The organism is Actinoplanes aureus (assembly GCF_015704865.1).
Classification (GTDB): Bacteria; Actinomycetota; Actinomycetes; order Mycobacteriales; family Micromonosporaceae; genus Actinoplanes; species Actinoplanes aureus.
Window position 1 is genome coordinate 1 of the sequence record NZ_JADQTO010000019.1, and the last position, 57671, is coordinate 57671.

The following is a 57671-nucleotide window of genomic DNA, read 5'->3' on the forward strand; positions in this document are numbered from 1 at the left end:
GGCCTCCCGCGGGAGGCCGCCCCTTTCGTACTACTCGCTCAGGAGACCGTCATGGTCTTGATCGTCAGTTCCTTCTTGGGGTGACCGCCGCCGGCCGACTCCTTGAAGGCGCCGTCATCGCCGGCCTTGACCACGTCCTTGACGACGTCCAGACCCTTGGTGATCGTGCCGAGCAGCGTGTAGTTCGGCTGGAGCTGGGTGTCCTCGGAGACGATGAAGAACTGGCTGCCGGTGCTGCCGGGCTGGCCGGTGTTCGCCATCGCGATGGAGCCCGCCGGGTACGGCTTGGCGGTGTCGGTCGGCAGGTTCTCCTCGACCATGGTGTAGCTCGGGCCGCCGGTGCCGTCGCTGTCGCGGTAGCCCTTGCCGGTGGCGAACGGGTCACCGCACTGGAGGACCTTGAACGAGGCCTCGTTGACCAGCCGGTGGCACTTGGTGTTGTCGAGGAACTTCTTCTCCGCCAGGTGCTTGTAGCTGGCGCCGGTGCACGGGGCCTTCGACAGGTCGATGGTCGCCTCGATCGGGCCGAGGTTGGTGTCGAGGGTGAGCGTGCTGGTGCCGACGTTCGGCACGCTGGTCGGTGGCAGGCCGACGTCCTTCACCTTGCCGCCGGTCGACTCGTCGGACGGGGTCCAGGTGCAGGACACGGTGCCGGCCTTGGCCGCCGCGCTGGTCTTCTTGTCGTCCTTGTTCATGACGCTGACGACCCAGACGGCCGCACCGGCGATGACGACCACCGCGAGTGCGGAGCCGAGGATCGCCCGCTGGCGGCGGCGCTTGCGTGCGGCTGTCGCACGCTCGGCCATCTCCTTCTCGAGCCGGGCCCGCGCCGCCGCGCGTTGCCGGTCCTTGATCGACGACACGGTGTTCTCCCTGCTGCTGTCTTCGTCCATCACGAAACTCACGACTGGGTGCTTGCCGAGGGGGCCGCGGAGGCGGCGGCCGCGCCGACGGTCAGGGTTTTGATGGTGATCTTCTCCTTGGGCTTGACCTTGTCACCCGTGGCGTTCTCGACCGTAGCGATCTTGGAGATGGCGGTCAGGGTGTCCTGACCACCGGTCACCTGGCCGATGATCGAGTACTGCGGCTCGGCCGGGCTGAAGTCCTTCAGGAAGATCAGGAACTGGCTGCTGTTCGCGCCGGGTGGGTTGCCGATCATCGCCACCGTGCCCTTGGGGTAGAGGACGGTGCCGGCCGGGGCGGCGCTCGCGCTCGGCGACGGCGCCGGAGCCGACGGCACGTTCTCGTCGTAGAAGCTGTACGTCGGGCCGCCGTTGCCGGTAGCGCTCGGGTCACCGCAGCGCAGCGCGCCGTCAGCGGTGATCTCGTGGCACTCGGTGTTGTCGTAGAACGTCTTGCCGGCCAGGTAGGAGATGCTCGCCGCGGCACACGGCGCACTGGCCAGGTCCAGGCTCGCGACGATCGGCGCACCCTTGTCGGTGCTGATCGTCATGGTCTCCGTACCGGTCTGCGGCAGGTCCTTGGTGGGCGGTGTGCCGACCTCTTTGAGGTCGGGATTGGCCGACGCGCTCTGCGGGGTCCAGAGGCAGACGTCACCGGCCTCGGTCTCGGTGGATTCATCGCCGTCGAAGGCGCCACCGATCCAGGCACCGCCGGCGATGACCAGGACGAGTGCCGTCACGGTGCCGACACCGGCCCAGATTCGACGGCGGCGGCGCTCCCGCTCGGCCCGGCGGGCCATCTGCCGGTCGTATTTCGCGCGCGCGAGCTTGCGCTGCCGGTCCCTGCTGGAAGCCACCGAACGCTGTCCTTCCCTGTGCATGTCAAGGGGTGCGGCACGCCACACGCCCGCAAGAGTGTACGGGTACCTCCTGAGAAAGTGGTGTGCGGAGGTCCGGCTAGGCTCGTTACGATTCGGACCCATCCCAGAGAGGTCGTCACCGTGCTCGTCACCGGCTTTCCGGCTGAGGCCTTCGGCACCAACTGCTATGTGGTGGCCGCCGGTCCGGGCGAGCAGTGCCTGATCGTGGACCCGGGCATCGGCGTGCTCGACCAGCTGGACGAGGTGCTGGCGAAACACCGGCTGTCGCCGGCCGCGGTGCTGCTCACGCACGGGCACCTGGATCACACCTTCTCGGTGGCGCCGGTCTGCGGCGCGCGCGGCATCACGGCGTATGTGCACCCCGCCGACCTGGAGATGCTGGCCGATCCGGCGAAGGGTCTCAGTGCCGACCTCAATCAGCTCTTCGGCGGCCGCCTGCAGTACTCGGAACCCGACGATGTGGCCGAGCTGACCGACGGCGCGGTGCTGAGCCTCGCCGGCCTCGAGGTGACCGTCGACCACGCTCCGGGCCATACCGGCGGGTCGGTGCTGTTCCGCCTGCCGGGCGACACCTCCGAGGAACTCTGCTTCTCCGGGGACGTGCTCTTCGCGGGATCCATCGGACGCACCGACCTGCCGGGTGGCAGCACCCCGACGATGATGGCCAGCCTGCGGGACAAGATCCTGCCGCTGGCCGATGACACCGTCGTGCTGCCCGGCCACGGTCCGGCCACCACCATCGGCCGTGAGCGCGCGTCGAACCCGTACCTGCGGGAGCTGACCGGCGCGCCCGGCCGCGGCTTCTGATCTCTGGAGAAATTGTGCCTATTTCCGGTTTTCCCGAATGGCTGCCGCCGCAGCGCATGATCGAGCAGTTCGTGCTCGACAAGATCCGGTCCACCTTCGAGCTGTACGGGTTCGCCCCGCTGGAGACGCGTGCCGTCGAGCCGGTCGAGACGCTGCTCAGCAAGGGCGAGACGTCCAAAGAGATCTACCTGCTGCGCCGTCTCCAGGAGGAGTCGGCGACCTCGGATGATCAGCTCGGCCTGCACTTCGATCTGACCGTCCCGTTCGCACGGTTCGTCGTGGAGAACAACGGGAAGCTGCAGTTCCCGTTCCGCCGCTACCAGATTCAGAAGGTGTGGCGTGGTGAGCGGCCGCAGGAGGGCCGCTACCGGGAGTTCCTCCAGGCCGACATCGACGTGGTGAACCGGGACACCCTGCCGTTCCACTTCGACACCGAGATGCCGCTGGTGATCGGCGACGTGTTCCGGTCGTTGCCCATCCCGCAGGCGATCATCCAGGTCAACAACCGGAAGGTGTGCGAGGGCTTCTATCGCGGTCTCGGGCTGCCCGACACCGCGCAGGTGCTGCGTACCGTCGACAAGCTCGACAAGATCGGCCCGGACAAGGTCGCGGCGGCGCTGGTCGAGACGGCCGGCGCCACCGACGCACAGGCGGCCGCCTGCCTGAAACTGGCCGAGATCTCGGCATCCGACGGCTCGTTCGTCGACCGTGTCCGCGCCCTCGGCGTGACCGACCCGCTCCTCGACGAGGGCCTCAGCGAGCTGCTCCAGGTCGTCGAGACCGCCGCCGAGCACGCGCCCGGCCTGGTCGTCGCCGAGCTGAAGATCGCGCGCGGGCTGGACTACTACACCGGCACGGTCTACGAGACCCAGCTGCGTGGCTACGAGCGGTTCGGCTCGGTCTGCTCCGGCGGCCGCTACGAGACCCTCGCCTCGGTCGGCAACACCCGCTTCCCGGGCGTCGGCATCTCCATCGGCGTCTCCCGGCTGCTCGGCATCCTCTTCGGGCAGAACGCGCTGACTGTCTCCCGGTCGGTGCCGACCTGTGTGGTGGTCGCGGTGCCCAGTGAGGACAAGCGCTCCGGCTGCGACCGGATCGCCACGGCGCTGCGCCGGCGGGGCATCCCGACCGAGGTGGCCCCGACCGCCGCCAAGTTCGGCAAGCAGATCCAGTTCGCCGACCGGCGCGGTATTCCGTACGTGTGGTTCCCCGGCTCGCCGGACACCGTGAAGGACATCCGCTCCGGCGAGCAGGTGGAGGCTTCCGCCGCGGATTGGACTCCGCCGGCCGCCGATCTGCAACCGGTTGTCTCAGCAGGCTGACGTCGCCCTGGTCCGGCGGTTACCTTGACGGGGTGCCGCTGGACCAGACCGCACTTCTGATCGAGCTCGAGCCCGTGGTGGCCACCAACCTCGACCGGCATCTGTCGCTGGCCAAGGAGTGGTTCCCACACGAGTACGTGCCGTGGAGTTCCGGGCGCACCTTCGACGGTGTGCTCGACGGGGAACCCTGGCGCCCGGACGATTCGGATTTACCCGATGTGGCGCGTACCGCGCTGATCGTCAATCTGCTCACTGAGGACAATCTGCCCTCTTATCACCACGAGATCGCCACGCTCTTCGGCCGTGACGGCGCGTGGGGCACGTGGGTGCACCGGTGGACCGCGGAGGAGGGGCGGCACGGGATCGCCATCCGCGACTATCTGACCGTGACCCGCGCCGTCGACCCGATCGCTCTGGAACGCGCCCGGATGACCCATATGGAGTCCGGCTACACGAACGATCATCCCGACGAGCTGTTGCACTCGGTGGCCTACGTGGCCTTCCAGGAGCTGGCCACCCGCATCTCGCACCGCAACACCGGCCGGGCCACCGGTGATCCGATCGCCGAGCAGCTGCTCGCCCGGGTCGCCGCCGACGAGAACCTGCACATGGTCTTCTACCGCAACCTGCTTGCGGCGGCCTTCGACCACGCACCCGACCAGGCGATGCGTGCGGTCACCGACGTCGTCGCCGGCTTCCAGATGCCCGGCGCCAACATCGAGGGCTTCGGCCGCAAGGCGCTGTCGATCGCGCTGGCCGGCATCTACGACCTGCGCCAGCATCGCGACGAGGTGCTGGCGCCGGTGCTGCGCCAGTGGGACGTCTGGGACCGCACCGACGTGGGCGCGGAAGGCGAGAAGGCGCGCGAGGAGCTCGCCGCGCACATGCGCGAGCTGGAAACCCAGGCCGCGCGCTTCGAGGAGAAGCGCGAGGCTCGCAAGAACCGCCTGAAACCCTCTTGAGGTACGGGTCAACCCAGTCGCGCCGAGCCGAGGCCGTCCCCGGAAGCTCCGCGCGAGCCGGGCGCCGGTCTCGGCCCCAGCGCGACCGCCGGGCCCAGGCTGGTGGCTTTCCCGCTAGCGGGCGGGAAGCTCGAAGAGCAGGCAGCTCGAGGTCGCGTGAGCGACCAGGCGGCCGGCGGCGTCGGTGAGGCGGGCCTCGGCCAGTGCGGTGCGGCGCCCGCGCTGCAGGACCGTGCCGGTGCAGGTGAGACGGCCGGAGTCGACGGTGACGGCGCGGAGGAACTTCACGTTGAGGTCCATGCTGGTGTAGCCGACGCCGGCCGGCAGCGTGCTGTGCACCGAGCAGGCGGCGGCGGTGTCCAGCAGGGTGGAGATCACGCCGCCGTGCACGGTGCCCAGCGGGTTGTAGTGGAACTCCTGCGGGTCCAGCTCGAGGGTGACGCTGCCCTCCTCGGCCCGCATGCCGGCCGCGTCGATCAGGTGCATGATCGGCGGCGGGGGCAGCTCGCCGGCGGACATCGCGCGGAGCAGCTCGAGGCCGCTGCGCCGGCCGAGCAGCGCGGCGTGCTCGGTCGGGTCGCTCCAGCTGTAGGTGCGGGTGCGGGCCGAAGCGGGAGCATCCTGAGTCTGCGTCATGGACGCAGGCTGCCACGGGCTTGCTGCGTCTGTCAACGAGACCTAGCCTCGACGGCATGGTCGGAAACGTCACACCCGCGGACGCCCTGAACTGGTCCGCCGACAACTGCACGATCAGCCGGGCGATGGCGATCCTCGGCGAGAAGTGGACCATCGTGGTGCTGCGTGACGTCTTCAACGGGATCCGGCGTTTCGACGACATGCGGGTGCACACCGGCATCCCGCGTCAGGTGCTGACGAACCGGCTGGCCGCCCTGGTCGAGCACGGGGTGCTGCGCCGGGTGCCCTACCAGGAGCCGGGCGCCCGGGTCCGCCACGAGTACCGGCTGACCGAGAAGGGCTTCGACCTCTACCCGGTGCTGATCGCGGTCGCCGAGTGGGGCAACCGGTACCTGGCCGATCCCGAGGGGCCGCCGATCGAGTACGCCCACCGGGAGTGCGGCGCCGAGGTGAGCGTCGAGATGCGCTGCACCGAGGGGCACACGATCGGCGACAAGCGTGCCGTGCTGCCCCGGCCCGGTCCGGGTACCCGGCGACGGTGACCGTTACCGACCCGTGGGCTCCTCTGCGTCAACCGGTGTTCCGGATGCTCTGGCTGGCGGCGCTCGCCAGCAACGTCGGCACGTGGATGCAGACCGTCGGCGCGCAATGGCTGGTGGTGCACGAGCCGGACGCGGCGACCTGGGTGAGCCTGGTGCAGGCCGTCACCATGCTGCCGGTGCTGCTCTTCGCCCTGCCGTCCGGAGCGCTGGCGGACACCCTGGATCGGCGGCGACTGCTGCTCGGCGTACAGATCGGGCTCTTCGGGGTGGGTGCGGCGCTGGCCGCGCTCACCTGGCTGGACCACATGCCGCCCGCGTGGTTGCTCTTCTTCACCTTCCTGCTCGGCGCCGGGCAGGCGCTGACGCTGCCGTCCTGGCAGGCGCTGATCCCGGAGATCGTGCCGCACGACGAGCTGCCGGCCGCCTCCGCGCTGGGCGCCGTCAACACCAACCTCGCGCGTTCGGCCGGGCCGGCGGTCGGCGGCCTGCTGGTGGCGCATCTCGGCTCGGCCGCCGTGTTCGCGCTGAACGCCCTCTCGTTCGCGGTGTTCGCGCTGGTCCTGCTCGCCTGGCGGCGGCCACCGCGGACGCCGGCCGAGCACCCGGAGCACTTCGGGTCGGCGCTGCGCGCCGGCGGGCGGTACGTGCGGTACTCGCCGGTGATCCGGCGGATCCTGGGCCGGGTGCTGCTCTTCGTGCTGCCCGGCAGCGCGATCTGGGGTCTGCTGCCGCTGATCGCCCGCGAGGAACTCGGGATGGGGGCGAGCGGTTACGGCGTGCTGCTCGCGGCGCTCGGGATGGGCGCGATCATCGGCGCGCTGCTGATGCCGCGGGCCCGGATGCTGTTCAGCCCGGATCAGATGATCGTCGCGACCGGGCTGGTCTACGCCGCGGCGCTGGCGGTCGTCGCGACCGTGCCGCACGCGGTCCCGGTCACCGTCGTGCTGGTGGGAGCGGGTCTGGCCTGGATGATGCTGGTCTCGCGGATGAACGCCGCGTTGCAGCTGCTCCTGCCGAACTGGGTGCGTGCCCGGGCGCTCGCCATCTATCAGCTGTTCTTCGCCGGCGGCCAGGCGGTGGGCGCGCTGCTGTGGGGCCAGGTCGCCGAGGCCTCCGGCCTCACCGAGACCTTCGGCGCGGCCGCGGTGGTGATGCTGGTGGGTGCCTTGAGCGTACGGGTGCTGCCCGTGCGAACCCACGAGGAGCAGGACCAGACCCCGGCCGTCTTCTGGGCGGAACCGCACCTGATGCTCCAGCCGCACCTGGACGAGGGTCCGATCCTGGTCTCCGCGACGTTCCGGGTGCCCGCGGCCAACGCCGAGGCCTTCGCTGCCGGGATGCGGCAGCTCCGCTGGTCGCGGCAGCGTACCGGGGCGACGCAGTGGGGGCTGTTCCGCGACGGCGCCGACCCGGCTGTCTTCGTCGAGGTCTATCTGGTGCCGACCTGGGCGGAGCATCTGCGCCAGCACGAGGGACGGCTGACCGGGGCGGACGAGCAGGCCGAGGAGCGGGTGATCGCGCTGGCCGAGGGACCGCCGGAGGTCAAGCACCTGTTGCCAGACAACTCCAATTAGCCGGATGTTTCGTATTTGTTCCGAATACCCTCAGGAGTAGCCCGATCGGGTTCTGCCGCCGGGCTTCGGCCTGCGGGCTTCTGCTTTCAGGCCTTTCTGCTTCGGCCGCACTGAGGAGGCGCGGTGGAGGGCCGGCTTCTGATCATGGGTGGGGCCGCCGGACCGGCTCTGCTGCTGCGATTCGTCGAACTGGCCGGTGCGGCGGCCGCACAGATCGTGGTGATCGCGACCGCCAGCGAGTCGCCGGAGACCGCCGAGGCGGCGTACGTCGAGAAGTTCTCCGCGCTCGGCGCCGGCTCGGTGCGCCCGCTCCGCCTCACCTCCCGGATCGAGGCGAACGCGCCCGGCGTCGAGCCGGTGCTGCGCGCGGCCACCGGCGTCTTCTTCACCGGCGGTGACCAGGAGCGGATCACCCGGGTGATCGGTGGCACGGCGGCCGACTCGCTGCTGCAGGTGCTGGTCGGGTCCGGTGCGGTGGTGCTCGCCGGAACCAGTGCGGGCGCCGCGGTGATGTCCGCCACGATGATCACCGGCGGCGACGAACCGGGCGTGACCGCGGGCTGTGTCAGCACCGGCCCGGGCCTGGAGTTCCTGCCCGGAGTCCTGATCGACCAGCACTTCTCCGAGCGAGGCCGGCTCAACCGGCTGCTCGCCGCGGTCGCCTGCTATCCGCACGAGCTCGGTGTCGGCATCGACGAGGACACCGCGATCCTGACCGACGGCGACCGGTTCGAGGTGCTCGGCAGCGGCACCGTGACGGTCGTCGACGCCGGGTGCGCCACCGACATCCAGGTTCCGCCGGCCGGGCCGATCGCGCTGGCCGGGGCACGCATCCACGTGCTGCCGGCGGGTCACACCTTCCACCTCACGGGCCGTCAACCGGCCGTAGAACGGGGACGAGCCGCATGAAGATCGACAGTCTGCGCCGCCTGCGCGGCCCCAACGTCTACCTGTCCCGGCCGGCGGTGGTCGCCCGGCTGCGCCTCGAGGAGCTGACCGGGCAGGAGACCAGCGACGTCACCGGTTTCACCGAGCGCCTGCTGCGGGCCCTGCCCGGGCTCGCCGAGCACCACTGCGCCGCCGGAGCACCGGGCGGGTTCGTCAGCCGGCTGCGCAACGGCACGTACTTCGGCCACGTCACCGAGCACGTCTGCATCGAGCTCTCCCAGCTGATCGGCCGGGACGTCAACTTCGGCCGGACCGTCGCGGCCGGTGAGCCCGGCCTCTACGACGTGATCCTCGAGTGCCCGGTGGACGAGTCGCCGGAGTCACGCGTACCGGGGGAGTTGCTGGAGACCGCGATCGACCTGGTGCTCGAGGTGCACGCGGGCACGACGATCCCGTCCGTGGAGACCCTGTCCCGCCGCCTGGCCGGCCTGGCGGCTCTGGCCGAGCGGGAGGCGACCGGACCGAGTACCCGGTCGATCATCGCGGCGGCGCGCCGCCGCGGCATCCCGGTGGAGCGCTTCGACGACCTCAGCCTGGTCCGGCTCGGCTGGGGCTTCCGCCGTCGGCTGGCCTGGGCCGCGATGACCGACCGGACCAGCGGCGTCGGTGTGGACATCGCCGGCGACAAGCACGTCACCCGGCGCCTGCTCGGGGAGGCGGGCATCCCGGTGGCGCCCGGCGGCGCGGCGGCCGGCGCGGCGGAGGCGGTACGCCTGCTCGCCGAACTCGGTTCGCCGGTAGTGGTCAAACCCCGGCACGGCCACCACGGCCGGAACGTGGCGCTGAACCTGGTCACCCCGGCCGATGTGGAGCGGGCCTGTGCCGAGGCGGGCGGCGACGTGGTCGTCGAGCGGCAGCTCGGTGGACGGGACTACCGGGTCCTGGTGGTCGCCGGCGAGGTGGTGGCGGCCGCCGAGCGGATCGCCGCGCACGTCGTCGGCGACGGCCGGCTCAGCGTCCGGGAACTGGTCGAGCGCGCCAACGCCGATCCGCGCCGGGGTGCCGGCCACTCCCGCGTACTCACCCGGATCGAACTGGACGAGACCGCGGAACGACTGCTGCACGCTCAGAAGCAGACCCTGGAGAGCGTGCCGGCCGCCGGTACGGCGGTGTGGCTGCGCCAGAACGCCAACCTGTCCACCGGCGGGACCAGCCGGGACGTCACCGACCAGGTCCATCCGGATGTGACCCGGCTCTGCCAGCGGGTCGCCGCGCTGGTCGGCCTGGACATCGCCGGCATCGACCTGCGGCTGCCGGACATCGCGGCGCCGGTGCCGCCGCTCGGCGAACCGGACGAGGTCACGTCCGGGGTGATCGAGGTCAACGCGGTACCCGGTTTGCGGATGCACCTCGCGCCGGTACACGGACGGGCCCGGGACGTGGGCGACGCGATCGTGCGGGCGATGTTCCCCGGTGGTTCGGACGGGCGGATCCCCACCGTGGTGATCACCGGCACCAACGGCAAGACCACCGTCACCCGGCTCACCGCCCATCTGCTCAGCGGCAACGGCACCCGGGTGGGCATGACCAGCAGCGACGGGGTCAGCATCGACGGCCGTACGGTCCACGTCTCGGACGCGACCGGGCCGAGGTCGGCGCAGATGGTGCTCGGCGACCCGCAGGTCGAGGTGGCCGTCCTGGAGACCGCGCGGGGCGGGCTGCTCAAGCGCGGGCTCGGCTACGACTGGTCCGACGTGGGGGTGATCACCAACATCACGGCCGACCACCTGGGGCAGGACGGGCTGGCCTCGATCGAGGATGTGGCGCACGTCAAGGCGCTGGTCGCCGAGCGGGTCCGGGACGGCGGCACGCTGGTGTTGAACGCCGACGACCCGTGGGTGCGCACCCTGCCCGACCGGCCCCGGGTACGCGCGGACCGCAAACGCCTCGTCTGGTTCGGCCTGGACGCGGAGAACCCGGTGGTGACCGAGCATCTGGCCCGCGGGGCCACGGCGTACGTGCTGCACGACGGCTGGCTGGTGCAGGCGACCGGTGCGCGCCGGACGCCGCTGGTCCGGCTGGCCGACGTGCCCGGCGCGTACGGGGGAGCGGCGCTGCACGTGGCGGCGAACACCCTGGCCGCCATCGCGGCCGCCCGCGCGCTCGGCGCACGCCCCGAGTCGCTGGTGGACCGGCTCGGCGAATTCGACCCGAGCATCGACAATCCGGGCCGCGGCACGCTGTTCCGTCACGGTGAGGTCTCGATTTTTCTCGATTACGCCCACAACCCGGCAGCGCTCGCCGCTACGCTGCGTACTCTTCACCGGCTCTGGGGCTCGGAACGCTGCGTAGCGGCCGTCACCCTCCCCGGCGACCGCCGGGACGATCTGCTGGCCGCCTCGGCGCAGGTGCTGGCCGACGGGGTGACCCGGGCGGTGCTCTACGACGACTGTGATCCGCGCGGCCGTGCCTCCGGCGAGGTCTCCGCTCTGGTCGAGCGGGAGATGCGTGCGCGCCGCCCGCAGTTGCGAGCGGTACGCGCGGACAGCTACCGGGAGGCGGTGACCCGGGCGCTGCGACTCGCCGGTCCGGGCGACGTCGTGCTGGTGATCTACGAGAAGTGGGGGCCGATGCGGGCCTTCCTGACCGAGCTGGGCGCCGTTCCGGCCGGCGGGGCGCCGGTGGTGGCCGGGCTCGCGTTGCCGCATTCGCCGGCTTCGGGGGTGGTTGCGGCGGTGCGGCGGAGCCTTACGGTCACCCGTACGCGTGGCTGACAGATCTTGGACAGATTCGATCTCTCTGCGTAGCAACTTGTTGACCGATCGTGAACTGGCCGATCAACGACACATGGACAAGGTTGAAGACGCAAGTTCCGACGAATCGGACGTCCGTCATGCCGTGTCGTGGCGCTACGTGTGCGCGCAGTACCGGAAAACCCTTTCCGGGGCGGTGCCGTGCCCCACAGGAGGGGGTTACAGCCACCAACGGACCGTAACTAGCCCCTGGTAGATCCCGGTATCCCGGGTCGAACTGGTGACCGATAGGGACTAACATCCTCGCCGTCGATGGGGGATGCTCGGGGTCCGACGGTGGGCCCGACTCGCCCGGCGGCGGGCGGCATGGCGGTGCGGCCCGGCGTTTTCCTCGAAGCGCGCATGTGGGGGCACATGAGCACGACGGACCTGCCCGGTTCGGGACTGCTCGCTGGTCGTTACCGACTGGTCGAGCGGCTCGGTGCCGGCGGGATGTCAGTGGTTTGGCGAGGGTTCGACGAAGTGCTGGGACGCCAGGTCGCCGTCAAGGTCCTGCCGCCCTCGACGAGTGCCGATCCCTCGTTCCGACGCAGATTGCGTGCGGAGGCGCAGGCCGCGGCGCGGCTCACGCATCCGAACATCACCAACGTCTACGACTACGGCGAGGCCACCACGGTCGACGGTGAGCCGGTGCCGTATGTCGTCATGGAGCTGGTCGACGGCGAGTCGCTGGCCGCGGTGCTGGCCCGGGTCCGGGTGCTGCCGTGGCCGTCCGCCGTGCGGATCAGCGCCGAGGTCGCGGCCGCCCTGGCCGCCGCGCACGCGCGCGGCATCGTGCACCGCGACGTCACCCCGGCCAACGTCATGCTCACCCCGAGCGGCGCCAAGGTCGTCGACTTCGGCATCTCCGCGCTGATCGGGGAGAACGACACCGACGACGACGGCGCCCTGCTGGGCACCCCGGCCTACCTGGCGCCCGAGCGGCTCGAGGGCGGCCAGGTCAGCCCGGCCACCGACGTCTACGCGGTCGGCCTGTTGATCTACCGGATGCTGATCGGGCAGCTGCCGTGGGACGTGGGTACGACCACCGCGCTACTGCGCGCCCACCAGTACACCGAGCCCGAGCCCATGCCGCCCGTCGACGGGCTCCCGCCCGCGGTGGACGCGCTGATCGGCCGCTGCCTGGAGAAGCGGCCGGCGGACCGGCCGTCCAGCGCCGAGATGGCGCACGTGCTGGCCGGCCTCTCGGCCTCCGCCCCGCTGATCACCTCCGGCTTCGAGGCCGACTGGGAGGACAGCGAGGACACCTTCATCCTCCCCTCCGGGTACCCGTACACCGGGCTCGGTCCGGCAGCCGCCGAGCTGGGCACGGTCAGCACGGAGGGCGCGACCGACCCGGACGCGGTGCATCCGGTGGTCTCAGCGGCCGTCACAGAGTCCGGGAAGGCTCCGGGGGAGCCCCGGCCCGCCGAGCGGTCGCCGGTGCCCGCAGCGGCCGCACAGCCCCCGCTGCGGCCCGGTGCCGGCGGGCCCCCGGCGGGATCCCCGCCCGGCCGCCCGCAGGGCACCAGCCGGACCCAGGTGCGGATCCGGCGGGTCGTCGTGGTCGCCGGTACGGTCGCGCTGCTCAGCGCCCTCACCTGGGGCTGGACCGCGATCGGGCAGCCGCGCGACAACAAGGCCGCCGGAGCGGTGACGGCGCCGCAGCCCAGCGTCGTCCCGCCGGCCGGCCAGTGCGTGGTCAGCTACGCGGTCTGGTCGGACACCCAGGGCCGGTTCAAGGCCCAGCTGACCCTGGCGAACCGGGCCGCCACCGCGCTGCCGGACTGGGACCTGTGGTTCCTGCTCCCCGGTGACCAGGTCGTCTCCGGCAACGGCAAAATCGCCCTGGACCAGCAGGACCGGGCCGTCAAGGTCACCTCGGCGGCGCCGCTGGAGTCCCAGCGCACCACCACCATGCAGCTCACCGGCCGCTATTCGGAGAGCAACAGGGCGCCCATGGTCTTCAAGCTCAACGGCGAGACCTGCGAGACCTACGTGTCCGGCGAGCCCGGTGAGCCGTCCCGGCCGGTCGAGCACCTCTCCGACGGCAACGTCCGTCTCGGCGACGCGAACAGCACGCCGTCCTCGGGTGTCTCGATAGGGCCCAGCGGTGACGTGGTGATCCGGCCGACCGGCTCGCCGACCAGGAGCTCGAACCCCAAGCCGCCCAACAAGCCGATTCCCGTCCCCAGCAACAGCTCCAAGCCGGGCGGTGGTGGTGGCACGTCGTCCTCGCCCGCACCCGACGCGTCGGACACGATCGAGCCGCCCCCGCCGCCGGAGTCGGACGATCCGGACCCGAAACCCAGCCACAGCATCCCTCCACCGCCGGACCCGGGTCAGTCCCTGGAGGCCTGTGACCCGGCGGACTGCGGGACAAAGGAGTGACGAAACGCGGCGATCGAGTCGGAGACCGGCGGAAACCAGAGGCCGGAGGACCGATCGCCGCGTTACGGTGAACCCGATACTGACTGGCGCTTTCGCTCCGACGCGTACGAGGGCGACGAACCGGAACCGCCCTGATCGCGGTCCTTCCGCACGGCGTGGCTGCCGGCTGGTGTGTGCCATCCACGAGGATGATGGGCGATGACCACACGGGATGGCCCTCATCGAGCGCCGACGTTCGTCGGCCAGGATCGCACCAACAACTAGCAGGTCGTCGACATCGGGGAGTTCGACATGATCAGCACAGTCCGGGACCTGGCCGCCGAGGCGCTGTTCGTCTCGTACCTGCAGCCGTCCGAGTGTCCCACCCGGGCGATCGTCGAGCAGGCGATCACCACGATGATCCTTCGCTACGGCAGCGACGGGTGCGCGGCCGGCGTCGCCACCGAGTTCGGGGACCACCCGGACGTCGCTGTGCGGCGGATGGCGTGGGTGCACGCGGAGCTGGCCGAGGTTTTGGCACCTCGGATGCCGGTTCTGCACTGACCCACCCGGTAAGGCCTCCGCGGCCGGCCCATCCGGGTCGGTCCTTTCGCGGCACGGTTGGCGTGGGTCCGTGCTAGTCCCGGTGGGGCTGAGGTTTTTCGTGAAAAAACTCCGCAAAAGCAACCGAGTTCGGGCTCCGCTGCACCTTAGGGCGGCCACTGTTCTTCTCGTCAGCCGGTTTTCACCAGCCGGTTCGTACGAGCGAGGAGGACTACGTGACCACCACGACCGAACTCCCCGCCACCATCGGCACCGCGCACGACGTGCCCTCGGGGCGCGACATCGAGGACCTGATCCGCGAACACATGCCGATGGTTGGCCATCTGGTCCGGGAATTGCTCAACCGGGTACCCGGCCACGTCCACTCAGATGACCTCTCGTCAGCCGGGTTCGCGGCCCTGCTCGGCGCCGCCCGCTCCTTCGACGTGACGCGTGGCATCCCGTTCCACCGGTTCGCCGCGGTCCGGATCCGGGGTGCTCTGCTGGACGAGCTCCGGGGTCAGGACTGGGCCAGCCGGTCGGTACGGGCCCGGGCGCGGCGCGCGGCCGTGGCGCGGCAGGAACTGACCGCCGCGCTGGGCCGTACGCCGAGCGATGCCGAGGTGGCCGAGGTGCTCGGGATCGGTGTCTCGGAACTGGCCAGCGTCGAGGACGACGTGCAGAAGGCGTCGCTGCTCAGCCTCCAGGGCTTTCCCACCGGTGCGGCCGAGGAGATGGTGCCGGAGACGTCCGAGGGGCCGGAGGACCTGCTGCTGAAGCGGGAACGACTCGGCTACCTGCATCAGGCCGTCCAGGCGTTGCCGGAGCGGTTGCGCCAGGTCGTCGAGGAGTCCTTCCTGCAGGAACAGCCGCTGAGCGAGGTGGCGGCACGGCTCGGGGTGACCGAGTCACGGATCTCGCAGCTGCGGACCGAGGCGTTGCGGCTGCTGCGTGAGGGTCTGAACAGTTCGCTGGCGCCGGAGCTTCTCACCGTCGCGGCGGGCGGGCCCCGGACCCGGAAGGGATGCCTGCAGCGCCGGCGGACGGAGTATTTCGCGAAGGTGGCGCAGCAGGGGAGCCTGCACACCCGGTTGGCCCTGACCGACGCTCACGGCGTACCGATAGCGGTCGCCGCCTGAGCGGAGGAAGAGCAGTCACGGAGGGCGGCCGACGGCCGCCCTCCGCGCTTCACCAGCACCACACCCAGCGCGGCGATCCACAGTCCCCACGACGTGCTCCCGACCAGCCCGGCCGGCTCCCACACCGGGAAGCCGGGCACCGCGGTCGCCAGCACGTCACCCTGGTTGAGCAGGTACAACATCGAGGCGGCCAGTCCGGTCCAGCCGATCCATCCGGGCAGTGCCGCCGACCGCAGCGCTACCACGGCGACCGTCGCTGACCAGGCCACCGCGAGCACCTGCCCCAGGTGCTCGCCGAGCATCGCCCCGCCGAACTGGTGCTGGGCCGTCCAGGCCGCCTCCACCGCGATCCGGGTTTGCCGGTCGCCGCCGGCCCAGGACGTGGCCAGCGCCGGAACCACGAACACCCAGCGCAGGAAGCCGATCAGGGAGAGCAGAGCCGAGGCCGCGCCGATCGCGCCGGCCGCCCGCAGGACCGGGTCGCGGTGGCGGCGCAGGGCGCCGGCCAGCAATAGCACCGGTACGCCGAGCAGCCCGTAAGTCCACGCGACGGCGAACCAGGTCCAGATCAGACCGGCGCCGCCGTCGTGGAAGGACTCGAGCACCACCGGGGCGGGCTCGCGCAGGATGTCGGGCCAGTCGAAGGTCGCCGAGAGCAGGCTCGACGCGACTGCGAAGCTCACCGCGGCCGTCACGAAGAGCCATCCCGTCACTCGCTGAAGAGTCACCTCAACCCCATTTCTGTACGCCGTGCAGAGTTATCATGGTGAGAATGTTCTACGGTGTGCAGAGATAAGTCAAGGAGGTGGCATGACCCAGCCCAAGCGCAGACCCGGCCCGAAACGCGCGCTCAGCGAGGGCGGTGTGCTGGACGCCGCACTCACGCTGATGGACGCCGACGGTCCCGATGCGGCGTCGATCCGCCGGATCGCGGCGGCGCTCGGCGTGTCACCGAATGCGGTTTATACGTACTTCCCGGATAAGTCGGCGATCGAGCAGGCGCTGGTGGAGCGGCTTCTCGGCGAGCTGAACCGAGCGGCATACAACGGCGGCGAGTGGCGGACCGACGTGGAGGCGCTCGCGCTGGACCTGCGCAGCCGGCTGACCGCCCATCCCGGTGCGGTGCCGTTGCTGCTGGGCGGGGCGATGAACGGTCCGGAGGCGTTGCTGCTCGGCGAGCGCCTGCTGGAGGTGCTGGCCCGGGCCGGGCTTCCGGCGGAGGCGGCGGCCCGCGCGGCGTACCTCGTCATGGTCTATGTCCTGGGCGCGATAGCGCTCGAGGTCGCCGACGTCCCACAGGCCGGCGCCCTCGCGCCGGAGCCGGACCGGATAGCCGCCCGTCGGGCGGCGATGGCTCACGTGCCCGCGGAGACGTTCCCACGGACTGCGGCCGCCGTCGACGTGATGTCCGGCTGGATCGGCACCGAGCAGTTCCTCTGGGGCCTGCGGCGAGTCCTGGACGGCCTTACCCGGGGACCGGTATGAGAGGCGAACGGCACAGCGGGTCGAGGGCCCGGCAAACCTCGCGGATGTCGCTGCCGACCGCCGTGGCCAGGATGCCCGGGCCGGCCAGCGGCATCACGGCGGCGTTCGGCCCGGCGATGCCGGGTGCCGGCAGATCGGACCCGGCGGCCACCAGGGTGCCCACCGCCTGTCCACCGCCGAGCACCGCGGCGCCGTCCCACCCCGGCGCTCGAGGCCCGACGGTCAGCTCGTGGCGGTACAGGGTGGTGCCGGCATACGAGATCAGCGCGTCCGCCCGTACATCGCCGGGTTCTTCACCGTGCCGGCCGCACACCAGATCGTCGCGCCACAGCAGCGACCCGCCGGCTTCGACCGCGACCCGGGTGATCGCGACATGGTCGCAGCCGGCCGCCGCGATCAGCGGCTCCGGCAGCCAGCGCAGCGTGGCGCCGGCCGCCACCGTCGCGGTGACCGTCAGCCGCGAGGCCGGCGCCGGCCGGCCGGGCAGCGCGAGCGACGCCGCCACGCTGAGCATCTCCAGCCAGGCGCCCGGCCCGACCTCGATGTCCAGCCGCAGGTCGTCGCCGCGTAGCGGCCCGGCCGCGCCGCCCACCAGGTGGACGATCGGCCGGCCATCGCCGCGCCGCCCGGTGCGGCGCAGCAGCAGCGGTGACTCGCCGTGCAGTACGGCCAGCCGGGTGCCCCCGCGCCCGTCGGACTCCGCGACGATGTGTGCCCTGGCCCGCATCCGTCAGACCCGCGACGCCACCAGACCGCGGATCCAGCTGGCGACCGGGGTCGCCGCCTTGTCCTCGGCCAGCGAGAGGAACACCGTCGGCAGGTCACCGCGCCGTGCCGCGGCGTCGCGTTCCATCACCGACAGATCCGCGCCGACGAGCGGAGCCAGATCCGTCTTGTTGATCACGAGCAGGTCGGCGGTGGTCACGCCCGGGCCGCCCTTGCGCGGCACCTTGTCCCCACCGGCCACGTCCACCACGAAGATCTGCTGGTCGATCAGACCCTTGCTGAACGTCGCGGTCAGGTTGTCGCCGCCGCTCTCCACCAGCACCAGGTCCAGCGGCCCGAGTGCGGCCTCCAGGTCTTCGACCGCGTCCAGGTTCGCCGAGATGTCGTCCCGGATCGCCGTGTGCGGGCAGCATCCGGTCTCCACCGCGCGGATCCGCTCGGCCGGCAGTACGCCGTTGCGCAGCAGGAAGTCCGCGTCCTCGGTGGTGTAGATGTCGTTCGTCACCACGGCCAGCCGCAGTTCCGCCCCGAGCGCCCGGCACAACGCCGCGACCAGCGCGGTCTTGCCGGACCCCACCGGACCGCCGATCCCGACGCGCAGTGCGCGGGCTCCGGTGTGCAGCGGGGCGTGCGGATCCACACCCGGTTCGGGATGGGTGTGCGGGGTTTCGTCGGGGCCGTGTTCGTGCAGGTCAGGATGCAAAGAGACGCACCTCCCAGGTGGCGTGGTGCTCGGCGCCGATGTCGAGCAGGGGAGCGCCCGCGGCCGGCAGTTCGTCGACCGGGTCACCGGACCGTTCCGCGGCGACCGCCGCGACCCGGTCACATTCAGGGGCAAGCCGCGCCAGGAGCGCGTGCACCGCGTACGGATCAAGACCAAGAAGCCGGACCGCCGCACTGGCCGGACCGGTGATGCTGCCGTGCGCCGCCGCAACCGCCACCTCGACGGGCGACAGCCCGGCGGCCGCCGCCAGCGCGCCCAGCGCAACCGGCTGATGCGGCTCCCGCCCGACCGCCGCCGGCAAGGTCCACATCGCCCGCCCAGCCCGCAGCAACGCCCGCCCTTGCGCCCGCGACGCCCGACGCAGACCGGGCGACGGAGTACGCGCGTCCAGGCCCAGATCGAGCTCCGAGAAACGAGTCACATCCGCACAGGCCGCCGCAGCAAAAGCCGCCGACACGAGTCCACCGGTGGCGAGCTTCCCTCGAAGAAACCCGTCCAGCCCGCTGATCTCTTTCACCCGCCCAGCCGCCACCTGAGCTTCCAGCCCACCCGAATGCGCATGCCCACCCGACGGCAACCGCCCATCAGCAAGCAACAGCAGGGTCGCCAAACTCATAGCGCAACCTCGCGGCACCCCGCCCAGCCGGGCAAGGTCTTCGGCGGGTGATGGCCCACGCAGGGATCAAGCCGGACCGCCCGGAGTGGGCCATCACCCGCCGAAAACCGCCCCTGCTCGCGCATTAGAACAGGAAATACCGCTGAGCCATGGGCAACGACTCGACCGGGGAGGGCTCGATGACCGACCCATCGATCCGGACCTCGAACGTATCCGCCTTGACCTCGATCCGGGGCAGAGCGTCGTTGAGCGGCATGTCCGCCTTGCCCACCGACCGCGTGTCGCCCACCGGAACAAGGGCCCGCTTGACGCCGATCCGGTCGTTGAGCAGCGCGTCGATCGCCGCCGGCGCGACGAACGCCACGGAGGTCTGTGCCGGCACCACGCCGTACGCGCCGAACATCGGCCGGGGAAGCATCGGCTGGGGCGTCGGGATGGAGGCGTTCGCGTCGCCCATCTGCGCGTACGCGATCATGCCGCCCTTGATCACCAGCGCCGGGCGTACCCCGAAGAAGACCGGGTCCCACAGCACCAGATCGGCCAGCTTCCCCGGCTCGACCGAGCCCACATGGGCGTCCATGCCGTGTGCGATGGCGGGGCAGATGGTGTATTTCGCAACGTAACGGCGAGCCCGGTTGTTGTCCGCGGCGCCGTCGCCCGGCGCCGCACCGCGGCGCTCCTTCATGACGTGCGCGGTCTGCCAGGTACGGGTGATCACCTCGCCCACCCGCCCCATCGCCTGCGAGTCCGAACCGATCATCGAGATCGCGCCCAGGTCGTGCAGGTAGTCCTCGGTGGCCATGGTGGACGGCCGGATCCGGCTCTCGGCGAAGGCCAGGTCCTCCGGCACGGCCGAGTTCAGGTGGTGGCAGACCATCAGCATGTCGAGGTGCTCGCTGAGGGTGTTGCGGGTGTACGGCCGGGTCGGGTTGGTCGACGACGGCAGGATGTTCGGGTGCGACGCGACGGTGATGATGTCCGGCGCGTGGCCGCCGCCCGCTCCTTCGGTGTGGTACGCGTGGATCGACCGTCCCGCGATCGCCCGCAGCGTCTCCTCGACGAAGCCGGCCTCGTTCAGCGTGTCGGTGTGGATCGCCACCTGCACCCCGGAGGCGTCGGCCACGCCTAGGCAGGCGTCGATCGCGGCCGGGGTGGTGCCCCAGTCCTCGTGCAGCTTGAAGCCGCCGGCACCGCCGCGCAGCTGCTCCCACAGCGACTCGGCGGACATGGTGTTGCCCTTGCCGAGCAGGAGAACGTTTATCGGCCAGCTGTCCAGCGACTCCATCATCCGGGCGAGGTGCCACGCGTTCGGGGTGACCGTGGTGGCCTTGGTGCCTTCGGCCGGCCCGGTGCCGCCGCCGATGATCGTGGTGATGCCGGAGGCGAGCGCGGTGTCCAGGATGGTCGGGCTGATCAGGTGCACGTGGCTGTCGATCGCGCCGGCCGTGAGGATCTTGCCGTTACCGGCGATGATCTCGGTGCCGGCGCCGATCACCAGGCCGGGGTGCACACCGTCCATGGTGTCCGGGTTGCCGGCCTTGCCGATCGCCACGATCAGGCCGTCGCGGATGCCGACGTCGGCCTTGATGACGCCCCAGTGGTCGAGGACGATCACGCCGGTGATCACGGTGTCCGGGGTGCCCTCGGCGCGGGTGGCGCGGGACTGGCCCATCGACTCGCGGATCACCTTGCCACCGCCGAAGACGACCTCGTCACCGGGTCTCGGCCCGGCGCTGCGGTCCTCCTCGATCTCGATGAGCAGGTTGGTGTCGGCGAGCCGGACCCGGTCGCCGGTGGTGGGTCCGTAGAGGGCGGCGTACCGGCCACGATCCAATGTGGTCATCGCGGGCTCCCGTTGTGCTCGCCCTCGCCGGTGTCCTCGTCCAGGGAGCCGGCCGGTTCGATGTCGGTGGGGTCGGGTCCGGGTGCCGCCGCCGGCCGGTCGAGCGCGCCGCCGGCCAGGCCGCGCAGGCCGGGCACGACACGTGCGCCGGCGAGCGCCACCAGGGTGATGTCGCGTGGGATGCCCGGCTCGAAGCGGACCGAGGTGCCGGCCGGAATGGCCAGCCGGTGGCCCCAGGCGGCCGCGCGGTCGAACTCGAGGGCCGCGTTGGACTCGGCGAAGTGGAAGTGCGAGCCGACCTGAACCGGGCGGTCGCCGGTGTTGCGCACGGTCAGGGCAACGGTGGGGCGGCCCGGGTTGATCTCGATGTCGCCCTCGCCGAACAGGATCTCGCCGGGGATCGTCATGAGATCGGCCCGTGCACGGTGACCAGCTTCGTGCCGTCCGGGAAGGTGGCCTCGACCTGCACCTCGGCCAGCATCTCGGGTACGCCGTCGAGCACGTCCTGGCGGGTCAGCACCCGCCGGCCGGCGTCCATCAGCTCAGCGACGGTACGCCCGTCGCGCGCCCCTTCGAGCAGGAACGCGGTGATGATCGCGGTGGCTTCCGGGTAGTTGAGCCGCAGACCTCGTTCGCGCCTGCGCCGGGCGACATCCGCGGCGACGTGGATGAGCAGGCGTTCCTGCTCGTGCTGGCTGAGGAACAAAAGAGACCTCCTGATCGCGCCCCGGAATGCTCGCAGGTGGAAGTTTCGGACGTGTTACCCGGCGCTTTGATCAAATCACGCGGACCGGTCACACGCAGGCTTTGTTCGAAGCGCGCGGGCTTAGTTCAAAGCGCGAGCGGCTACGCCGTCGATCAGCAGTTCCACGGCGAGGGCGAACCCGGTGTCGTCGGCCTCGCCGTCCCCGACGAGCCGGCGCATCGTCCCGTTCACCTCGGTGTGCAGCAGCCCGCCGACCAGCACGGCGAGGACGGCGCCGGTGCGCTCCACCTCGGACTCGGCGAGCCCGGCGCTGCGCAGCACGGTGCAGAGGGTGCGCCACATCGGACCGTCGCGCCGGATGACGTCGTCGGTCGCGAAGGCGTACCGGATGAGGTTGCGGTGGGCCAGGCTGAGCTCGCGGAACTCGTACGCCAGCCGGCGCAACTGCTCCTGCCAGGTGCCCTCGCCGACCTCGATGTGCTCGGCGCCCCGGGTGATCAGCCGGGTGAGCCCGTCGAGCAGCGCCGCCTTGTTCTCCACGTGGTGGTAGATCGACATCGGGTTGACGCCCAGGTCGGCGGCGAGTTTGCGCATGCTGAGCGACTCGACGCCCTCGGCATCCACGATGCGCAGCGCGGCTTGGAGGATCCCGTCCTTTGTCAACCGTTGATCAACCGGTTTTGCGCCCTCAGCCATACGCCGTATGGTAGCGCCATACACCGTATGGCTGAGGAGGTACGCCGTGACCGCCGCGATTCCCGCTCCGCGCGGGCTCCCGATCGTGGGCAATGGACTGCAGGTTCCGGTGGAAGGCAACCATCGTTTCTTCGCCGATCTGGCGGCGCAGCACCCCGCGGGTCTGTTCAAGCTCAACCTGGCCGGCCGGCACGTCGTGTTCGTTCACGACCCCGACCTGGTGGCCGAGGTCTGCGACGAGACGCGCTTCTACAAGCCGGTCGACGGGCCGCTCGCCGAGGTGCGGGAGTTCGCCGGTGACGGGCTCTTCACCGCCCGGGAGGACGAGGCGGTCTGGGGTCAGGCGCACCGGATCCTTCTCTCGGCGTTCAGTCAGCGCTCGATGAAGGCGTACTTCCCGCAGATGCTCGCGGTCGCCGACGGCCTGGTCCGGGCATGGGAGGGACGCGCCGAGGTCGACGTCACCGATGACATGACCCGTCTGACCCTGGACACCATCGCGCTGGCCGGCTTCGGGCAGTCGTTCAAGTCCTTCGAGCAGCCGGCACTGCACCCGTTCCTGCAGGCCATGGGCAATGCTCTGACCGAGGTGATGCACCGGGCGCGGCAACTTCCGGTGGTCACCAGCCTCAAGCGCAAGGCCGATTCCAGGTACCGATCCGACATCGCGATCATGCAGGACACGGTCGACGAGGTCATCCGCGCCCGGCGCTCCTCCGGTGAGAAGTCGAACGACCTGCTCGGGCTGATGCTCGACGCCACCGACCCGGTCACCGGCGAGCGGCTCTCCGACGAGAACATCCGCAACCAGGTGCTCACCTTCCTCATCGCCGGGCACGAGACCACCAGCGGCACCCTCTCGTTCGCGCTGCACCTGCTGCTGCGCAACCCGCACGTGCTGGCCCAGGCGTACGCCGAGGTGGACCGGATGCTGCCCGGCGACACCGTGCCCACCTACGAGACGATCATGAAGCTGGACGTGATCCCGCGGATCCTGGACGAGACGCTGCGGCTGCTGTCGCCGATCCCGTTCATCGGTCTGGCGTCCCGCTCCGCGACGGTGCTCGGCGGGAAGTATCCGGTTCCCGCTCACCAGAAGATCGGCGTGCTGCTGAAGCCGCTGCACACCAACCCCGCGGCCTGGCCCGACCCGGAGACCTTCGACATCGACCGGTGGCTGCCGGAACGCAAGGCCGCGCAGCATCCGCACGCGTACAAGCCGTTCGGCAACGGCGAGCGCGCCTGCATCGGCCGGCAGTTCGCGCTCACCGAGGCCCGGCTCGCGCTCGCCATGGTGCTCCAGCGATTCGCGATCGCCGACCCGGAGGGTCACCGGCTGACCATCAAGCAGACCCTGACGATCAAGCCCGAGGACTTCCGGCTGCGGCTTCGCCTCCGCAAGGATCATGAGCGCCTGGTGGTCGCGGACCGGCCTTCGGCGCCGGCTCCGGAGGTGGCCGAGGTTCAAGCGCCGGGGGTACGGATGAGCGTCGCCTACGGGTCGAACCTGGGCACCTCGGAAGACCTGGCTCAGCAGGTCGCCGATCGGGCCCGGCGCTCCGGTTTCGACGTCACCGTGCGGACCCTCGACGACCTCGCCGCCGATCTTCCCGGTGACGGCCTGCTGGTCGTCGTCACGTCCAGCTACAACGGCAAGGCGCCGGACAACGCGCAGCTCTTCGACGAGCTGGAGATCCGGCCCGGAAGCCTGGACTCGGTCCGGTACGCGGTGCTCGGCAACGGCAACACGCAATGGGCGACGTATCAGGCGTACCCCAAGCGGGTTTTCGCCAAGCTCGCGGCGGCGGGAGGGACGCCGCTGGTGGAGCGCGGCGAGACGGACGCGTCCGGTGACTTCGACGGCATGGCGACCGCCTGGATGGACAAGCTGTGGACGACCCTGGCCGCGTCCTTCGGTGCGGTCACCCCGGCCGCGGCGGGTCCGCGTTACCAGGTGGAAGTGCTGGGCGAGGATCAGATCCGGCCGGCCGTGGTGTCGGCGCAGGCGTACCCGATCAGCGTCGTCGCGGTCGAGGAACTGGTCGGCGATCCGGCGGGCCTGTGGGACTTCCGCCGGGAGGCGCCCCGGCCGGGCGTCAAGGCGATCACCGTACGCGTACCGGACGGTGTCACCTACGCCGCCGGCGACCACCTCGCGGTGTACGCGAAGAACGACCCGGAGCTGGTCGACTGGGCGTTGCGCACCCTGCGCGTCAACCGGGACCTGGTGGTCCGGCTGAGTCAGGACGGCGAGCGGCCGACCGGGCTGCCGATCGGTGTGCCGGTCACGGCCCGTCTGCTGCTCACCGAGTTCGTCGAGCTCCAGGAACCGGCCACCCGCGGGCAGATCGCCACGCTCGCGGAGCACACCGGGTGCCCGTGGACGACCCGGCAGCTGTCGGATGTCGCCGAGCGTCTCTCGGTGCTCCAGCTCCTGGACCGGTTCCCGGCGATCGAGCTGCCGTTCGGGGTCTTCCTGGAGCTGGTCGGCACGATCCGGCCGCGCTTCTACTCGATCTCGTCGTCACCGCGGATCGACCCGCGGCTGGTGACGATCACGGTGGGGCTGGTGGACGGGCCGTCGCGTACCGGAAACGGCCGCTACCGGGGCATGTGCTCGCAGTACCTGGCCCGGCTCCGGCCCGGTGACGTCTTCTACGGCCACGTCCGGGTGCCGGCGCCGCCCTTCCGTCCGCCGGCCGACCCGGCCACGCCGATGATCCTGATCGGTCCCGGGACCGGGTTCGCGCCGCTTCGCGGCTTCCTTCAGGAGCGTGCCCTGCTGCCGTCCCGCGGTCCGGCGATGCTCTTCTACGGGTGCCGCCACCCCTCGCACGACTGGCTGTACCGCGACGAGGTGCGGCAGTGGGAGTCCGACGGCGTCCTGGAGTTGCACCTGGCGTTCTCGGCGGTGCCGGAGCATCCGTACCGCTTCGTCCAGGAGGCGCTCGCGGAAGCCGGCGACCGGGTGTGGGCGCTGCTGGAACAGGGCGCCCACGTCTACCTCTGCGGCGACGGTGCCCGGATGGCCCCGGCCGTACGCGGCGAACTGCTGGCGCTGCACCGGCGGCACACCGGCGCCACGGCTGAGCAGGCCGAGGTGTGGTTGCGGTCGCTGGAGGCGTCCGGCCGCTACCAGCAGGACGTCTTCGCCTGACATCCCGGCCCGCTCAGCGGGGGAAGGCGCGCGCCAGCAGCGGGGTCATCGCCGCGGAGATCGCGGTGCTGAGGTGGCTGTTGTCCTTCCACACCAGCGCGTTGCCGATGATCGCCGGGCAGATCTCGTCGGTGCAGAACCACGGCTGGGTGTCGATCACGACGGCACCCCGCCGACGGGCGGCCTCGGCGATCAGCTCGCGGCGGGCCGGCTCGGCGATGGCCTCGCCCGGCGGGCGGCCACACCTGCGTACCTGCTTGGGGTTCGTGACCAGGCACTCCGGGGCGGAGCCGGACGGCCACGGGGTGTCCTCGATCAGGACGATCCGGGAGCCGGCCGCCTTCACCCGGTCGAACGTCTTCCCCCACGCGGCGGCCCAGACCTGGTCGCGGTTCGGACCGTCGTCCAGCGGGACGCTGTTCGCGTCGACCATGCCGCCGCTGTCGCCGCCGTTCGAGGACACCACCACGAACTTCGGCTTCGTCCGCTCGATCTCCCGGAGAACCGACTCACGCCATTGGAAACACTCCTGATAGGGGCGCTTCAGCGTGGCGCTGTAGATCAGGGCGGTCGCCGCCTGGCAGTTGCTCTTGGTGCGGCTGGCCAGCTTCAGGTCGCGTTGCACGGCGATCTCGTTGACGGCGGGGAACCAGTGCGCGGCGTGTGAGTCTCCGAGCAGGAACATCGAGTCGGTGGCGGCCGGGTTGCCGTACACGCACGGGTTCGGTGCTGCCGTCTCCGGGTAGCCGAGGTGGCAGTCGTCCCGGTAGATGATCGGCTTGTCCTTGCGGGCCCTGGTCGGGTTCGGACTGAGGTTGTTCGGCAGCCTCCGCAGGGCGGCCGACTCCTGGAGCAGCTCGCGTATCCGGGCCCGCGGGTCGGACGCCTCCGCGATCGCCCGCGCCGTGTCGGCCGCCGGTCCACCGGTGGCCAGCGGCGGCGTGTGCTCACCGGCTACCATCGCGAAGCCGGCGGTCGCACCGGACAGGGCGAGACCGAGGCCGAGACCCCGCCACGAGCGCGACTTGATCCAGCCCAGCGTGCGGACCGGATTCTCCACGACGTGGTACGAGACCACGGCCAGCACCAGCGACCCCGCGGCGAGCGCCAGGTTCACCTCGATCGACGGCTCCACGTCGAGCGCCGCCGGACCGATCATCAGCACCGGCCAGTGCCACAGATAGAAGCTGTACGAGTACCGCCCGATCAGCTGGAACGGCTTGGTGCGTAGCAGCACCGAGGCGCCGCCACGCGGTGCCGCACCACCCGCCGCGATGATCGCCGCGGCGCCGAGCACCGGCAGCGCGGCCGCCGTACCCGGGAACGGGGTCTGCTCGTCGTAGATCACCGCCGAGGCCACCACCGCGGCCAGGCCGCCCCAGGTAAGCGCGGTGGCGAGCATCGCGGGCAGACCCGCGAGCCGGGACGCGCCGATGGCCACGAGCGCGCCGACGGCCAGTTCCCAGGCTCGGGTGTGTGCGCCGAAATACGCCCACGGAGCGGAGGTCTCGGTCTGGGTGACGCTAACGGCGAGCGAGGCCGCGGTGATCACGAACAGGGCGGCGGCCAGGGGAGCCTTCCCGCCTTTCTTGCGCTTGGTCCAGGTGAGTGTGAAGACCAGCATCAGCAGCGGCCAGACCAGGTAGAACTGCTCCTCCACGGCGAGCGACCAGAAATGCTGGAGCGGCGACGGGGCGGCGTCGGCGTTGAGGTAGTCCACGCCCTCGCTCGCGAGCCGCCAGTTGATCCCGTAGAAGGTGGCGTACAGCGCGTCCAGGCTGATCGAGTTGAACCGGGTCGACGGCAGCCAGAACCAGGCGCCGGCCACCGTGGCGACCAGTACGAGAGCGGAGGCCGGCAGCAGGCGGATCGCCCGGCGGGCGTAGAAGCCGGCCAGCGAGACGGTCCCGGTCCGGGCCACCTCGTTCAGCAGCAGCGTCGTGATGAGGAAGCCGGAGATGACGAAGAAGACGTCCACTCCGACGTACCCCCCGGCGAGCCCGGTGAGACCGGCGTGCGAGAGGACGACGAGCATCACCGCGATCGCGCGCATGCCCTCGATGTCGGGACGGAAACCGAGATGCGATCTGGGCGTTGCGGCCTGGATGGCCGGGGTACGGGGTTGCGGCTTCTCCACAACGGTGTCGTAGGTAACCGACATGTCCTGCCTTCGGGGGTGCTGGCGCCGAGCTTTCCGATCCGGGGACTAACGATCGGTACACAGCACTAGCACAGGCGAATCATCAGAGATTCGTCATTCGTCGCCCTCGGAAGCCTCCGGAGTCGGCGGCGTGGTGGTGCTTTCCGGCTCCCGGGTCGGTGCGGTGGTAGTCGGTTCTTCGGCAGGTGCGGTAGTGGTCGGTTCCGCTGGTTTGGTCGTCGGGTCAGTGGTCCGCGTACGGTCCGATGTGGGTTCGGCCTCGTCGTCGTCCTCGGAGTTGTTGCTGGTCACGGCGTTGTTCTTGGTCTTCTTCGGCTTGTTTGCGGGAGTCGGCGCTTGCTTCGGCGCCTCGGAAGCGGGAATCGAGGTGACCGGTGCCGGTGCTTCGGAGCGATCAAAGGGATTGATTAAAGTCAATGACGTTCCGAGGCCGACGAGAGTGAGAAGAAGCGCGCCAAAGGCGGCGACCCGCCGCCGGCCGGGTGAATTGTTGCGGGAAACCGTAACGGGACTGTCAACCCATACCTGCGTATCAGCTACTCGCTGTGACCCGGCGGGTGCGAGGGGTGCGGTGACATCAGGCTCGGTCGTCGGGTGGGCGGGCTCGTGCGCCGCGGCCGCGGCGGTCCCTATCGCGAAGCGTGGTTCGTTGCCGGCTGCGGGCCGCGTACCCGTCCCGGCGTTGGGGGCCTTCCCCTTTTCGCCGGTCCCTGCGCCGGTGGTCGGGCTGGGTGTGGCGTGCGTCGCGGCTTCGGCGGCGGGCTCAACGCCCGCGCCTAGACCTGCGCCCACGCCCGCGCTTGTGCCCACGCCCGCGCCTGGGCTTGCGCCTGCACCCGCGCCTGCGTCTGGGCCTGCGCCCGCGCCGACGCCGGTGGCCGCGCCGTATCCTGCGGCGTCGCCAGTGGCATCACCCGTCCCCAAAGCAGCGCCATGTCTCGCAGATGTGCCGTTTCCAGCGGCCGGGTCGCTGCTGGCGGCGCCACCGGCCATCGCTCCGGCTGCCGCCGCGATGGGCGCGGCGTCCGCGGCTGTGGGGAGGCCCTCCGCTCCCGGGGGCGAGCCCGGGCTTGCGGCGAAGGTGCTCCCGGTAGCGCCGATAGCGCCGGCCGCGATGGCCCCGCCCTCGGCCGCTGTGATGGGCGCGCCTGCGGCCGGGCTGATGCGCGAGCCGTCGGCCGCTGCGATGGGCACGCCTGCGGCCGGCGCGTTAGTCGCGCCCGTGGCCGGGCTGACGTGCAGGCTTGCGGAAGCGGCTTCGGCCGCCTCGGCCATCGCGAGAGCCGACGGGAAGCGCTCAGCCGGATCCTTCGCCATCGCGGTGGCCACGAGGTCACGAACCGGCCCGGGGACACTCGCCGGCAATGGCGGCGGCTCCTGGTCGAGATGTTGCAGGGCGACCGCCACCGGGTTGTCGCCGAGGAACGGAGGCCGCCCGGCCAGGCAGTGGTAGGCGACCGCGCCCAGCGCATAGAGATCCGCAGCCGGCCCGGTGGCCTTCTTCGACACCTGCTCAGGCGCGATGTACAGCGCGGTACCGACCACCTCCCTCGCGCCGGTGAGCGTGACCGACTGGGTCGAACGGGCGACCCCGAAGTCCACGAGAACCACGTTGCCGTCCGGCTCGATGATCAGGTTGCCGGGCTTGACGTCACGGTGCACGATCCCGGCGGCATGTGCCGCAGCCAGCGCGCGGGCGCCCCGCGCGACGATCGACAGCGTCTCGGCCGCGGTCAGCGGACCGTGCTCGGCGATCCACTGGTTCAACGGCACACCGTCGACCCGAGCCATCACCAGATAGGCACCCTCGCCCGTCTCGCCGAAGTCGTAGACCGGCGCCACCCCGCCATGCCGGAGCGAGGCCATGGCACGCGCCTCGTGATGGAAACGGGTCCGGAACCCCGCATCGCCCGCATAGCCGGCGAGCAGAGTCTTCACCGCGACGGGCCGTCCGAGCACGGTGTCGGTAGCCCGCCACACCTCGCCCATGCCGCCCGCAGCGATCCGATCGTCCAACCGATACCGGTCACCGAGCAAGTCTCCGGAATAGGGCATGGATCTCCCCCTACCCAGTTACATCCGTCGCTATCCCCTCCTTCCCAGGGCGCCCGCTCCGCTGCTGCGCTGCCGGAACGCGGTCGCGTCGCTTGCCGTGAGGCGCGCGCGAGCGTGTTCGCGCTACCGAGACCCCCGCCCCTGTCGGGAGGCGAACCCGGAACGCCGAACCCTGCCGGCGCTCCGGGTAATCCCGGTCAGGCGCCGGTATAGAGAACCGCGTCGATCTCGATGTCGAAGCCGACGAGCGGCACCGGCAGGGTGGTGCGCACCGGGCGGTGGTCGCCCTTGATGTACTGCTGGTAGATCTCGTTCATCTCCGCGAAGTCGTCGAAGTCGCGCAGGTAGACGCCGACCCGGACGGCCTGGTCCAGGCTGGAGCCGGCCGCCTCGGCGACCGCTGCCAGGTTGCGGAACGCGGCGTGCGCCTGTTCCGCGAAACTGCCGGTCACCCAGGTGCCGTCGGGCAGCGCCGGGACCGCGCCGGCCAGGTAGATCGTGTCGCCGGCGACCACGGCATGCGAGTAGGGGCCGCCGGCCGGCGCCGCCTTGTCGGTCATCACAGCGCGCTTGGGCATCAGGAACTCCTCGGGTTTGTTCTCGGGAACTGTTCGGCCAGCCCGTCCACGTCCACGAGTGGCGTGGTGAGCAGGTCACGGATATGGCGTTCGCGGCGGGAGAGCGCCGTGTGCTGCGCCTGGGTCAAGGGGATCCAGGGAGCCGGGGGAGCGGGCAGGCGCGGTGTCAGGAGGCGACCGTCCACAAACGTCGCCACGTTGACGAGTCGTATCGGGGAGGTACGGACCTGACGGTGCGCGTCGGTCACCGGGAACTCCTCGTCGCGTACCTCGAATATCGCTAGGTCGGCCGGGGCGCCCACGGTGAGCGTCCCGCCAGGCAGGCCCAGTGCCCGGGCCGGGTTGGTGGTGACCGCGGTGATGACGTCCGGCAGCGGCACGCCGACCGCCAGGAGTTTCGCCATCGTCGTCGGCAGGTCGAAGACCGGCCCGTGCACGGATCGGGCGTGCAGATCGGTGGAGATGGTGTACGGCCGCAGGCCCGCCTCGAGCTGCGCCTCCACCACGTCGAAGGCGAAGCCGCCGGAGCCGTGTCCCAGGTCGAGAAGGACGCCGCGCTCGGCCGCCGCACGCACCGCCGGGCCGAGCGGTGCGGCTATCCCGCTCGAGCAGTGCGTCACGATGTCACCGGGCCGCAGCAGGTCGAGCACCTCATCGAGCGACGGAGGTGCCGCACCGATGTGGACCATGACCGGCACGCCGCAGGCTGCCGCGGCGGTCAGACCGCGCCGCAACGGTTCGACGCCGTTGGTGCCGACGGTGTCGGCGTCGATCCGGACCTTGATGCCGCGGATCAGGTCACGGTTGGCCTGGATCGTGTCGATGGCCAGGGCGGCGTCGCAGTTCGCCAGGTCGCGGCACTCGCCGGTGCGCCCGGCCAGCCCGACGGCGGAGATGTTGAGCAGGGCCGGGACCCGTACGGCGGCCTCGGCGGCGACGCGGCGCAGTCCGGCCAGCGTGTACGCCCCGGCGGAGCCCGCGTCCACCCAGGTGGTGACACCCGAGCACCAGGCGATCGGGTCGGGATCGATGGCCCAATAGCCGGGGCCGACGTGGGTGTGGATGTCGATGAGCCCGGGGGTGAGGAGCCGCCCGGAGACGTCGACCACCTGGTGGGCATCGCGAGGCAGGTCCGCTCCCACGGCGACGATCAGACCGTCGCGGACCGCCACATCGCCCTGCTCGGCGCCGGTCAGCAGCAGGTCGTACCTCATCCGGCCGCACCTCCGGCGGCCAGCGCGGAGCCGATCGCGAGCCGGTGCAGGCGTGTCGGGCGACCCTTGTGGTACGGCTGTGTGCTGCCCTCCGGGACCGCCAGCCCGGCCTCGGCGAGCTTGCGGATCAGGCGTCGTCCGCTGGGGTCGGTGATGCCGAGCGCGGCCGCCAGCTCGCCCGGGGAGATCGGGCGCCCGGCCAGGGACCGCTCCAGTGCCGCCAGCCGGGACAGCGTGGCGGGGCTGAGCCCGGCCCGGCCGGCCAGCGACTCCAGACCGCCGTGCTGCCGGTAGGTGTAGGCCAGTGCGGGGCCCGCCGCACCCATCGGCCCGATCATCACCCCGTCGTCGGTGATCAGGTAGGCCGCCGGGGCACCGTCCTGCTCGGCCCGGTCGGCCGCCTGCTCGGCGAGGGCCACACTGCGCCGTGCGGACGGGCCGATGCCGAAGCCGGCCACCGCAGGGGTGTCCGGGCCGTCCGCCTCCGCGCCGGCCGATGCCGGCGCGGCGCCGTGCCAGGGCATCGGGGTGGTGATCCAGTGCTGGGTCATCGTCTCGAAGACCGCGGCGGGGGCGAACGCGACCACGCCGCGGTCCCCGTGCTCCTCGACCCACGCGTCCGCCAGCTCGGGTAGCTCCAGCAGCGCCCGGCGCAGTGCGGAACGCGTACTCGATGCGGGGGTGCGGAAGACGGCGGCCGCGAATCGCTGCTCGTCGGCGCGCCGGCGCCGCACCCGCAGGACCAGCTCGTGCAGGTCGGCGCGGATGGTGCCGGGCGTGGCCAGGGCGTGCAGCACGGCCGCCTGCCCGTCCAGGGCGGCGGCCACGCCGGTCCGGACGCTTATCGCGTAGCGCGCACCGGTCCGGCCCAGATGTGCCCGGTGGAACTCGACCACCTCGGCGATCGACTGGTCGGGGGCGAAGGGCAGCGTGGCGATGGCCGAGCGGTCCAGCCCGAGCGCGATGGCCACCTCGGACACGGTCTCGTCGGTGAACGTGTCGATGCTGACCGGAGTGGCCGGCCAGCCGTTGCCGCGGGCGCGGGCCCAGGCCAGTGCCAGATCGAGTGCCGCGGACCGGGTGACGGCGGTGGGGAGCCCGGCGGGGATCAGGTCGCGGGCGCGGGCGAATGGAACCAGGCCGAGCAGCAGCCCGTCGAGCTCGCCGGCGGCCAGCAGGTCCCGCACGTCGTCCCGGATGTGCTCCTCCCGCTCGTAAGCTGCCCAGGCGAACGAGACACCGGTGAGAGTGCGCGCCGCCTCGGCGAAACGCTCCCGATGCCCGGCTTGGACGACCAGTCCGATCCGCATCCTAACCCCTGGTGGTTCGTATGTGGTTCGTTGTAGCGTCCTCCTAAGCGCTCGCCAGGTCAAGGAGGCGTCATGAACGAGCTATTTACGAGCCTGCTCCCTCGTCCCTCCTCGATCGCGGCCGTCCCCGGTTCGTTCACGCTCCAGACGTCGACCCCGCTTCAGGCGGGACCGGACCTGGTCGCGGTGGCCGCCTGGCTGCGGGCCGCGCTGGGGCCGGCCACCGGCTGCGCGCTGCCGCCCGGCGACGGCGGCATCCGGCTGCGGATCGACGAGGAGCTGCCCGGCGAGGGCTACGAGCTGGACGTCGGGCCGACCGGCATCGCGATCGCCGGAGGTTCGCCGGCCGGCGTCTTCCACGGCGCCCAGACGTTGCGGCAGCTGCTGCCCCCGGCCACTCTGCGGCGGTCGCGGATCGCCGACGGCCCGTGGCAGGTTCCCGGGTGCCGGATAGTGGACGCGCCACGGTTCGCCTGGCGGGGTGTGATGCTCGACGTCGCCCGGCACTTCATGCCGGTCGCGGACGTGCTGCGCTTCGTCGACCTCGCCGCGTTTCACAAGCTCAACGTGCTGCACCTGCATCTGACCGACGACCAGGGCTGGCGGATCGAGGTGCCCGGCCGGCCCCGGCTCACGTCCGTGGGAGCCTGGCGGCCGTCGACGATGCTCGGCTCCCGCTCCCACGACCGCTATGACGGGCGGCCGCACGGCGGGTTCTACACCGCGGACGATCTCCGGGAGATCGTCGGCTACGCGGCGGACCGGCACATCACCGTGGTGCCGGAGGTGGACATGCCCGGCCACATGCAGGCCGCCGTCGCGGCCTATCCCGAGCTGGGCCACGGTTACGACGGCCCGGTGCGGACGGCGTGGGGCGTCTCGCCGCACGTCCTCAACGTCGGCTCGGCGTCGCTGGACTTTTGCCGGGAGGTTCTCGACCACCTTTGCGACATCTTCCCGAGCGAGCTGATCGGCATCGGCGGCGACGAGTGCCCGACCACCGAGTGGCAGGAGAGCCCGGTGGCGTGGGAGCGGATCCGGGCCGAGAAACTCGCGGGTCCGCACCAGCTGCAACCCTGGTTCACCGCGCGGCTCGCCGAGCATCTGGCCGCCCGCGGCCGCCGGCTGTACGGCTGGGACGAGATCCTGGCGGGCGGGGCGCCACCCGGTGCCGTCATCGCCGCCTGGCGTGGCGTCGAGCCCACCGTGCACGCGGCGCGGGCCGGGCACCAGGTGGTCGCGTGTCCGGACACCGCCGTCTATCTGGACTATCGGCAGTCCGACGACCCGGGCGAGCCGACCCCGGTGGGCACGCGGCTGACGCTCGCCGACGTCTATGCCTTCGACCCCGTCCCGGACGGGCTCGCCCCGGCTGAGGCGGATCGCGTCCTGGGCGCACAGGCCAACGTGTGGACCGAGCATCTCGAGTCCGCTCAGCGGGTGGACTACCAGGTCTTCCCCCGGCTGTGCGCGTTCGCCGAGGCGGTGTGGGGTCCGGCCGCGCGCGACTTCGCGGAGTTCGAGGCTCGGCTGCCGGCCCACCTGGCCCGGCTGGACGCACTCGGCGTCAACTACCGGCCGATCACCGGGCCCCGTCCGTGGGACGCGCGGCCGGACGCGCCGGGAAATCCGCGTACGCTCGCCGACCGGCTGGCAGAGTTGCACGAGATGACCGCAGACCTGCGCCGCCCGGTGTCATGAGATCAGGGCAGCAGGGGCAGAAGTCGTTGTGCCACCCGCAACGAGCGCATGTTCATCGGCGCGTCCCCCTCGAAGATCCACACTTCGGAGAGCACCGCCTGCACGAAACCCCAGGCGATCACCCGCTCGATCGGCATACCCAGTCCGTCGGCGAGCTGTTCGACGCGGGCCGGGAGGAGCTCCAGCACGGTCTCGTCGGCGCTCAGCGGATCGGGGTTGTAAAGGAGCGCGCCGATCTCGTACCCGGGATCGCCGACGACGCCGTGCGGGTCGATCGTCAGCCACGGCTCCCGGTCGCTGGTCAGCACGTTGTCGTGGTGCAGATCGCCGTGCAGCACCACCCGTTCGGTCGCGGTCGCGCAGAGCTCCGCGAACAGGTGGCGGGCCCGTTCGACCAGGTCCCGCGATACCGGACCGGCACCCGGAAACCGGCGCAGGTGGTCGTCGAAGGAGGCGACCCGCCGGGACAGCTCGGGCAGCGGCACACCGGCCGGTGCCGGGCGGTGCAGCCTGCGGACGACCTCGATGATCGCGGCTGTCGCGGTCTCGTCCCGCTCCGGGACGAGCGATCGGAGCGGCACGCCCGGCCGCGCCTCCTCGAGCAGCAGGGCTCCACGCGCGTCGTCGCGGGCGAGCACCGCGACGGCGCCGCGTCCGGCGAAGAACTCCAGGGCGGCCGCCTCATCGGCCAGATGGCCCGCCTCCGGTACGCCCAGTTTGAGGACCGCCGTCGTCCCGTCGGCCCGGCGCACCCGGGTCACCCAGTTCATGCTCAACGGGAACGGTTCCTCAGCCTGCAGGTCCCACCTCAACAGCACCTGCTCCGCGATCCGGGGCAGGCCGGCCAGCCACCGGCGGCCGTCGGGCCCCCAGGTGCCCTCGACCGTACGGGTGAAGGTGGCGGGCAGCGCGATGTCGACCATGAACCGCAGTCTCGCAAGCGCCGACAAGGAGGCCAAGCGCAATGATCGGCTGGCAGAGCAAAGGATTCTGGTCACCGGACGAGTCCCGGACCCCCGAGCAGGTCGCCGCGGACCGCCCGAGCATCTTCGGCGGCGAGTTCACCTGGCCGTTGCTGGTGGTCCGGCAGTCCGCAGTGGAGACCAACATCGCCACCATGGCCGCCTTCTGCCGCCGGCACGGCCTGGACTTCGCCCCGCACGCCAAGACCACGATGGCCCCCGCCCTCCTCGAGGCTCAGCTGCGGGCCGGGGCGTGGGGGATGACGGTGGCGACGCCGAACCAGGCACTCGTGTTGCGGCGGCTCGGGATCGAGCGGGTGCTGATCGCCAACGAGATCCTCGATCCGTCGGCACTTCGCTGGCTCGCGGCCGAGAGCAGCGCGGGGTGGGAGGTGTATTTCCAGGTCGACTCGGTCATCGGTGTCACGGCGGCGGCCGCGACGGGCGGCCCGCTGCGCGTTCTCGCCGAGCTGGGGCACGCGGACGGGCGGACCGGGGTGCGGACACTGGACGAGCTGGAGACGGTGGCGCGGGCGGCGGCGGATGCGCCCGGCGTCGAGCTGGTGGGGTTGGCCGGCTACGAGGGACAGTTACCCGATCAGGCCGGTGTGGACGAGTTCCTGGACCGCTTGGTCGAGGGCTTCGAGCGGCTGACGAAAGCCGGTCTGCTGCCCCCACGGCCGATCGTCACGGCCGGTGGCAGTGCCTGGTTCGACCGGGTCGCCGACCGGCTCGGCGGCATCGGCTCGCGGGCGCGACTGATCCTGCGCAGCGGGGCGTCGGTCACCCACGACGACGGCTTCTACCGGGAACGGACGCCCTTCGTCCGGGTTCCTGACGAGGGGCCGCTCACCGCGGCCCTGGAGATCTGGGCTCAGGTGCTGTCGGCCCCGGAGCCAGGGCTGGCCATCGTCGGCATGGGCAAGCGGGACGCCCCGTTCGACGAGGGACTGCCGGTTCCGTGGGAGATCCGCTCGGGCGATGGGTCGGTGCGGGCGGCGGACGGTCTCCGGGTGAGCAAGATGAACGACCATCACACCTACCTCGACGTGGACGGCGCCGAGGTCGTGCCGGGTGACCTGATCCGGTTCGGGATCTCTCACCCGTGCACGGCGTTCGACAAGTGGCGGGACATTCCGATGGTCGACGACGAGCGGCGAGTGGTGGATGTACTGCACACGTACCTGTGACCACATCCATGCGAAGTCGCCTCACCGGGGGATGGCATCACAATGATCGCGGTGTTTATGGTGATTGAGCGCCGATCAAGCGATTTCTCCTTCTGTGCCGCCGGAGTCCGCCATGCCCGTTTTCCGTGCAGCAGCGAACGAACCGACCGTCAACCGCCCGGCCGAGAACGTCTCCACCTATCCGGCGAACCACGCTGGTTACCCCGGAAACGCGGCCACCCATCCCAACATGCCCCAGCATCCCCACAATCCAGCCATCCACGGTCACCCGCACCACCATCCCGGAAACGCCGCCCACCAGGGCGGCATCTATCCGGCCAACGTTCCCGCGCAACGGCCGGCCAGCCCCGCGGCACCGTGGGTCGCGCCGCCCACGCAGGCCGCGGAGCCACCTGTCCCGGAGGGGCCCACCGAGCCATTGCGAGCCTCGGAAGGACGGGCGCCGGAGAAACCGGCGCCGAAGCCGCGACGTCGCTCCGGGGTCGTACTCGCCGTGCTGCTCAGCGTGCTGGCTCTACTCGCCTCAGTCGGTGCGGGACTGCTGTCCTGGCGAGCGTTCGAGACGGCCCGGGCCGCTCACCGGGCGCCCACCGCGGCCGGCGATGGTGCCGTGAGCCGGCCGCCGGAGCCGGAGCAATACCAGGTCACGTACGCGAAGGAGCCGCTTCGCGTACAGGTGGGCTGCTCCGCGGTGCTCTTTCTGGACCTGGACGAACCGCGTGCCGACGCCGGGGAGCAGGAGGCCGACCTGCGTTACGACAGCCGGTGCGGAAACCAGACGCCGCGCTTGAGCCTGGCCGCCGGGGCGGCGTCCGGCAGCCAGAGCAGCGGCTCCGACATCGATGCGGCCGGCTGCCTGCGGGCGATCCGCACGAGTCCGCTCGGGCCGGGCGCCGAGGTGGAGGTCAAGAAAGGTACGGCTCTCTGCGTGTTGACGGCTGCCACTCCGGCCGAGCTCGTCCTCGTGGAGATCCTCGACGTCGGCGGCACCGGCACCGCCGGCCTGCGCGCCACATCGTGGCGGGTCCCCCGGTGACCGGCCCGTGGCGCGTGGCGCGGGGCGTGCCTGACAGAATGTCGGGTGCGCCCCGCGAACCCTGTTAGGAGACGTTTCCGTGATCCGTACCCATGACGCCGGCACTCTGCGCGCGAGCGACGCCGGCACGACGGTGACGCTCGCCGGGTGGGTCGCCCGGCGGCGCGACCACGGCGGTGTCATCTTCGTCGACCTGCGGGACGCCTCCGGCGTGGTGCAGGTCGTGTTCCGCGAGGAGGACGCGCACGCGCTGCGCAACGAGTTCTGCGTGAAGGTCGTCGGCGAGGTCAACGCCCGCCCGGCCGGCAACGAGAACCCCGAGCTGGCGACCGGCGCGATCGAGGTGGTCGCCAGCGAGCTGACCGTGCTCTCCGAGGCGGCCCCGCTGCCGCTGCCGGTCGACGACACGGTCACCGCCTCCGACGACCTGCGGCTCAAGTACCGCTACCTCGACCTGCGCCGCTCCGGCCCGGCGAAGGCACTGCGCCTGCGCAGCCGCGCCAACCAGATCGCCCGCGAGGTGCTGCACGCCCGCGACTTCAACGAGATCGAGACGCCGACCCTGACCCGGTCGACGCCCGAGGGCGCCCGTGACTTCCTGGTCCCGGTCCGTCTCCAGCCCGGCACCTGGTACGCGTTGCCGCAGTCCCCGCAGCTCTTCAAGCAGCTGCTGATGGTCGCCGGCATGGAGCGGTACTACCAGATCGCCCGCTGCTACCGCGACGAGGACTTCCGCGCCGACCGGCAGCCCGAGTTCACTCAGCTCGACATCGAGATGTCGTTCGTCACCCAGGACGACGTGATCGAGCTCGGCGAGGAGATCGTCAGCAGGCTCTGGAGCGAGCTCGCCGACTACCGGATCCCGCTGCCGATCCCGCGGATCACCTGGACCGACGCGATGAACCGGTACGGCTCCGACAAGCCCGACCTGCGGTACGGGGTCGAGCTGGTGGAACTGACCGACTACCTGCGCGGCACCGCGTTCCGCGTCTTCGCGGGTGCGATCGACGCGGGCGGTTACGTCGGCGCGGTCGTGATGCCGGGCGGCGCGTCGCAGACCCGCAAGGAGCTGGACGGCTGGCAGGACTGGGCGAAGGCCCGCGGTGCACGCGGCCTGGCCTACGTCGTGCTCGACGAGTCGACCGGCGAAGCGCGCGGTCCGGTCGCGAAGAATCTGTCGCCTGAGCATCTGACCGGTCTGGCCGACGCGGTCGGCGCCAAGCCGGGCGACGCGATCTTCTTCGCCGCGAGCACGGAGAAGAGGGAGGCCCAGGAGCTTCTCGGCGCGGCCCGCATCGAGATCGCCAAGCGCGCGAACCTGATCGACGAGAGTGCCTGGGCCTTCTGCTGGGTCGTCGACGCCCCGATGTTCGAGAAGACCGACGAGGGTGGCTGGACCGCGGTGCACCACCCGTTCACGTCGCCGAACGACGAGTGGGTCAGCCGCTTCGAGGAGGCGCCGGACGAGGCGCTCGCCTACGCGTACGACATCGTCTGCAACGGCAACGAGATCGGCGGCGGTTCGGTCCGTATCCACCGCGCCGACGTGCAGAGCCGCGTCTTCGACCTGCTCGGCATCACGCCGGAGGAGGCGCAGGACAAGTTCGGCTTCCTGCTGGACGCGTTCAAGTACGGCCCGCCGCCGCACGCCGGTATCGCGCTCGGCTGGGACCGGACCTGCATGCTGCTCTCCGGCAACGAGTCGATCCGTGAGGTCATCGCCTTCCCGAAGACCCGCGGCGGCTACGACCCGTTGACCACCGCGCCGACGCCGATCACGGCGCAGCAGCGTCTGGAGGCCGGGATCGACGCCAAGCCGAAGGCGACCGCCGGCACGCCCGGCACCGACGGCCAGGCCGCACCGGTACAGCACTCCAACTGATCGTTTCGCCAACCGGCGGCCGGGACTGCGCCCGGCCGCCGGTCCTGTGAGACTGGCGTGGTGGAACCCACCATCGTTCAGCGCGCCGAGCAGCCGTACATCGGCCGCCGCGAGTCGATCACCATGACGGAGTTCGCACGCGTGGCGGACCACCTTCCCACCATGTTCGAGGGCCTGGCCGCACGCGGCATACCGATCGCCGGGGCACCCTTCTTCCGGTACCGGGTGATCGACATGGCCGCCGAGATGGTGGTCGAGGCCGGCATCCCGGTCACCGAGCCGGTCGACGTCGAGGCGCCGGACTTCCCCGGCGTGCTGCCCGCCGGCCGCTATGCGACCCTCATCCACATCGGCCACCCCGACGAGCTGATGAGCGTCACCGCCCGCCTGCTGGACTGGGCGCAGGACCAGGGCCTGAGCTGGGACATGACCCCCACACCCACCGGCGAGGAGTGGGGGTGCCGGCTGGAGATGCTGATGACCAACCCGGCCGAGCAGCCCGACATGCACAAATGGGAGACGGCCTTGCTTTTCAAACTGGCCGATTGAGGGGTACGCGGATCGGCCGTCACCGAAAACCACCCCGTCCCCGCTCTCCCTGAGCGACCGCCGGCAACACCGGGCCGCAGCGCCGGCGCCGGGAAACGGCACCGGGCGCCGCGGCCGGTGAGCATTCAGCGTTCAGCTCGACTACTCCGGGGCCGTGATGAGGGTCGTGGCATGACCAGCCGCGGCGAGCAGGGCCGGGTCCGCGGTGACCTGCCACGCCTCGATCGCGGCGTCGGCGAACTTGATGGCGTGCGCGTCACCGGAGACCGTCGCCTGGTCGAAGACGTCGGCCGCGGAGGCGACCAGATCGGCGCCCGCCGGTTCCGGCACCGCGGGGCTGTATGCGGCCGTCACCGCCGCCGATGCGGCCCACGCGGCGGCGAGACTCGGCCCGGCGAGTTCTGCCGGGAGAGCCGGTAGCGAGCGCAGCACGGCCGCCGGTGCCGTCGTGGCATGCACCAGCATGACCGGGCTGCCATAGCCGAACCGCCGGTGCCGCAGGACGGCCGCCGCGACGATCGCCCGGAGCCGATCCGGCGCCGGCCCGGTTCCGGGGATCGCGCCGGTCGTCTCCGGCCAGCCGGGCAGGCCGGCGAGCTGGGCGAGCCGGTTCCGGATCCCGGACCGCTGATCCGGCACCCGGGGTACGGCGTCGAGCGCCGCCCGGGGATCACCGGCCGGGTACCGCCCACGCCCGGGCGGAGCGAGCGGCTGCCATCGGGCCGCCCAGTAGGCGAGTCCCTGCCCGAGCTCGGCGACCCGCTCCGGGGTTTCCTGCTCGAGCAGAGCCCGGACCGCGTGCCCGACCCGGATGACGCCGTGGGTGGCTCCGGCGGCGATACCCGGCAGGAGCCGCGGCCACCATGTGGCGAGCACGTCCCGCCACGGTTCGGCTCGCAGCGCCCGGTCGAAGAAGGCGATCCAGTCCCCGGTGCGTACCGGATCGCCGAGCGGGTCGCGCCATTCGTCGTCCGGGATCGGGCTGATGCCCCTCGGGGTCTCTTCGAGCTGGTCGCGGTAGCCGTCGATCCACCGGTGCACCCGGTCCGCGCGTCCGTGCCGGACCAGTGCCTCGACGGCCATCGGCGCGTGGTTCGAGAGCCAGCCGGTTCGTTCCGGGCCGGTGTCGCGGAGCCGGTGCAGCGCTTCGTCGAGAGTCATGTCCCGACTGTGCGACCTCAACCTCGGTTCACCTCAAGACCGGCTATGCACAAATACTTTGCAAAGAAGTTGTGCATAGATATTGTGGACACATGGCGGACGAACTTAGTCAGGTGCACCTCACTGGGCGGCAGATCCGGGTGCTTGCGCATCCGCTGCGGGTCCGGTTGCTGGGTCGGCTGCGAGGCGAGGGGCCGGCGACCGCGACCGGGCTGGCCGGGGTGCTCGGCACCAACACCGGCGCGACGAGCTACCACCTGCGGCAGCTCGCGGAGGCCGGTCTCGTCGTCGAGGAGGAGCGCTCCGGCGCGGGACGGCAGCGCTGGTGGCGGGCCGCGCACGACATGTCGAGCTGGCGCCGCAGCTATTACCTGGACGACCCGGACGCGACAGCCGCCGCCGAGTGGCTGGAGGCGTTCCAGGTCAACCGGTTCGTGGAGCTGGCCGAGCAGTGGCGGCGCGGCCTGCCGGACGAGCCGGCCGAGTGGCGGGACACCGGCGAGCTCTCCGACTACCTGCTCCACATGGATCCGGACCAGGTCCGTGCCCTGATGGGCGACATCGAGCAACTGGTCGAGACGCACGTGGCGGCGGCGAAGGCGGCCCCACGACCGGGCGCCCGGCACGTCGCGCTCTACCTGGCAGCGCTCCCAAAGCACCCGGACGACGCCCACCTTCCGCCGCGCCCGCAGGACGACGCGATGCGCCCGGACGACGACGTGCCGCGCCCTGAGGACGATGCGGCGCGCCCGGAGGGCGGCCCGGCGCCGGCCGAGGAGGACTGATGACCGTCGAGCAAGCGCGCTTCCGCTATCTGCTGCTGGCCGGCCTCCGCTGGTTCCCGGTCGGCCTGCTCATCCCGGTGATGATGCTGCTGCCGCTCGAGCGTGGCCTCACCATCGCCCAGGTCGGCGCGGTCGCCGCCATCCAGGGGATCACCGTCCTCTTCCTGGAGCTGCCGACCGGCGGCCTCTCCGACGCGGTCGGCCGCCGGCCGGTGCTGCTCATCGCCGGCGTGGTCAACCTGGCCTCGGTGGGACTGTGGCTGGTCGCCGACTCGGTGCCGATCTTCGCGCTGGTCTACCTGCTCCAGGGCATCTATCGGGCGCTGGACTCCGGGCCCCTCGAGGCCTGGTATGTCGATCATGCCCTGGCCGCCGACCCGGAAGCCGACATCGAGGGTGGCCTCAGCCGCAGCGGCGTGGTGATCGGACTGTCCATCGCCGGGGCGGCCCTGGCCAGCGGGGGCTTGGTGTGGCTCGGTCCGATCGGGCCGGTGAGCGCTTTGACCGTACCGGTCATGGTTGCCCTGGTTCTCAGCTTGATCAGCACCGTGGCGGTGGCGCTGCTGATGACCGAGGAGCGCCCAGCTCGCGGCATCGCGGCCTTGGCCGCATCGGTTCGGGGCGTGCCGGCGGCGATCGGCGCCGCGCTGGGTCTGGCACGCCGCTCCCGCGTGGTGTTCGCGCTGATCATGGTGGAGTTCTTCTGGAGCTTCGGCATGGTCACGTTCGAGAAGCTGATGCCGGTCCGGCTCAGCGAGGTGATGGCCGATCCGGGCGCGGCCGGCGCGCTGCTCGGGCCGGTCAACTCGGTGGGGTGGGCGGCGTCGGCGGGCGGCGCCGCGCTGGTGCCGCTGCTCGCCAAGCGGCTCGGGCCGGGATGGACCGGTTTCACGCTGAAGATCGTGCACGCCGTGACGATCGTCGGCATGGGCCTGCTCGCCGGGCCGGCCGGGGTGATCGGAGCGTTCCTGCTCTGCTACGCGATGCACGGCGCGGCCGACCCGGTGCACGCCGGGATGCTGCACCGGTTGGCCGAGGGGGAGTTCCGGACCAGTCTGCTGTCGCTGAACTCGATGGTCGGCCAGCCCGGTTTCGCGCTCGGCGCGATCGTGCTGACCGTGGTGGCGGCTCAGGCCGGCACGCCGGCCGCGATCGTGACCGGTGCGATCGTGCTAGCCGCAGCGGCGCCGCTCTATCTGATGAAGCCGAAGGTGGAGTTTCGGGAGCACTCCCAAGCGGGTATCAGCGGGTCACTGGCTCTCTGATCCCCCGGAGGAACCGATGCTTGCCATCGCCGCAGCTGTCGTTTTCGGTGTCTGGCTTCTGGCCGACCTGTTGGACACCCAATTCGGAGCACCCGACCTGTTCAACTTCCCCACGCTCGCCTCGCTCGGCCTGCTGCTCCTCTCGCTCTACCTGGCCGGCGTCGGCAGCGGCCCGCGGGCGGGCACCGGTTCCTCCGGTCGCCGGTTCTACGGCCGCCGCCCGGGCCGCGGCTGACCCCTGAACTTTCCAGGTTGCCAGGGCCGCACGGCCGGGTGCCACGACGAAAAAGTTCACTGCGTGACCCCGCCTGTCCTCTGCGTGAGGGCAGGCGGGAGCGCTTCCAGCCGCGTTTCGGATCATCCTCGCTTGGCCGGTACTGTCGATTGCGATGGAAACGGACGGGCTCTTCTCACTCGCGCAACCGGACGTGCGGTCCGCGGCACCGACCGGTGCCGGCCCCGCCGGATTCGCCGCGCCCGCCGCCGACGCCCCGCTGCCGGTCCGGATGCGTCCCGCCAGCCTCGACGAGCTGGTCGGCCAGGAGCATCTGCTCGCACCGGGCGCGCCGCTGCGCCAGCTGGTCACCGGTTCCAGCCCGATGTCGGTGATCCTCTGGGGTCCGCCCGGCACCGGCAAGACCACCATCGCGCACCTGGTCGCGCATGCCACGGACCGCAAGTTCGTCGCGATGTCCGCCCTGAGCGCGGGCGTCAAGGACGTGCGCGCGGTGATCGACACCGCCCGCCGCGAGCGCCGCTACGGCGGGCCGCCGACCGTGCTCTTCATCGATGAGGTGCACCGCTTCAGCAAGACCCAGCAGGACTCGCTGCTCGCGGCGGTCGAGGACCGGACCGTCACGCTGCTCGCGGCGACCACCGAGAACCCGTACTTCTCGGTCATCTCGCCCCTGCTCTCCCGCTGCGTGCTGCTCACGCTTCAGGCGCTCGACTCCGACGACGTGCGCGGTCTGATCCGGCGCGCGATCACCGACGAGCGCGGCCTGGGCGGCGCAGTCACCCTTTCCGACGAGGCAGAAGACCATTTGGTACGCCTCGCGTCCGGCGACGTCCGCAAAGCCCTGACCGCGCTGGAGGCGGCAGCGGGGTCCGCGCTCGCCCAGGGCGTCAAGGAGATCGACCTAGCCACCGCGGAACGGGCGGTCGACGTGGCGGCCGTCCGCTACGACCGGGACGGCGACGCGCACTACGACGTGACCAGCGCGTTCATCAAGAGCATGCGAGGCAGTGACCCGGACGCGGCGCTGCACTACCTGGCCCGGATGCTGGTCGCCGGCGAGGATCCGCGGTTCATCGCCCGGCGCATCGTCATCTTCGCGAGCGAGGACGTCGGCATGGCCGACCCGCAGGCGCTGCTCGTGGCCACCGCGGCGGCCGAGGCCGTGCAGCTGATCGGCCTGCCCGAGGCGCAGCTCAACCTGGCCCAGGCCGTGGTGCACATGGCCACCGCGCCCAAGTCCAACAGCGTGACCACCGCGCTCGGCGCCGCGATGGCGGACGTGCGGGCCGGTCGCGGCGGGGCGGTTCCGGCGCACCTGCGGGACGCCCACTATCCGGGCTCGCGTGGCCTGGGGCACGGCCGTGGCTACCGCTACCCGCACGACGATCCGCGCGGCGTGGTCCGCCAGCAGTACGCGCCGGATGATCTCGTCGGCACGGATTACTATCGGCCGACCGATCACGGCGCCGAACGCGCCGTCGGGGAACGCGTGCCGCGGCTCCGCCGGATCGTTCGCGGCCTCGGAGCCGTAACTCCAGCCGTGACCAGGTCGGTTACCGCTTCGGCGGGTACGCCGGACCGCGCGGCGGGTGGTGCTCAGGCCGAGGATGCGTCACAGTCTTCGGCGGACTCCGTTTCGGACGTGATCGCGGAGAGTCCGGGCGTCGTGACGGATGGTGTCGCCCCGGTTGCCGCCGAGGGTGACGAGAAGCGGACAGACGACAGCGGCGCGAGCGCCGGGGAGGAACAGCCGTGAAAGCGCGGGGTGCCGATCGGCCCGACGACGACGCCGGCAAGAAGGGTCGTCGCTTCGGCCGTGGCCGGCCCGAGCAGCCGGTCGTCCCCGAGGAGATCCCGCAGGAGGAGACCGGCTGGCTCGACGACCTCCGTACGGCGAAGCACGACCGCTCCGCGATCGGCCCCGGCATGTCCCCCGGCGAAGGCCGCACCAGCAAGTCCGGACGGGTCGCGCCCGGCCCGGATGACGCCCCCGACGACGACCTCTCCCTTCCCGGGGAAGAGTTCTCTCGCGGCGGCGCTCCCGGCTGGCAGGACGGCTCGGGCGAGCACGCCACCGGCGCCTGGCAGAACCCGCCGGGCCAGCGGTCCGGCCCGGTGGTGCCGGGCCAGGGCCGATCCGGCCCGATCCAGCAGCCCGGCCCTGGTCGGCCGCCGGTTTCCGGTGTTGTGCCGCCTGGTTCGTCGCAGCAGTCCGTACCTGGTCGGCCCCCGGTTTCTGGTGTTGTGCCGCCCGGTCCGGCCCAGCAGTCCGTTCCTGGTCGGCCGCCGGTTCCTGGTGCTGTGCCGCCTGGTCCGGCCCAGCGATCCGGCCCTCCGGCGCCGTCCGGGCGACGTTCCGGTCCGGTAGGCCCGGCTCCGGTGTCGCCGGGCGCGCGCTCCGGCCCGATCCCACCCGGCCAGCCGGGTCAGCCGGCGATCGTGCCTGGTCAGCCCTCAGTTCCGGTGTCGCCTGGTCAGCCCGGAGCCAGTCGTTTCGGCCCGGGTCAGCCTGGTCCTGGTCAGCCCGGTCGTGGCCAGCTTGGTCCTGGTCAGCCTGGTCCTGGTCAGCTTGGTCCTGGTCAGCGGTCGGTTCCGGTGGCTCCCGGGGCAGCTCCGCCCGGAGGTCGCCCCGGCCGGCCCGGTTCGGTCCCGCCGGAGCGGGAGCCGGGCAACGGTCCGCGACAGGCCGGACCGCACGGTCGGCGGCCACCCGGTCAGGTCCCGGGCGAGGCGCCGGGCATTCCCGGTCAGATGCCGCGCGGCGTACCCGAGCAGATGCCGCGTGGCGGATCGGGCCTCCAGATGCCGCCCGGCGTGCCCGAGCAGATGCCGCGCGGTGCGTCCGCTGCGGGTCAGCCGCCGGCCGGACAGGCACCGGGAAACACCCTGCCAGGCGCGCGCCGCGGTGGCCCGCCTCCGCAGTCCGCCCGTCCGCCGGCCACGCCCGAACCCGGGCAGGGGCGGCGACAGTTCGACGCTGAGCCCGGTGGTCCGGGCGCGGCGTTCAGCGGTCCGCCCTCTGGTGCGGCGCCCGTTCCGCTCTCGGGCAATGCCCCCGAGATCCCGCCGTCCCGCGGTGCGGCGCCCAGCGTGCGCCCTACCTCGCCCAGCGTTCGCCCGACTTCCCCGGGCGTGCGGCCGATGTCTCCGGCCGGGCCCGCTCGGGATCGGTTCCGTCCGGTGGACCCCATCTCTCCCGGCCGTCCTGGCGCGGATCCGTCCGGTCCGTTGCCGCGCGGCTATGACGAGGCGCATCAATCCGGCGCCATCCCGAGCGGCTTCGATCTTCTCGGTAAGCCGGGTGGGTTTGACCAGTCAGGTCCGATTCCGAGGACGCCGGGCGCGGCTTCGGGCGGGTTTGATCAGTCGGGTCCGATCCGGAGGACACCGGGCGCGGCTTCGGGCGGGTTTGATCAGTCGGGTCCGATCCGGAGGACACCGGGCGCGGCCTCGGGTGAATTTGACCAGTCAGGTCCGATTCCAAGAACGCCAGGTGCGGCTTCGGGCGGGTTGAACCCGTCGGGTCCGGTCTCCGGCATCCCGGGTGCCGGGGAGGAACGCTCCGGGCGGTCCCGTGGCCGCCGGGCCCGCGCCGAGCAGAGCGACGCCCCCGGCGAGTCGACCGGCCGGCACGGCCGTGCCGGACACGCCGCGCCCGCCGAGGACACCGGACACCGGGCGGGACACGCCGCCCCGCCGGTCTCGGGCGACCAGCGCGCCGGGCGCCACGGAGTCCCGGACGGCCCGCGCGGCGGCGCCGAAACGGGCGCGCACGGGCTGAATCGGCCTGGCAGCGAGACCGGGGCGCATGGTTTGAATCGGCCTGGCAGCGAGACCGGGGCGCACAGTGCCGGGCGGTCTGGCGGCGAGCCGCGCGGCAGGCGACGGGCGGCCGAACCCGAGGGCGGCGGGCACCCGGGTGCTCCGGAACAGCCGGGCGGGCCTGCCGGCGTGCCCGGACCCAGGCGGATCGGCCCCGGCGACGGGCGGCCGATCCGGGCCGCGGCCGCGGTTGTCCCACCGGTCGTTCCCGGGCGCCAGGGTGCGCGTACCCCGGCGGTGCCCGGACGGGCCGGCGCGATGGCCGACAGCACCTCCGGTGTGATTCAGCGGCCCGGTACCGGCCGGGTGGACCGAGGCACCGGAGTCCCGCCGCAGGCGGACCAGGAACGAGGCGCGGCCGTGCCCGGACAGCCCGGCCCCGGCCGCCGTGCGGCCCGGCCGGACGGCCCGGGTGGGCCCCGATCGGCCGAGCAATTCACCGAGACCACCGGCGCGCACGGCGATGGCCGGCCGGACGGATTCGGGCAGCCGTCGCGCAACATCGACGAGCAGGGCCGGCGGCGCGCGGCCGGTGCGGCCCGAGCGGGTGCCGCCGTGCCCGGCCGTGCCGCGGTCGTGCCCGATAATGATCAGACGATGCCCGGCCGTGGGCCGGGCGGTTCCGCGCGCCCGATCTCCGGAGCGCCGGGACGAGCCGGGGCCGGCCCGGACGGCGGTTCCGCAGCGGCGATGGGCGCGGGCGCCCCGGGGTTCGTCCCTGGGCGCGGTACCGAACCCAGCCACGCGCGGGGTGCGGCAGTGCCGGGTCAGGGACTGCCGGTCCGGAGCGGTGAGCCGGGTTCCCCACGAGGCGCGGCAGCCCGGGGTCAGGGCGCGGCGGGCCGCGGTGGCGAGCGGGGTTTGGCAGCTCCGGGCCAGGGCGTGCCGGGCGATGAGCCGGGTCCCGGGCGGAGTGCGGTAGCGCCGGGATCGGGTGCGCCGGGCCGTGGTGGTGAGCCGGGTTCCGCGCGGGGCGCGGTGGTGCCCGGTCATAGCGCACCGGTTCGGGGCGGTGAGCCAGGTGCCGGGCGGGGTGCGGTAGCACCGGGGTCGGGTGCGCCGGGCCGCGGCACCGAGCCGAGCCCCGCACGCGGCGGTGCGATGCCGCCGGGACAAGACATGCCGGGACCGGGCGCGCCGGGACACGGCGCTCCCGGCCGGGAACCGATGGGTTCGGGACGTGCGGCGGTCGGAGCGGCGCGTGCCGGTGCGGCCGTGCCCGGCCGGGCACCGGCCGGCCCGGACGCCGGGCCCGTTCAGGGCATGGGTGCCGGTCCGGACAGCGGCCCGGTGCGTGGCCGTGGCAAGGCCGGGCGCACCGCGGCGGGCTCCGACAGCGGTGCTCCTCAAGGGCTCGCCGAAGGAGTCACCTCAGCGGGCCGCGGTGCCGGCCGCGCCGGAGTGGCGCCGGCCGACGCCCCTGGTCAAGGCGCGCCGGGACGCGCGGCAGCTCCTGGTCAAGGCGCACCGGGGCGCGCGGCAGCTCCTGGTCAAGGCGCGCCGGGGCGCGCGGCAGCCCCAAGCCAAAGCGCGCCGGGGCGCGCGTCGGTCAGCTCGGACACACTGCCCTCCGGCGCGATCGGCGCCGCCGCGGCACCCGGCCACGCGGCCGGCGGCCCGGACAGCGGGCCGTCACGGGCACTGGGCGCGGGCGTGCCGGGCCGGGTCGGACCGGTGGACGACCTGCTGCCCGAGCCTCGTGAGGGGCGCGAAGGCGGTCTGCGCGGCGCCGGCGCCGAGCTGCGGCAGCGGATGCGTACCGAGCGGCAGATGCGCCAGGTGACGCTGATCTCGCTGGCCGCGCTGGTGCTGCTGGTGCTGCCCGCCTTCTTCGGGATCCGGGCCCTGAGCAGCGACCCGGTCTTCTCCTCCCTGGACGACCTGGAAGTGCCGTCCTGGGCCGCCACCAAGGTCGAGGACCAGGGCAGCGGTAGCCGCTGGTGCCTGCTGGAATGCCGGTTCCGGGAGCGGATCGCCGAGTCCGACCAGCCGTTCAAGGAGACCTCACAGGCGTACGCGAAGGCGCTCACCGACGCCGGCTGGACGCAGTGGCAGGTCGCCGACTGCCCGGAGACGCCGATCAACCCGGAAGAGGGCACCTACAGCTGCTGGCGGCATGACGAGTTCACTCTGGACCTGTACGTGAGCCTGCCCGGCTGCGCGGTGGAACAGGCCACGCCGGAGGCGGGGACCGAGGAGGCCGTGGAGGGCGCGGCCGCCGCCGAGGAGTGCGTCGGATCGACGGTCAACATCAAGGTGCAGAACACGATCTCGGATCAGCGGGGTAAGACCGATCAGGCTCCCGGCCCCGTCGGAGTGACTCCGGACCCGACGTTGCCGGCTGACTCACCCCTCTTGGAGCCGACACCCGAGGCGTCGTGACGCGCGCGGTGGTCACGGACGGTAGGGTCTGCTAGTTGTCCCGCCGAACCCGTGACCACCCGAAGAGGAGACGCGCTACATGGACGCCGGAGAAATCGCAGGTCTGATCGCGGCGGGCGCCTTCCTGATGCTCGTGCTCGTGCTCGCCGTGCCGATCCTCAAGCTGGGCCGCACCGTGGACGCCACCACCCGGGCGATCAACGACGTGGTGGACCGCACCGGCCCGCTGCTCACCAACGTGAACACCACGGTGGAGAACGTGAACACCGCTCTGGGCCAGGTCCAGGTCTCTTTGGACGGCGTGAACGTGCAGCTCGCCAAGGTGGACACGATGACCGAGCACGCCCAGAACATCACGGCCAACGTCGCGAATCTGGTCACCGTCGTCTCCGCCGCCGCGGCCAACCCGCTGGTCAAGGTCGCCTCGTTCGGGTACGGCCTGCGTAAGGCCGCCGCCGCGCGCCGGCACGCCGAGGACGAGCGTGAGGTTCGTGCCTCCCTGAAGCAGCGCCGCAAGGCCGCCCGCTAAGCCACCCGTCGATATCGAAACGCGAAAGGGAACGCCGCCATGAAGCGCCTGCTCTGGCTCGGCGTCGGCCTGGCCGTCGGCGCCATCGTCGTCCGCAAGCTCAACCAGAAGGCCAACGAGTTCACTCCTAGCGGGATCGCCACCTCGCTGTCGGAATCCGCTGGCGGCCTCGTCGAATCGCTGCGTAGCTTCGTGGAAGACGTCCGCGACGGCATGGCCGAGCGGGAGCAGCAGATCCACGAGGCGTTCGCCGCCGGGGAGCTGTACGAGGACAAGTTCGCCGAGCTTCGTGAGGACGCGGGGCCCGGCTCGCAGGAGGGAATTCGATGAAGACGGCGGAAGTGAAGCGGCGCTATCTGGCGCATTTCGAGGCGAACGGGCACACGGTGGTCCCGAGTGCCCCGCTGCCGGCCATCGACGACCCGAACCTGCTGTTCATCAACGCCGGCATGGTGCAGTTCGTGCCGTACTTCCTGGGCCAGCAGACCCCCGCGTTCAAGCGGGCGGTCAGCGTGCAGAAGTGCATCCGTACGCCGGACATCGACGAGGTCGGCAAGACCAGCCGGCACGGCACGTTCTTCCAGATGAACGGCAACTTCTCGTTCGGCGACTACTTCAAGGCGGGCGCGATCCCGCTGGCGTGGGAGCTGTCCACGAAGCCGGTCGAGCAGGGTGGTTTCGGCCTGGACCCGGAGCGGATCTGGGCGACCGTCTACCTCGACGACGACGAGGCCATCGAGATCTGGAAGCAGACCGGCATGCCGGCCGAGCGGATCGTGCGCCGCGGCAAGAAGGACAACTTCTGGTCGATGGGCATCCCGGGCCCGGCCGGCCCGTGTTCCGAGCTGTATTACGACCGTGGCCCGGAGTACGGCAAGGAGGGCGGCCCGGAGGTCGACGAGGACCGGTACCTGGAGTACTGGAACCTGGTCTTCATGCAGTACGAGATCAACAACGTGAAGTCGAAGGAGGACTTCACGATCGTCGGTGAGCTGCCGAAGCAGAACATCGACACCGGCATGGGCCTGGAGCGCATCGCCTCGATCCTGCAGGGCGTCGACAACCTGTACGAGATCGACGAGGTCCGCCCGATCCTGGCGCGCGCCGCGGAGATGACCGGCAAGCAGTACGGCGTGCGCTCCGGTCACGCGGCGAACCAGTCGCACCCGGACGACGTACGCCTGCGGGTGATCGCCGACCACGTGCGGACCGCGCTGATGCTGATCGGCGATGGTGTGGTGCCGTCCAACGAGGGCCGCGGTTACGTGCTGCGCCGGATCATGCGCCGGGCGATCCGGGCGATCCGCCTGCTCGGCTGGCAGGAGCCGGCGCTGCCGATCCTGTTGCCGATCGCGCGTGACTGCATGTCCCCGTCGTACCCGGAGCTGGCGAAGGAGTTCGGCCGGATCTCCTCGTACGCGTACGCGGAGGAGGACTCGTTCCTGTCCACGCTGCGGGCGGGCACCACGATCCTGGACACCGCGATCACCGAGACCAAGAAGTCGGGCGGCAAGCAGCTCTCCGGTTCGCAGGCGTTCAAGCTGCACGACACGTACGGCTTCCCGATCGACCTGACCCTGGAGATCGCGCAGGAGCAGGGCCTCCAGGTCGACCAGGACGGCTTCCGCCGGCTCATGAAGGAGCAGCAGGCGGCCGCGAAGGCGGACGCGGCGGCGCGCAAGACCGGTCACGCGGACCTGAGCGCCTACCGGAGCGCTCTGGACGCGGGCGGCCCGGTCGAGTTCACCGGTTACCAGGAGGTCACCCGGGAGTCCCGGGTGCGTGCCCTGATCGGCGACAAGGGCCGGGTCGAGGTGGCCGGCGAGGGCGAGTTCGTCGAGCTGGTGCTGGACACCACCCCGTTCTACGCCGAGGGCGGTGGCCAGCAGGCGGACACCGGTCTGATCAACGTGGGCGGCGGCCGGCTCGAGGTCGTCGACGTGCAGCAGCCGATCCCCGGTCTGATCGTGCACCGGGCGCGGGTCGTGCAGGGCGAGGTGCGTACCGGTGAGAGTGGTCTTGCCGAGATCGACATCGACCGCCGCAAGGCGATCTCGCGGTCGCACACCGCGACCCACCTGGTGCACCAGACCATGCGGAACTTCCTCGGCGAGTCGGCGACCCAGGCGGGTTCGCTGAACGCGCCGGGCCGGCTGCGGTTCGACTTCCACACCCCGGGCGCGGTCAACCCGTCGGTGCTGTTCGACGTCGAGCAGCAGATCAACGAGGTGCTGCTGCGTGACCTCGAGGTGCACGCGTTCATCACCTCCCAGGACGAGGCGCGCCGGCTCGGCGCGATGGCGCTGTTCGGTGAGAAGTACGGCGATGAGGTCCGCGTGGTTGAGGTCGGTGACTACGCGCGTGAACTCTGCGGCGGTACGCACGTGGCCCGCTCCGGTCAGCTCGGCCTCGTGAAGATCCTCACCGAGTCGTCGATCGGTTCCGGTGTCCGCCGGGTCGAGGCGCTCGTCGGCATCGACGCGTTCGGCTTCCTGGCGAAGGAGCACCTGCTGGTGTCCCGGCTCGCCGAGATGTTCCGGGTGCCCGGTGACCAGGTCGCGGACCGGGTCGAGCAGACCGTCACGGCGCTGCGCGACGCGGAGAAGGAGCTGGAGAAGCTGCGGGCGCAGATGGTGCTCGGCGGCGCCGGCGCCCTCGCGGACCAGGCGAAGGACCTGCGCGGTGTGGCGTACGTGGGCACCGAAGCGCCGGAGGGCGCGGCCGGCAACGACGTGCGCACCCTCGCGCAGGAGATCCGCGGCAAGATCGACGCGGCCCGCCCGGCGGTGGTCGCGGTGGTCTCCCGGGCCAACGGCAAGGCGTCGCTGATCGTGGCGCTGAACGGCGCGGCGAAGAGCCGCGGCCTGTCCGCGGCGGACCTGGTGAAGGGCGCGCTGTCCGGCCGGGGCGGCGGCAACGCCGACCTGGCGCAGGGCGGCGGCGTGCCGGCGGCGGAGGCGCCGCGCCTGCTCGCCGCGGTCGAGCAGGCGGTCGGAGACGCCGCCTGACGGTTGATCTCCGCATCGGGCCCGTCACTATTGGTGACGGGCCCGATGTCTGTTCACAGCGGTTACGCGCTTTTGAGCAGGCGTGGGGGTGATCATTGAGCGTGCTTCGACTACTCTTCGCGTCGGATCTTGATGGGACGGGAGGCGCGTGGCGTGACGCAGGGCTTCACTCGGGGCGTACGCCTGGGCGTGGACGTGGGCCAGGTGCGGATCGGGGTCGCCAGGTGCGACCCGGACGGCATCCTGGCCAGTCCGGTGGCGACCGTGCCCCGGGACCGGGAGACCGGCGAGGACGGCACGCCGAAGGACATGGTGGAGCTGGCCCGGCTGGCGGCCGAGTACGAGGCGGTCGAGATCGTGGTCGGCCTCCCGGTGGACCTGAGCGGGCGCGAGGGCGTGGCGGCCGGTCACATCCGGGCGTACGTGCGGCGGCTGGCCGCGCTGGTCGACCCGCTGCCGGTGGTGCTCTCCGACGAGCGCATGTCCACCGTGGTCGCCACCCGGCGGCTGGCCGAGCGCGGTGTCCGTGGCAAACGTCAGCGTGCGGTCGTCGATCAGGCGGCCGCTGTCGAGATCCTGCAGAGCTGGCTGAACGCGCGGCGGAGGCAGGAGTAGTTGAGCGACGAAGAAGTGGGATTCGCGTTCGATACGGGCGTGGACCCCGCCCGGTGGCGACATCGCAAACCCGAGGGGAAGGGCCGAGCTGTTCTCGCCTTCGCCGTGGTTCTGCTGCTCTTCGGCGTGCTGGGCGGCGGCGCCTGGTACGGCTACCAGCGGTTCTTCTCCGCCGAGGACTACGCCGGCCCGGGCACGGGTGAGGCCATCGTCGAGGTCGGCGAAGGCGACAGCGCGACCGACATCGCCAACAGCCTGGTCAAGGCCGGTGTGGTGAAGAGCGCCGCGGCCTTTGTCGACGCTGCAAAGGACAATACCGACAGTAAGAACATTCAAGTCGGATCGTACATCCTTCGCAAGGAGATGAAGGCCGACGACGCGCTGATCATGTTGCTGGACTTGAAGAACAAGAACATCAACAAGGTCACCCTGCCCGAGGGCCTCACCTACCAGCAGGTCTACGACCGCCTGTCCAAGGCGTCCGGGATACCGGTGGCCGAGTTCGAGGCGGCCGGCAAGGCGCCGCAGAAGCTCGGGGTGCCGGCCCTGTGGTTCAAGCGCACCGACGGCAAGAAGGTCGACAAGACCAACATCGAGGGCTTCCTGTACCCGGCGACGTACGAGCTCCCCAAGGGCGCCACCGCCACCGACATCCTCAAGCTCCTCGTCGGCAACTTCAACGCCGAGATGGCCGAGCTGAAGTTCGCCGAGACGGTGACCGCCAAGCTGAAGATCTCGCCGTACGAGGCGCTGGTGGCCGCTTCGATCGCCCAGGTCGAGGCGCTGCTGGACGAGGACATGGCCCCGGTGGCCCGGGTGCTCTACAACCGCGCCTACACCGGCAACTTTCCCTGCGAATGCCTCCAGTTGGACAGTACGGTCAACTACTGGCTGCGGATCACCGGCAAGGAGGCGAAGTCCTCCGATCAGCTGCTCGAGTCGGAATTGCATGACCCGGACAATCCCTACCGTTACAACGCCAAGGGGATGACGATCGGTCCGATCAGCAATCCCGGCGACGTGGCGCTCAAGGGCGCGATGAACCCGCCGAAGAGCAAGAACTACTTCTTCGTGACGGTCAATGAGAAGGGCGCCATGGCGTACGGCGAGACCTACGACGACCACAAAAAGAACATTCAGGAGGCCTGCAAGAACGGCATCCCGATCTGTTGACGGCGTTTCGTACGTATCCCCGATGCGTTGACCAGATTGCGCCACAACGCAGAGTTACCGGCGAACGATCACAGGGTGCCGGGGGTGGGCGGCGGGCCATCGATATGGGTATGGTGCGCGTCAGTAACCGGGTCTTGACCCGGCGGACGGGGAGGACGGCGACGTGGTCACTACCCGTGGGTTGGTGACACGCGGCAGTCGATGCGGTGACCGCGATGGAGTTCTGCGGAGCCGGCTGGACGGGCAGCGGAGGCAGACGACATGATCGACGAGCTGGATGTGGCGTTCGACGAGGACGCTGAGCAGAGCAAACCGCGGCGCCATCGGGCGAAGAAGAGCGGCGGCCGGTCCGCGGTCGCGTTCGCGCTGACCTTCGTCCTGCTGGCCGTCCTCGGCGGTGGCGTCTACTTCGGCTACACGAAGGTCCGCGGGTTCTTCGTCGCGGCTGACTACGACGGCCCAGGCAAGGACCCGGTTCAGATCACGGTGGCGAAGAACGCGTCGCTCACCGAGATCGGCAACGAGCTGGTCAAGGCCGACGTCGTGAAGAGCACCAAGGCGTTCACCAACGCGGCCGAGGAAGAGCCCCGCAGCAAGAACATCCAGTCGGGGACGTACAACCTGCGCAAGCAGATGGCGGCGAAGGAAGCCGTGACGCTGCTGCTCGACCCGAAGGCGCGGATCGCCAAGGGGGTCACCATCCCCGAGGGCAAGACCGCCAAGCAGACGTACGAGCTGCTCGCCAAGGCCACCGGTATCCCGGCGAAGGACTTCGCGGCCGCCGCCAAGGACCCGGAGGCGCTCGGCGTCCCGGACTGGTGGTTCAACCGCGGCGACGGCAAGAAGGTTTCCAAGACCGCCGAGGGCTTCCTCTTCCCGGACACCTACGAGTTCGATCCCAAGGCCTCCGCGACGCAGATCCTGCGCTCGATGGTGGACCACTTCCTCACCGTCACCGGTGAGCTCGGGTTCGCCGACGACGTGCAGAAGAATCTCGACGTCTCCCCGTACGAGGCGTTGATCGTCGCGTCGCTGTCGCAGGCCGAGGCCGGCATCGCCGAGGACCTGCCCAAGGTCTCCCGGGTCGCCTACAACCGGGCGTACAAGGAGAAGATGCCGCTCCAGTTCGACGTGACCACGAACTACTGGCTGGAGCTGAACGGCAAGGACCCGAAGCACTCCGGCAAGCTGCTGGACGCCGAGATGCGCGACCCGAAGAACCCGTACAACACCGAGACCGTGGTGGGCCTGCCGGTCGGTCCGATCAACAGCCCGGGCAAGTCGGCCCTGGCCGGGGCCATGAAGCCGGCTGAGGGTCCGTGGCTGTTCTTCGTGGCGATCGACAAGGAGGGCCACTCCGCCTTCGCGGTCACCGACGCCGAGCACCAGAAGAACATCCAGAAGGCGTGTGCCAACGGCATCGACCTCTGCGGCAAGTGACGGGACAGCGCGCCGTAAAGTGGGCGCGTGCAGAGCCAAGACGAGACTCCGTCCAGCACCCGCAAAGCCGCGGTGTGCGGTAAGCCGATCGCCCACTCGCTCTCCCCGGTGATCCACAATGCCGGATACGCCGCGAGTGGGCTCACCGGCTGGGCGTACGAGGCGATCGAGTGCGCCGAGTCCGAGCTGCCCGACCTGGTGGCGGGACTCGGCCCGGAGTGGGCCGGCCTGTCGCTCACCATGCCGCTCAAAGAGACCGCGCTGCGGATCGCCGACGTGGCGTCGCCGGTGGCGATCGCGGCCGGTGTGGCGAACACGCTGGTCCGCCAGCCGGACGGCGCCTGGCACGCCGACAACACCGACGTCGGCGGCATGGTCCGGGTGCTGCGGGAGGCCGGGATCGGGCTCAGCCGGGGCCGGCATGCGGTCAAGGAGGCGCCGCCGCGGATCACCGTGCTCGGCGGTGGCGGCACCGCGCGCGCCGCTCTCGCCGCGTCCGCAGAGCTGGGCGCCGAGACGGTCACCGTGGTCACCCGCCGGCCCGAGGCCTTCGCGGAACTGGAGCAGGTCGCGGTCGCCCTCGGCATCCGGCTGGAGGGGGTGGCCTTCGACGACGCGCCGAGCGCGTTCGAGGCGGACGCCGTCGTCGCCACCGTGCCTAAGGGCGCCGCCGACCATCTCGCCGACCAGGTCAGCTGGCGGGCCGGGAGCGTCTTCTTCGACGCCCTCTACGACCCGTGGCCGACCCCGCTGGCGGCCGCCGCCATCGCGCAGGGCGTGCCGGTCTTCTCCGGCCTGGACCTGCTGCTGGCTCAGGCGCTGGGCCAGTTCGAGCAGTTCACCGGCGTCGCACAGGCGCCCGAGGAGGCCATGCGGGCCGCTCTGGACGAGGCCGTCCGCAGCCGCTGACCGCTCCTGGCGCCGGTCTCAGCGGCCGGCGCCGCGGGTCAGCACGAGGGTGGAGAGCAGCGCGGCCGCCGCGAAGCCCATGATCACCAGACTCATCGGTACGCCCTGGCCCGGGTCGCCGAGCCCGGCCAGCGGCGCCGCGACCGAGGCGATCACCGACTGCACCCCCCGAGCAGCGCGGCCGCCGATCCGGCGTTCTCCGGATAGCGGTCCAGTCCGCTGAAGCACCAGGCTGCCCAGGCTGGGCGCCGCGATCGGCGCCAGGCCGAAGACCAGGGTGAGGCTGGAGAAGAGCTTCGCCGCCGCCGGGCCGGAGCTCACGTCCCGCACCACCGCGCGGGCGACGACCACCCCGACGCCTCCGGCGAACCCCTGGAGGAGACGCAGGCCGGTGA

The 57671-nt window shown here is 71.4% G+C and carries 47 protein-coding genes and 2 pseudogenes (1 of these 49 running past the window's edge); 29 read left to right on the plus strand and 20 right to left on the minus strand.

Annotated elements, in window-relative coordinates; genetic code table 11:
- Positions 1 to 38: 38 nt before the first annotated feature.
- On the minus strand, positions 39 to 863 hold the full coding sequence (locus I4J89_RS32395; RefSeq protein WP_196418102.1) for a peptidylprolyl isomerase: 825 nt from the start codon (positions 861 to 863) through the stop codon (positions 39 to 41).
- Between the two features lie 38 nt (positions 864 to 901).
- Complete coding sequence (locus I4J89_RS32400; protein WP_196417943.1) at positions 902 to 1759, minus strand: peptidylprolyl isomerase; 858 nt, start codon at positions 1757 to 1759, stop codon at positions 902 to 904.
- Between the two features lie 144 nt (positions 1760 to 1903).
- On the opposite strand from I4J89_RS32400, the gene I4J89_RS32405 reads away from it, so the two are divergent.
- From I4J89_RS32405 to I4J89_RS32415, 3 genes are read left to right on the plus strand one after another with little or no spacing between them, the layout of a single operon-like run.
- Positions 1904 to 2590 (plus strand): MBL fold metallo-hydrolase, encoded by a 687-nt coding sequence (locus I4J89_RS32405; RefSeq protein ID WP_196417944.1) that lies wholly within the window; start codon positions 1904 to 1906, stop codon positions 2588 to 2590.
- A gap of 14 nt (positions 2591 to 2604) precedes the next feature.
- Positions 2605 to 3912: a histidine--tRNA ligase gene (gene hisS, locus I4J89_RS32410; protein WP_196417945.1), complete on the plus strand. Its 1308-nt coding sequence runs from the start codon at positions 2605 to 2607 to the stop codon at positions 3910 to 3912.
- A gap of 32 nt (positions 3913 to 3944) precedes the next feature.
- The gene (locus tag I4J89_RS32415; RefSeq protein ID WP_196417946.1) at positions 3945 to 4874 is read left to right on the plus strand and encodes an acyl-ACP desaturase; all 930 of its coding nucleotides are present in this window, start codon (positions 3945 to 3947) and stop codon (positions 4872 to 4874) included.
- A 114-nt stretch (positions 4875 to 4988) separates the two neighbouring features.
- Here I4J89_RS32415 and I4J89_RS32420 read toward each other — a convergent pair whose 3' ends face one another.
- Positions 4989 to 5510 carry a PaaI family thioesterase gene (locus I4J89_RS32420; protein WP_196417947.1) on the minus strand — a complete coding sequence of 174 codons (522 nt, stop codon included), beginning with the start codon at positions 5508 to 5510 and terminating at the stop codon, positions 4989 to 4991.
- A gap of 56 nt (positions 5511 to 5566) precedes the next feature.
- Between I4J89_RS32420 and I4J89_RS32425 the strand changes: the two genes are divergently transcribed.
- The 7 genes from I4J89_RS32425 (at position 5567) to I4J89_RS32455 (ending at position 15358) form a co-directional block, all read left to right on the plus strand.
- A complete protein-coding gene (locus I4J89_RS32425; RefSeq protein WP_196417948.1) occupies positions 5567 to 6052 on the plus strand; it encodes a winged helix-turn-helix transcriptional regulator in 486 nt (161 codons plus the stop codon).
- Positions 6049 to 7626, plus strand: a complete 1578-nt coding sequence (locus I4J89_RS32430) for an MFS transporter (RefSeq protein WP_309238563.1) — start codon at positions 6049 to 6051, stop codon at positions 7624 to 7626. Before I4J89_RS32425 ends, I4J89_RS32430 begins: the two co-directional genes overlap by 4 nt.
- Positions 7627 to 7749: 123 nt before the next feature.
- The gene (locus tag I4J89_RS32435; protein WP_309238564.1) at positions 7750 to 8535 is read left to right on the plus strand and encodes a cyanophycinase; all 786 of its coding nucleotides are present in this window, start codon (positions 7750 to 7752) and stop codon (positions 8533 to 8535) included.
- Positions 8532 to 11288 carry a cyanophycin synthetase gene (gene cphA, locus I4J89_RS32440; protein ID WP_196417949.1) on the plus strand — a complete coding sequence of 919 codons (2757 nt, stop codon included), beginning with the start codon at positions 8532 to 8534 and terminating at the stop codon, positions 11286 to 11288. Before I4J89_RS32435 ends, cphA begins: the two co-directional genes overlap by 4 nt.
- Before the next feature lie 393 nt (positions 11289 to 11681).
- Positions 11682 to 13697, plus strand: coding sequence for a serine/threonine-protein kinase (locus tag I4J89_RS32445; protein ID WP_230859987.1), 2016 nt, complete (start codon positions 11682 to 11684; stop codon positions 13695 to 13697).
- Between the two features lie 291 nt (positions 13698 to 13988).
- A complete protein-coding gene (locus I4J89_RS32450) occupies positions 13989 to 14240 on the plus strand; it encodes a hypothetical protein (protein ID WP_196417950.1) in 252 nt (83 codons plus the stop codon).
- Positions 14241 to 14455: 215 nt separating this feature from the next.
- Positions 14456 to 15358 carry a sigma-70 family RNA polymerase sigma factor gene (locus I4J89_RS32455; RefSeq protein WP_196417951.1) on the plus strand — a complete coding sequence of 301 codons (903 nt, stop codon included), beginning with the start codon at positions 14456 to 14458 and terminating at the stop codon, positions 15356 to 15358.
- Here I4J89_RS32455 and I4J89_RS32460 read toward each other — a convergent pair.
- Positions 15328 to 16071, minus strand: a complete 744-nt coding sequence (locus I4J89_RS32460) for a DUF4386 domain-containing protein (protein ID WP_309238565.1) — start codon at positions 16069 to 16071, stop codon at positions 15328 to 15330. The two genes, I4J89_RS32455 and I4J89_RS32460, sit on opposite strands and share 31 nt — an antisense overlap.
- Positions 16072 to 16168: 97 nt before the next feature.
- Between I4J89_RS32460 and I4J89_RS32465 the strand changes: the two genes are divergently transcribed.
- Positions 16169 to 16843: a TetR/AcrR family transcriptional regulator gene (locus I4J89_RS32465; RefSeq protein ID WP_196417953.1), complete on the plus strand. Its 675-nt coding sequence runs from the start codon at positions 16169 to 16171 to the stop codon at positions 16841 to 16843.
- On the opposite strand, the gene I4J89_RS32470 is transcribed toward I4J89_RS32465, so the two are convergent.
- The 7 genes from I4J89_RS32470 to I4J89_RS32500 all read right to left on the minus strand — a co-directional run bounded on the left by I4J89_RS32470 (position 16824) and on the right by I4J89_RS32500 (position 22154).
- Complete coding sequence (locus I4J89_RS32470; RefSeq protein ID WP_196417954.1) at positions 16824 to 17570, minus strand: urease accessory protein UreD; 747 nt, start codon at positions 17568 to 17570, stop codon at positions 16824 to 16826. The two genes, I4J89_RS32465 and I4J89_RS32470, sit on opposite strands and share 20 nt — an antisense overlap.
- 3 nt (positions 17571 to 17573) lie before the next feature.
- Complete coding sequence (gene ureG, locus I4J89_RS32475; RefSeq protein ID WP_196417955.1) at positions 17574 to 18272, minus strand: urease accessory protein UreG; 699 nt, start codon at positions 18270 to 18272, stop codon at positions 17574 to 17576.
- Positions 18262 to 18909, minus strand: a complete 648-nt coding sequence (locus I4J89_RS32480) for an urease accessory protein UreF (protein WP_196417956.1) — start codon at positions 18907 to 18909, stop codon at positions 18262 to 18264. The genes ureG and I4J89_RS32480 overlap by 11 nt, the downstream gene beginning before the upstream one ends.
- 124 nt (positions 18910 to 19033) lie before the next feature.
- Positions 19034 to 20752 carry an urease subunit alpha gene (locus I4J89_RS32485; protein WP_196417957.1) on the minus strand — a complete coding sequence of 573 codons (1719 nt, stop codon included), beginning with the start codon at positions 20750 to 20752 and terminating at the stop codon, positions 19034 to 19036.
- Positions 20749 to 21159: an urease subunit beta gene (locus tag I4J89_RS32490; RefSeq protein WP_196417958.1), complete on the minus strand. Its 411-nt coding sequence runs from the start codon at positions 21157 to 21159 to the stop codon at positions 20749 to 20751. Before I4J89_RS32490 ends, I4J89_RS32485 begins: the two co-directional genes overlap by 4 nt.
- Positions 21156 to 21458: an urease subunit gamma gene (locus tag I4J89_RS32495; protein WP_196417959.1), complete on the minus strand. Its 303-nt coding sequence runs from the start codon at positions 21456 to 21458 to the stop codon at positions 21156 to 21158. The genes I4J89_RS32490 and I4J89_RS32495 overlap by 4 nt, the downstream gene beginning before the upstream one ends.
- Positions 21459 to 21578: 120 nt before the next feature.
- Positions 21579 to 22154, minus strand: coding sequence for a TetR/AcrR family transcriptional regulator (locus I4J89_RS32500; RefSeq protein WP_196417960.1), 576 nt, complete (start codon positions 22152 to 22154; stop codon positions 21579 to 21581).
- A 46-nt stretch (positions 22155 to 22200) separates the two neighbouring features.
- On the opposite strand from I4J89_RS32500, the gene I4J89_RS32505 reads away from it, so the two are divergent.
- Positions 22201 to 25311, plus strand: coding sequence for a bifunctional cytochrome P450/NADPH--P450 reductase (locus I4J89_RS32505; protein WP_309238566.1), 3111 nt, complete (start codon positions 22201 to 22203; stop codon positions 25309 to 25311).
- Between the two features lie 13 nt (positions 25312 to 25324).
- Here the strand turns inward: I4J89_RS32505 and I4J89_RS32510 are convergent, their stop codons facing one another.
- The 5 genes from I4J89_RS32510 to I4J89_RS32530 form a co-directional block, all read right to left on the minus strand.
- On the minus strand, positions 25325 to 27472 hold the full coding sequence (locus I4J89_RS32510) for an acyltransferase family protein (RefSeq protein WP_196417962.1): 2148 nt from the start codon (positions 27470 to 27472) through the stop codon (positions 25325 to 25327).
- Between the two features lie 93 nt (positions 27473 to 27565).
- Positions 27566 to 29527, minus strand: coding sequence for a serine/threonine-protein kinase (locus I4J89_RS50085; protein WP_230859988.1), 1962 nt, complete (start codon positions 29525 to 29527; stop codon positions 27566 to 27568).
- A gap of 197 nt (positions 29528 to 29724) precedes the next feature.
- Positions 29725 to 30105 carry a RidA family protein gene (locus tag I4J89_RS32520; protein ID WP_196417963.1) on the minus strand — a complete coding sequence of 127 codons (381 nt, stop codon included), beginning with the start codon at positions 30103 to 30105 and terminating at the stop codon, positions 29725 to 29727.
- The gene (locus tag I4J89_RS32525; RefSeq protein WP_196417964.1) at positions 30105 to 31319 is read right to left on the minus strand and encodes an amidohydrolase family protein; all 1215 of its coding nucleotides are present in this window, start codon (positions 31317 to 31319) and stop codon (positions 30105 to 30107) included. Before I4J89_RS32525 ends, I4J89_RS32520 begins: the two co-directional genes overlap by 1 nt.
- Entirely contained in the window at positions 31316 to 32629 is a 1314-nt protein-coding gene (locus tag I4J89_RS32530) for a helix-turn-helix domain-containing protein (RefSeq protein WP_196417965.1), read from the minus strand. The genes I4J89_RS32525 and I4J89_RS32530 overlap by 4 nt, the downstream gene beginning before the upstream one ends.
- Positions 32630 to 32701: 72 nt before the next feature.
- Between I4J89_RS32530 and I4J89_RS32535 the strand changes: the two genes are divergently transcribed.
- Positions 32702 to 34330 carry a beta-N-acetylhexosaminidase gene (locus I4J89_RS32535; protein ID WP_196417966.1) on the plus strand — a complete coding sequence of 543 codons (1629 nt, stop codon included), beginning with the start codon at positions 32702 to 32704 and terminating at the stop codon, positions 34328 to 34330.
- A 2-nt stretch (positions 34331 to 34332) separates the two neighbouring features.
- Here the strand turns inward: I4J89_RS32535 and I4J89_RS32540 are convergent, their stop codons facing one another.
- Positions 34333 to 35253: an aminoglycoside phosphotransferase family protein gene (locus tag I4J89_RS32540; protein ID WP_196417967.1), complete on the minus strand. Its 921-nt coding sequence runs from the start codon at positions 35251 to 35253 to the stop codon at positions 34333 to 34335.
- A 41-nt stretch (positions 35254 to 35294) separates the two neighbouring features.
- Here I4J89_RS32540 and I4J89_RS32545 point away from each other — a divergent pair, with 41 nt between their 5' ends.
- The 4 genes from I4J89_RS32545 (at position 35295) to I4J89_RS32560 (ending at position 39949) form a co-directional block, all read left to right on the plus strand.
- Positions 35295 to 36482: an alanine racemase gene (locus I4J89_RS32545; protein WP_196417968.1), complete on the plus strand. Its 1188-nt coding sequence runs from the start codon at positions 35295 to 35297 to the stop codon at positions 36480 to 36482.
- Between the two features lie 112 nt (positions 36483 to 36594).
- Entirely contained in the window at positions 36595 to 37518 is a 924-nt protein-coding gene (locus I4J89_RS32550; RefSeq protein WP_196417969.1) for a hypothetical protein, read from the plus strand.
- Between the two features lie 79 nt (positions 37519 to 37597).
- Positions 37598 to 39400 carry an aspartate--tRNA ligase gene (aspS, locus tag I4J89_RS32555; RefSeq protein ID WP_196417970.1) on the plus strand — a complete coding sequence of 601 codons (1803 nt, stop codon included), beginning with the start codon at positions 37598 to 37600 and terminating at the stop codon, positions 39398 to 39400.
- Between the two features lie 60 nt (positions 39401 to 39460).
- Positions 39461 to 39949 (plus strand): GyrI-like domain-containing protein, encoded by a 489-nt coding sequence (locus I4J89_RS32560; RefSeq protein ID WP_196417971.1) that lies wholly within the window; start codon positions 39461 to 39463, stop codon positions 39947 to 39949.
- 141 nt (positions 39950 to 40090) lie between these two features.
- On the opposite strand, the gene I4J89_RS32565 is transcribed toward I4J89_RS32560, so the two are convergent.
- Positions 40091 to 41110 carry a questin oxidase family protein gene (locus tag I4J89_RS32565; RefSeq protein WP_196417972.1) on the minus strand — a complete coding sequence of 340 codons (1020 nt, stop codon included), beginning with the start codon at positions 41108 to 41110 and terminating at the stop codon, positions 40091 to 40093.
- 92 nt (positions 41111 to 41202) lie between these two features.
- On the opposite strand from I4J89_RS32565, the pseudogene I4J89_RS32570 reads away from it, so the two are divergent.
- The 4 genes and pseudogenes from I4J89_RS32570 to I4J89_RS32585 form a co-directional block, all read left to right on the plus strand.
- A pseudogene (locus I4J89_RS32570) lies at positions 41203 to 41763 on the plus strand (helix-turn-helix domain-containing protein); the annotation flags it as partial.
- Between the two features lie 131 nt (positions 41764 to 41894).
- Entirely contained in the window at positions 41895 to 43160 is a 1266-nt protein-coding gene (locus I4J89_RS32575) for an MFS transporter (RefSeq protein ID WP_196417974.1), read from the plus strand.
- A gap of 16 nt (positions 43161 to 43176) precedes the next feature.
- Positions 43177 to 43395, plus strand: coding sequence for a hypothetical protein (locus I4J89_RS32580; RefSeq protein ID WP_196417975.1), 219 nt, complete (start codon positions 43177 to 43179; stop codon positions 43393 to 43395).
- Between the two features lie 154 nt (positions 43396 to 43549).
- The gene (locus tag I4J89_RS32585) at positions 43550 to 45154 is read left to right on the plus strand and encodes a replication-associated recombination protein A (protein WP_196417976.1); all 1605 of its coding nucleotides are present in this window, start codon (positions 43550 to 43552) and stop codon (positions 45152 to 45154) included.
- 1712 nt (positions 45155 to 46866) lie between these two features.
- Here I4J89_RS32585 and I4J89_RS32590 read toward each other — a convergent pair.
- A complete protein-coding gene (locus I4J89_RS32590) occupies positions 46867 to 48213 on the minus strand; it encodes a hypothetical protein (RefSeq protein ID WP_196417977.1) in 1347 nt (448 codons plus the stop codon).
- 681 nt (positions 48214 to 48894) lie between these two features.
- On the opposite strand from I4J89_RS32590, the gene I4J89_RS32595 reads away from it, so the two are divergent.
- The 8 genes from I4J89_RS32595 (at position 48895) to I4J89_RS32630 (ending at position 57276) form a co-directional block, all read left to right on the plus strand.
- A complete protein-coding gene (locus I4J89_RS32595) occupies positions 48895 to 49602 on the plus strand; it encodes a hypothetical protein (RefSeq protein WP_196417978.1) in 708 nt (235 codons plus the stop codon).
- A gap of 79 nt (positions 49603 to 49681) precedes the next feature.
- Positions 49682 to 50131 (plus strand): DUF948 domain-containing protein, encoded by a 450-nt coding sequence (locus I4J89_RS32600; protein ID WP_196417979.1) that lies wholly within the window; start codon positions 49682 to 49684, stop codon positions 50129 to 50131.
- Between the two features lie 39 nt (positions 50132 to 50170).
- Positions 50171 to 50461 (plus strand): hypothetical protein, encoded by a 291-nt coding sequence (locus I4J89_RS32605; protein ID WP_196417980.1) that lies wholly within the window; start codon positions 50171 to 50173, stop codon positions 50459 to 50461.
- Positions 50458 to 53139, plus strand: coding sequence for an alanine--tRNA ligase (gene alaS / locus I4J89_RS32610; RefSeq protein ID WP_196417981.1), 2682 nt, complete (start codon positions 50458 to 50460; stop codon positions 53137 to 53139). Before I4J89_RS32605 ends, alaS begins: the two co-directional genes overlap by 4 nt.
- 153 nt (positions 53140 to 53292) lie before the next feature.
- Positions 53293 to 53754: a Holliday junction resolvase RuvX gene (ruvX, locus tag I4J89_RS32615; RefSeq protein WP_309238567.1), complete on the plus strand. Its 462-nt coding sequence runs from the start codon at positions 53293 to 53295 to the stop codon at positions 53752 to 53754.
- Positions 53755 to 54927, plus strand: a complete 1173-nt coding sequence (gene mltG, locus I4J89_RS32620) for an endolytic transglycosylase MltG (RefSeq protein ID WP_196417982.1) — start codon at positions 53755 to 53757, stop codon at positions 54925 to 54927.
- Between the two features lie 261 nt (positions 54928 to 55188).
- Entirely contained in the window at positions 55189 to 56367 is a 1179-nt protein-coding gene (gene mltG, locus I4J89_RS32625; RefSeq protein WP_196417983.1) for an endolytic transglycosylase MltG, read from the plus strand.
- A gap of 27 nt (positions 56368 to 56394) precedes the next feature.
- Positions 56395 to 57276 (plus strand): shikimate dehydrogenase, encoded by an 882-nt coding sequence (locus I4J89_RS32630; RefSeq protein WP_196417984.1) that lies wholly within the window; start codon positions 56395 to 56397, stop codon positions 57274 to 57276.
- A gap of 219 nt (positions 57277 to 57495) precedes the next feature.
- On the opposite strand, the pseudogene I4J89_RS50090 reads toward I4J89_RS32630, so the two are convergent.
- Positions 57496 to 57671, minus strand: a pseudogene (locus tag I4J89_RS50090) (MFS transporter) (its annotated part continues 239 nt past the right edge of the window); the annotation flags it as partial.

Excerpts from the sequence above, each read along its gene's own strand:
- I4J89_RS32480 (WP_196417956.1), bottom strand. The coding sequence starts at position 18,909 with ATGAGTTTGGCGACCCTGCTGTTGCTTGCTGATGGGCGGTTGCCGTCG.
- I4J89_RS32450 (WP_196417950.1), top strand. The coding sequence starts at position 13,989 with ATGATCAGCACAGTCCGGGACCTGGCCGCCGAGGCGCTGTTCGTCTCG.
- I4J89_RS32535 (WP_196417966.1), top strand. The coding sequence starts at position 32,702 with ATGAACGAGCTATTTACGAGCCTGCTCCCTCGTCCCTCCTCGATCGCG.
- I4J89_RS32485 (WP_196417957.1), bottom strand. The coding sequence starts at position 20,752 with ATGACCACATTGGATCGTGGCCGGTACGCCGCCCTCTACGGACCCACC.
- I4J89_RS32545 (WP_196417968.1), top strand. The coding sequence starts at position 35,295 with ATGATCGGCTGGCAGAGCAAAGGATTCTGGTCACCGGACGAGTCCCGG.
- I4J89_RS32420 (WP_196417947.1), bottom strand. The coding sequence starts at position 5,510 with ATGACGCAGACTCAGGATGCTCCCGCTTCGGCCCGCACCCGCACCTAC.
- I4J89_RS32510 (WP_196417962.1), bottom strand. The coding sequence starts at position 27,472 with ATGTCGGTTACCTACGACACCGTTGTGGAGAAGCCGCAACCCCGTACC.
- I4J89_RS32465 (WP_196417953.1), top strand. The coding sequence starts at position 16,169 with ATGACCCAGCCCAAGCGCAGACCCGGCCCGAAACGCGCGCTCAGCGAG.
- I4J89_RS32490 (WP_196417958.1), bottom strand. The coding sequence starts at position 21,159 with ATGACGATCCCCGGCGAGATCCTGTTCGGCGAGGGCGACATCGAGATC.
- alaS (WP_196417981.1), top strand. The coding sequence starts at position 50,458 with ATGAAGACGGCGGAAGTGAAGCGGCGCTATCTGGCGCATTTCGAGGCG.
- cphA (WP_196417949.1), top strand. The coding sequence starts at position 8,532 with ATGAAGATCGACAGTCTGCGCCGCCTGCGCGGCCCCAACGTCTACCTG.
- I4J89_RS32500 (WP_196417960.1), bottom strand. The coding sequence starts at position 22,154 with ATGGCTGAGGGCGCAAAACCGGTTGATCAACGGTTGACAAAGGACGGG.
- mltG (WP_196417983.1), top strand. The coding sequence starts at position 55,189 with ATGATCGACGAGCTGGATGTGGCGTTCGACGAGGACGCTGAGCAGAGC.
- I4J89_RS32565 (WP_196417972.1), bottom strand. The coding sequence starts at position 41,110 with ATGACTCTCGACGAAGCGCTGCACCGGCTCCGCGACACCGGCCCGGAA.
- I4J89_RS32530 (WP_196417965.1), bottom strand. The coding sequence starts at position 32,629 with ATGCGGATCGGACTGGTCGTCCAAGCCGGGCATCGGGAGCGTTTCGCC.
- I4J89_RS32575 (WP_196417974.1), top strand. The coding sequence starts at position 41,895 with ATGACCGTCGAGCAAGCGCGCTTCCGCTATCTGCTGCTGGCCGGCCTC.
- I4J89_RS32600 (WP_196417979.1), top strand. The coding sequence starts at position 49,682 with ATGGACGCCGGAGAAATCGCAGGTCTGATCGCGGCGGGCGCCTTCCTG.
- I4J89_RS32470 (WP_196417954.1), bottom strand. The coding sequence starts at position 17,570 with ATGCGGGCCAGGGCACACATCGTCGCGGAGTCCGACGGGCGCGGGGGC.
- I4J89_RS32605 (WP_196417980.1), top strand. The coding sequence starts at position 50,171 with ATGAAGCGCCTGCTCTGGCTCGGCGTCGGCCTGGCCGTCGGCGCCATC.
- I4J89_RS32525 (WP_196417964.1), bottom strand. The coding sequence starts at position 31,319 with ATGAGGTACGACCTGCTGCTGACCGGCGCCGAGCAGGGCGATGTGGCG.
- I4J89_RS32550 (WP_196417969.1), top strand. The coding sequence starts at position 36,595 with ATGCCCGTTTTCCGTGCAGCAGCGAACGAACCGACCGTCAACCGCCCG.
- I4J89_RS32520 (WP_196417963.1), bottom strand. The coding sequence starts at position 30,105 with ATGCCCAAGCGCGCTGTGATGACCGACAAGGCGGCGCCGGCCGGCGGC.
- I4J89_RS32580 (WP_196417975.1), top strand. The coding sequence starts at position 43,177 with ATGCTTGCCATCGCCGCAGCTGTCGTTTTCGGTGTCTGGCTTCTGGCC.
- I4J89_RS32425 (WP_196417948.1), top strand. The coding sequence starts at position 5,567 with ATGGTCGGAAACGTCACACCCGCGGACGCCCTGAACTGGTCCGCCGAC.
- I4J89_RS32585 (WP_196417976.1), top strand. The coding sequence starts at position 43,550 with ATGGAAACGGACGGGCTCTTCTCACTCGCGCAACCGGACGTGCGGTCC.
- I4J89_RS32445 (WP_230859987.1), top strand. The coding sequence starts at position 11,682 with ATGAGCACGACGGACCTGCCCGGTTCGGGACTGCTCGCTGGTCGTTAC.
- I4J89_RS32590 (WP_196417977.1), bottom strand. The coding sequence starts at position 48,213 with ATGACCGGGCACCACCGCGCCCCGCGCGGAACCCGGCTCACCACCACG.
- I4J89_RS32540 (WP_196417967.1), bottom strand. The coding sequence starts at position 35,253 with ATGGTCGACATCGCGCTGCCCGCCACCTTCACCCGTACGGTCGAGGGC.
- I4J89_RS50085 (WP_230859988.1), bottom strand. The coding sequence starts at position 29,527 with ATGCCCTATTCCGGAGACTTGCTCGGTGACCGGTATCGGTTGGACGAT.